The sequence below is a fragment of the Bacteroides sp. AM23-12 genome (assembly GCF_003434395.1).
Classification (GTDB): Bacteria; Bacteroidota; Bacteroidia; order Bacteroidales; family Bacteroidaceae; genus Bacteroides; species Bacteroides thetaiotaomicron.
On sequence record NZ_QTLF01000015.1, the window covers coordinates 1 to 57,671 of the forward strand.

The following is a 57,671-nucleotide window of genomic DNA, read 5'->3' on the forward strand; positions in this document are numbered from 1 at the left end:
CTTGGGTAAGATTTTATAGATATTGTTTGGAGAGGACTTAGAATTCAACCTCTTATTTATGAATCCCTACAGGGTCTCAACTTTGTTGCATCAGTTTTCTCAGCTTCTCTGCCACTTGTAGTAACTGCCCTTTATGGTCTACCATGGAGATGGCCGGAATAGCTCCGGGAGGCAAGTTCTTTTTGATCTCCTCATTCTTCTTTATCAATTCTTCGCAGGCTTTATCACACCACTGAGCAGCTTTCTCACGCAATGACATATCTGCACATTCCTTATTGAGCCAGTTCACCCATTGCAATAAATGCCCTTCGTCACCCAAAATGGTGTGCGAAGCAAGTATCTTATCGCCACGTTTCACAAATGAATCCCATTGCTTCATTATACCGTCTCTGCTGAGGCGCAGACTCTCGCCTATCATGTCAGCTTCCGCCACATTCATCTGTTTCATCTTCGCCACGTAGGCATCCAGTCCCTGCTCATCAAATGTACAGTGATTGGACTCGTCCACTTTCAGGTAGGCATATGAACCGGCTATCCAGTCTTCGAGCAGTCTGCGGTCGAGAGAAGCACCCTGACGGGGAAATTTGTCAGCAATTTCTTTCTGATGGTTTACCACATACTGAAATGCGGAAGAGTTAACATCATGCACATAGTAATAGAATACCAAAAAGTAATCTTCATCTTCCAGCATTTTCTGCTCTCTTCCCTGCAGGAAATCAGCTGCCACCTGTCCTGCCTCCTGCTCACGGTTGGCAGCAGAAAGCGCATTGATATATCCTGAGATAAAAGCCAAGTCACGGTCACCAGCTTCATAACGTTTCTTAAGTCCCGAAAGTCCACCGGACTCTACGCCTAACTTCACTTTCTTCAGCAATTCAAGAGCATCCTCAGCACCGACCAGTCGGTATACGACTTCACCACTTGAATTAATAAAAAGAAGGGTAGGATAGGCATGCACCCCATATTTCTTTCTGAGTTCCACTCCTTCATCTTTCTCCATGTCCATCTTCAGATTCACAAAATGACGGTTAAAATAATCGGCAACCAAGGAATCTTTAAAAACCACTTTGGATAACCTCTTGCAAGGACCGCACCAAGTCGTGAAGCAATCGACAAAAAGAAGTTTGTCTTCCACCTCCGCTCTTTTTAAAGCCTCCGGAAAAGAAAGTTCACGAAAAGCAATCCCATCAGCTTGCGCAAGAGTCATTTGTGCGCCGGCGGCAGGTGTTGCGGAGATTTTCTGTGCAGGAACCATTTGTTGTCCTTGTGTGTTCTGGACGGCTAACAGGCATACTATTGCCATGAATGCCCAAAAATGTCGTTTCATTTCAAATTGTTTTAGATTGGTCATTAGATTTATAATAATTGATAAACTCCTCCTGCCAATACCCGTACGGCTCCCTTCATTTCCAGTTCAAAGAGAATTGCACTCATTTTATGTACGGGAATATCTGTCTCTACCACTAAGGTATTAATCTGTAAGTTTCCTTGTTTTTCCAACGTATGGACTACCTTTTGCTCCTCTTCTGTCAGTTCCAGAAACAGGCTGCGCTGTACATTCTCTACCTTTGCCGGATGTGAATCCAACGTCCATCCCATCGCCTCCACCAAGTCTTCGGCAGACAACAGAAGGGATGCTTTACTGTCACGGATCAGTTGGTTACATCCTTTTGAATATTCGTCGGTCACACGACCAGGGAAGGCGAAACAGTCGCGGTGATAGCTTTCCGCAAGCTCGGCTGTGATCAAAGAGCCGCCTTTGGCAGCCGATTCTACCACAATCGTAGCATCACACATACCGGCCACAATACGGTTGCGACTGATAAAATTGTGTTTATCCGGTGTTGTACCGACAGGAAACTCTGTCAGCAATCCGCCTTTATCAAGCATTTCAACGGCTGTCTTACGATGAAGAGAAGGGTAAATACGGTCCAGTCCGTGAGCTAACACGCCGACCGTAGGCAAGTCATTGTCCAATGCACTCCGGTGGGCATTGATATCAATGCCGTAAGCAAGGCCGCTGACAACTAATACGTCAGGACACAAAGTTTTTAAGTCACGGAGGAAAGTAGTACAGAGTTGTGTACCGTAATCAGTAGCGTGGCGGGTACCCACCATATTAATGATATGGAGAGCGTTCAAATCGGCATTTCCCTTATAGAACAGTACAACAGGAGCGTCTTCACACTCCCGCAAGCGAGAAGGATACGCCTCATCATGAAAAGTCAGGCACTGGATATGATTCTTTTGCAGGAATACAAGTTCCTGTTCGGCACGGGCAATAATTGACGGACAGTCCAGTGCACCCGACACCCGTTCATGTACTCCGGATAATCGCTGCGCCAGTTCTTTCCGGAAGCGGAACACATCGGTGACACTCTTCATGCCCTCTACCAGACGTTTCGCTCCAATGTGCCCGATACCGGGCACCATTGTCAGAGCGATGCTATATATTTGTTCTTGTTCGTTATCGGTCATTTCAGGTATGGAGCAAAGACATTGTCGAACAATTCGCTGTTACTTAAACGTCCGTTTACCACACATACCGTCTCAACAGTGGATTTCACTACTACTTTCTGATCGCTTTTGCGGAAGATATCCTGATAGAATACGTATTTGATGCCTTCTTTCTTCATATACAGTTTGGAGACAAACTCATCCCCACTCTTCAACGGAGTCTTGAAAGCCATATTGATACGTGCCACTACCGGATCGACTCCCTGTTCATGCAACGCCGCAAAACTAACACCTACCGAGGTCAGAAACTCGTGGCGGGTATGCTCCAGATAATGCTGATAATTGGCATTGTTGACAATCCCCTGAAGGTCACATTCGTAATCACGCACCTTCATCTCCAATTCGTAGATATACTGGCTCATCGTTTATCCTCTTTTCTGTTCTACATCAAGTCCCTTGAATTTCTTCAATTCTTCGGTAGATACCAATTTATATAATTTGTCGCTGGGACGTATCTTCTCTGATTTCATTGAGAAACGCTGACCTTTCTTTACCGTCTCTACCGGCTTCAGATCGACACGCGCTTCGTCCAGTGTCATAAAGACTGCGCCGGTGGTAGGTCCCGTTATCAGCAGCTTGTCACCTACACTGACTTCGGCAGCTTCTACCAAGAACTCAGAGACACCGATATTGGAGAAGTATTTGATACCTTTGCCCACATAGATTTTACGTTCCGTAGCGGCCGAACCATAATTCCGTGTCCATTCGCCCAAGCGTTGTCCCAGATAGTAGCCATCCCAAAAGCCACGGTTAAAGACTGCCTTCAGACGTTCATCCCAAGCGGCAATCTTTTCGTCTGTAAACGTATCATCCAGATAGGCCTTTATCGCTTCTTTATAACATTCCACCACCGTACGCACATACTCAGGACCGCGGGCACGTCCCTCAATCTTGAATACACGCACACCCGCATCCATCATCTTATTCATAAAATGAATGGTCTTCAAGTCTTTCGGTGACATGATATATTCATTGTCGATATCCAGTTCCACATCCGTCTCCTTATCGCGAACCGTATAAGAACGACGGCATACCTGCATACAGGCACCCCGATTGGCCGAGTGATTCATTTCGTGCAGAGACAAATAGCACTTACCGGAGACTGCCATGCACAAGGCACCGTGACAGAACATTTCAATACGAATCTGCTCTCCGCTCGGACCGCAGATATTCTCTTCCCGAATCTGACGATAAATCTCGGCCACCTGTTCCAGATTCAACTCACGGGCCAGCACTACGACATCGGCAAACTGGGCGTAGAACTTCAAGGCTTCCGCATTCGATATATTCAATTGAGTAGACAAGTGTACTTCCTGACCGATCTGACGGGCATAGTTCATTACCGCTACATCGGCAGCGATCACCGCTGATATTCCTGCCGCTTTAGCCGCGTCCACAATGGTACGCATCAAAGGAATATCCTTATCATAGATAATGGTATTAACGGTCAGATAGCTTTTCATTCCATGTTCATCACACGTCTGAGCTATCTCACGCAAGTCATCAACGGTAAACGTATTGGCAGAACGGGCACGCATGTTAAGGTTTTCTATACCAAAATAGATAGAATCGGCTCCAGCCTGAATGGCTGCCGCAAGGGATTCACGCGAACCGACAGGCGCCATTATTTCAAAATCTTTTATATTCATTTTACTATCTGATTATCATTTAAATGTGATAGGAGGGTACAAAGGTACGAATTAATACGTATTTTTGCAGAAAATCAAGTAGAAAGAAAAATGGACCATAAGAAACCTATCATACTAAACGACCTGGAAGAATGGGATTTTATTGACTATATAGACTCATTGATACAGAAGGAGGAGACTGTAGACTTAGAGTTTAAGATAGCCAAAGATGGTCTTCCTAATAGTTTATGGGATACTTATTCTTCTTTCGCCAATACAGATGGGGGAATTATCGTACTAGGTGTCAAAGAACACAAGCAACAGTTTATCATTGAAGGACTGACCAAAGAGCAAATCGGCCAATACAAAAAAGACTTTTGGAACCAAGCAAACAACCCGGATTGTATAAATGAAAACCTTCTTGTGGACAAAGATTTGTATGAAGGATCTTATAAAGGTAAAAGGCTTCTTCTGATTTACGTCCCCCGGGCAAGTCGCACACAACGTCCTATCTACAGAACCAAAAATCCTTTTGGCGGACATACATTTAAGCGTAATCACGAAGGTGACTATAAATGTACGGATGCAGAAGTCAGACGCATGATTGCAGATTCAGACGAAAGCCATCCACGCGATTCAAGAATTCTGTCCAATTATTCTATGGACGATATTGACAAAGAGACACTGATTCAATACAGGCGACTTTTTGCTAACCTTAAGCCATCCCACCCATGGCTTAGCTTAGATGATCTGGACTTCTTAACCAAACTGGAAGCATACCGCAGAGACCGACATACCAAAGAAGAAGGATTCACATTGGCTGGAATTCTCATGTTCGGGAAAACAGAAAGCATCACAGATCCGGAATGTGCGCCAAACTATTTCCCGGATTATAGAGAGCATCTGGAAACGGATATTTCTCTCAGATGGTCAGACCGTATCTGTCCGGACGGCACTTGGGAAGCCAACCTTTTTCAGTTCTACCGTAAAGTATATCCCAAACTGACAGCCATATTGCCAAAACCTTTTCAAATAAAAAATGGAATACGCATTGACGAAACGCCTACCCATATCGCAGTACGTGAGGCATTTATCAATGCTCTTATTCACTGCGACTTCTCAGAAGAAGGAAATATTGTCGTTGAACAATGGGTCGATAAATATCGTTTCAAAAACCCCGGAACAATGCTTGTCAGCAAAGCACAATATTATCAAGGAGGAGATAGTGTATGTCGCAATAAGGCGCTACAGAAAATGTTTATGCTGATCGGCTTTTCAGAGAAAGCGGGAAGTGGAGTAAATAAGATAATAAAAGGCTGGAGAGAAGCTAACTGGCAGAAACCATATGTTGAAGAATTCAATCGACCTGACAAAGTAGAATTAACCCTACCTATGATCAGCTTATTACCGGATGATGCGGTAATTAAACTAAAGGAACTATTTGATGGAAAGGTTGAGAGCTTGTCACAAGATGAGCTAACAGCTTTAGTGACTTGTTATAGCGAAAACGAAATTAGTAACAGCCAACTGCAATATATTGTCCCCCAACATCGTTCGGACATTACAAAGATGCTGAAGAAGCTTTGTAATGAGGGGTTCTTAGTTTCAAAAGGAAATGGAAGAGGAACAAAATATCATGTTAATGAGCCAGAAGGAAAAGTTAGAATCTCAGAAAGCTGCTCAGAGAGAAAGGTTGAGAGCTCAGAAGGAAAGGTTGAGAGCTCAGAGAGAAAGGTTGAGAGCTCAGAAGGAAAGGTTGAGAGCTCAGGACAAACAAAAAAGAGATTAAGTTTTGAAGATTTGCAAGCACAGATAATTACTATAGCGCAAGATTACGTAACAATGGAAGAAATTGCTATAAATACTCAAAAGAAATTGCAATATCTTGTTAATAAAATTATTCCGAGAATGCTACAAGCTGGAACGATTGAAAGGCTTTACCCCGGAGTGCCCAGCCATCCTAAACAAAAATATAAGGCAACTAATAAGAACCATAAATAAGCAATACGAGTACACTGCCAATACAGCTTTTTTCATAATTCTATTATTGTTAAGTATGTGATTAAAGGCAAAAGTAGGCTTTTTTCCGTATTTTTGCAGCGAAATAATCATTTAGTTCATCATATACATGAAAATAGACCATATAGACCTGGGAAAACATCCCATCCTTCTCGCCCCAATGGAAGACGTAACAGATCCAGCTTTCCGCCTGATGTGCAAAAAGTTCGGAGCTGACATGGTATATACTGAATTTGTATCGAGCGATGCACTGATACGCTCTGTCAGCAAGACTGCACAGAAGCTGAGTATCAGCGATGAAGAACGCCCTGTAGCTATTCAGATTTATGGTAAAGATACGGAAACGATGGTCGAAGCTGCGAAGATCGTAGAGCAGGCGCAGCCCGATATTCTCGACATAAACTTCGGCTGCCCCGTGAAGAGAGTAGCAGGAAAAGGAGCAGGAGCAGGAATGCTGCAGAATATTCCGAAGATGCTGGAAATTACCCGTGCCGTAGTGGACGCAGTCAAAATACCTGTCACAGTAAAAACCCGTTTGGGATGGGACGCCAACAATAAAATCATTGTAGATCTGGCAGAACAACTACAGGATTGCGGCATTGCCGCACTGACCATTCACGGTAGAACCCGTGCGCAGATGTACACCGGAGAAGCAGACTGGACACTGATCGGAGAAGTAAAGAACAATCAAAGGATGCACATTCCTATCATTGGCAACGGAGATGTGACAACGCCCCAACGCTGCAAGGAGTGTTTTGACCGCTACGGAGTAGATGCCGTCATGATCGGTCGTGCCAGCTTCGGACGTCCCTGGATATTCAAGGGAGTAAAGCATTATCTGGAAACAGGGGAGGAATTGCCGCCACTCAGCTTTGAATGGTGTATGGAGGTACTTCGCCAGGAAGTGATTGACAGTGTGAATCTGCTTGATGAACGCAGGGGCATCTTGCACGTGCGCCGCCACTTGGCTGCCAGTCCGTTGTTCAAAGGGATTCCTAATTTTAAAGAGACTCGTATTGCCATGTTGCGGGCAGAAACGAAAGAAGAATTGTTCCGGATATTCGAAACAATTCCTGAAAAAGTAAATTCTCTTTTAGATTAGTTTTACTTAAACATCGGCTGCGCAAACCACTTCTTGAACATCCACGTCGCCACAACATACAACAAGAATGCAGAGAAGAAACCTACGATCGCATCGATAACGTAGTGCGCCTGAATATATACTGTAGCCCCGCAAAGCAGCATATAGAAAGGGATCAGACAGGCAAACAACTTCTTACTGCCACGCCATGCCATAATCATAAGAATGGTAGAAATACCGACATGCGAACTGGGGAAAGCTGCCGTAGGACGCTCTCCCACTTGCTGCGAACCTTCTACCAAACTGTAAAAGAAGCCATGTTGATAGCCCGGACCGGGAAGTAACTCCTGATTGTTATTGAAATAATCGCCGATGGCCGGGAAAATTCCTTTAGATACATTATCAAAACCTATAGCTGGGAAGTAGAACTGCGGCCCTGCTACCGGAACAAAGATATAAATCAGATAATAGATAAAGAAAGAAGTTACCAGTACAAACGACATCTTCTCAAACCATTCAAACTTATAGATAAAATAAAACACCGTCACAATGAGCATCATCGGATAATAAAAGAAATATCCCATATTGAATGCTTCACTGACCAAAAGATGCGGGAATGTATGACAGAACCAGATAGCAGGTTGCCCATTGAAGATAAACTGCTCGGTTATGGCAAACACATGGTCGAGATTCGGAAAGAACCGGTTAAACTCAAACGTATCCGGATACCAGTAGGAAAGCAGGCTCATCTGAATAGCAACACGTACAAACGCCGAAAACTTGCAAGGAGCCAGCCGATAAAGATACATCAGCAGAAAAGTCATTGCAGCGATCATCGCCCTATCCAGCAACATGTGCCATGGATGATCCATTCGCTGAAACAGGAACAGAATCAAAATGGAGGTCAACAGATTATAAATCAATGTTATCTTCTCCACAGCAAACAACCCCTTCCGGGTTTCCACTCGCTTAAATAAGTCTAAAGCCATCCTTCGTTTTTATACCAGTCAATGGTTTCACGGACTCCCTTCTCCAAGTCATATTCGGGAGCATACCCTAACTCATTAATGGCAGGGGTTATATCACATTGCCAGTTACGTTGTTTCATTATTTTATATTTATCAGAATTCAGCGTACTGCTCTTGCCGGAACGTGTTGCAATGAATTCAGCGAGCAAAGATATAACTTTTAGCACAATTAATGGACATTTCACATGAATAACAAACGGATTACCCAGTTCTTTTTGTATTAAGTCCGAAAATACACGACTATTATACACCTTCCCGTCAGTCAGAAAATAGGCTCTTCTAGTCACTTTTTTTTCTATTCCTAAAAAGATGGCCTGCACAATGTCTTTTACATAAACAAAAGTCAGGTCCTGCCGCCGGAAGCCGACAGAGAAGTCAACATGCTGCCGGATGGACTTCGCCATCAGGAAATAATCCAGTTCACGAGGACCGTAAACTCCTGTAGGGCGATAAATAACATAAGGGAAACCGGGAATACTCTGAATATAAAGTTCAGCCTTAAGCTTGCTAAGACCATAAGCAGTATTTGGCATCGGGACATCACCGGCTTCTATCGGCGAATAATCTTTTTCGCGTACAGGTCCGAATACACTCAGCGTACTGATATAGATGAATTGCTTCGGAACCATATTCAACGCTTTCAGGGTATCAATAAAGTATTTGGTCTGGAGATAATTCACATAATCAAAAGTATTCTTATCCGGACATTTCGTGACTCCCGCACAATGGATGATATAGTCAAACTTATTATAGGTTCCTTTATGTCCGGAGAGTTGGGCACGCAATTCATTGGGATGAGCAAAGTCCAGTTCCAGAAAATGGATCTTCCGGTTCTTCAAGTACTTTTTGCTGCTGGTGGGACGAATCCCCACCCACACACCAAACTTTCGTTTTAATGCCTCTTCGACAATAAAACTTCCTATAAATCCGCTTGCTCCTGTTATTAAGATGCTCTCCATTAATTATAACCTCAATGTATAAGAAAAGAATGATGCTACAAAGATACAATAAATATAAAATAAAAGCCATTTTGCATTTCTCAATTATTCTCTCTTATAAGCATTCCTCCTAAATCACCTTAGAAGGAATACTTTTTATTTTAATAAGGACGAAATTATCGAAGTCAGCGAAAGTTTTATCCAATTCATAACTATCAAATTCAAATATTTGTTTACTTTGTACTCCCATCAAAGAATTTTCAAATAAATCAATTCTATACATTATGGCGAAAAAGAAAGAAAAGAAAGAGAAAAAGGCCGGCAAAAGGATGAGTAAGAAAGAGCTGGCAGCGTTATTGATAGACTTTTTCCATGCCAAACCCAGCGAAACGCTTAGTATGAAGTATATTTTCTCGGAGTTGCATCTCACTACCCATCCGCAGAAAATGCTATGCGCTGACCTGTTACACGACCTTTCAGATGACGATTATATTTCCGAAATTGAAAAAGGAAAGTTCCGCCTCAACAATCACGGAACGGAGATGATCGGTACCTTCCAACGCAAGAGCAACGGAAAGAACTCATTTATCCCCGAAGGTGGAGGCGATCCGATCTTTGTTGCCGAACGCAATTCGGCACATGCCATGAACAATGACAAAGTAAAGATCACTTTCTACGCCAAGCGGAAGAATAAAGACGCGGAAGGAGAAGTCATCGAGATTCTGGAACGTGCCAATGACACCTTTGTAGGTACACTGGAAGTAGCCAAGTCGTATGCATTCTTAGTTACGGAAAACCGTACGCTTGCCAACGACATCTTCATCCCGAAAGAGAAGCTGAAAGGAGGAAAAACTGGTGACAAGGCAATCGTGAAAGTAACCGAATGGCCCGACAAAGCAAAGAATCCTATCGGACAAGTGATCGACATCCTCGGGGTAGCAGGAGACAATACAACAGAAATGCACGCCATCCTCGCTGAGTTCGGCCTGCCCTACGTATATCCGAAAGCGGTAGAAACAGCAGCTGATAAGATCCCCGCAGAAATTACTCCGGAAGAGATAGCCAGACGCGAAGACTTCCGTAAGGTAACGACTTTCACCATCGACCCGAAAGACGCCAAGGACTTCGACGACGCACTTTCGATCCGCCCCATCAAAGACGGATTGTGGGAAGTAGGCGTACATATCGCCGACGTGACTCACTATGTAAAAGAAGGCGGCATCATCGACAAAGAAGCAGAGAAGCGGGCGACTTCCGTTTATCTGGTGGACCGCACCATTCCGATGCTTCCCGAACGCCTGTGCAACTTCATCTGCTCCCTGCGTCCGAATGAAGAGAAACTCGCATTCTCCGTCATCTTTGACATTACCGAAAAAGGAGAAGTAAGAGACTCCCGCATCGTACATACCGTCATCAACTCCGACCGTCGCTTCACATACGAAGAGGCGCAACAGATCATCGAAACGAAAACAGGCGATTTTAAAGAAGAAGTTCTCATGCTGGATACCATCGCCAAAGCACTTCGCGAGAAACGTTTCGCAGCAGGAGCTATCAACTTCGACCGCTACGAGGTGAAGTTTGAAATCGACGAAAAGGGCAAACCTATCAGCGTATACTTCAAAGAATCCAAAGATGCCAACAAGCTGGTAGAAGAATTCATGCTGCTCGCTAACAGAACAGTTGCAGAGAAAGTGGGACGAGTGCCTAAAAACAAGAAACCTAAAGTACTTCCTTATCGTATCCACGATCTGCCCGATCCGGAAAAGTTGGAAAACCTGTCACAGTTCATCGCCCGCTTCGGCTATAAGGTACGTACAAGCGGAACGAAAACAGATATATCAAAGTCTATCAACCATTTGCTGGACGATATTCATGGCAAGAAGGAGGAAAACCTGATTGAAACCGTATCCATCCGCGCCATGCAGAAAGCGCGTTATTCTACGCACAATATTGGTCACTACGGACTGGCATTCGACTATTACACCCACTTCACTTCACCCATCCGCCGATTCCCGGATATGATGGTGCACCGCTTGGTTACGAAGTATATGGATGGCGGTCGTAGCGTATCCGAAAGCAAGTACGAGGACCTCTGCGACCATAGTTCGAACATGGAACAGATTGCAGCCAATGCCGAACGTGCTTCTATCAAATACAAACAGGTAGAATTCATGAGCGAACGTCTCGGACAGATTTATGACGGTGTGATCTCCGGTGTAACGGAATGGGGGCTTTACGTTGAACTCAACGAGAACAAATGCGAAGGTATGGTTCCGATCCGTGACCTGGATGATGACTATTATGAATTCGACGAAAAGAATTATTGCCTCCGGGGACGCCGTAAGAACAAGATATATAGTCTGGGAGATGCCATCACTATCCGTGTGGCACGTGCCAATCTGGAGAAGAAGCAATTAGACTTTGCGCTGATTGAGAAATAGAAACAAGTACTGTAAAAACGAATTAATAGTATACTCTTCTGTGCCACCCTATTGGCACGCTTGTGCCAAAGGCGGGGCATAGTAGTGCCAATGCGATGGCACAACTGTGCCAGAGGCTTGGCACAAACCTGTAAAAACTGACATTAGAATGAAAACAATCGTTATCGAAGACAAGCAACGAATCGAATCCATTATTCTTCAAGCCGATGCCTGCTTTGTAGGCATAACGGACCTGGAAGGCAATCCATATGTAGTTCCTATGAACTTCGGTTATGAAAACGATACTCTTTACCTCCATTCCGGTCCCGAAGGGGGAAAAATAGAAATGCTGCAACATAATAACAACGTGTGTATCACGTTCAGCCTCGGACACAAACTTGTCTATCAGCATAAGCAGGTAGCTTGCAGCTACAGTATGCGCTCGGAGAGTGCAATGTGCCGTGGAAAAGTAGAATTCATAGAAGATATGGAGGAAAAGCGCCGTGCACTGGACATTATCATGCGCCATTACACGAAAGATCAGTTCAGCTATTCCGATCCTGCCGTACGGAATGTCAAAGTATGGAAAGTACCTGTAGATCAGATGACAGGAAAAGTTTTCGGTCTGCGGGCAGACGAAAAACCATGAGATGTACAAACCTCATGGAATCACTTGCAAAATCATGTATTTTCATGATGTTATAAGTCAGTCTATCAGGCAAGGAGTGACTAAAAAGTCGGGAGTATCTACACTCTCCTCCTTCCGGAAGGAGGAGTGGTCGAAGACCGAGGTGGTAGGAAAAATGATGTATGTTCCTATTTTATTGTAAATGACAGAGTTATGTATTCACCTACCACCTCCCCCTACGGGTACTCCTCCTTCCCGAAGGAGGAGAATGAAGATACAACCGACTTTTTAGCCACCCCCCATTTAAGATACTATTGACTTTTTAGTCAGCCTCTATCTGAGAAGTCAAGTGTCAACGAAAGTCAAGTATCAATGACTGAGAAGTGAAATGCTAATATATGAAACTCTATCAGTATTGATTTACTTCACCATCTATATACTCTGCCCTATTCGTTAACCAATTCTTCAACTCTACCACCTTTGCATCGAATGAACGGGTGTTTTCCCATAATTCACTATTTCTCGTTACAGATGGTTTAATAAGCTTGGCCTGATCATCTATATACTGCAACAACTCATTTAATTTATTAGACTTAAAGTCTTGCCAAAAGTTTTTATAGAGTTTCCTTACCCGGCTATCTTGCAGGAAACGTCGGAAAAAAGCGTTTCCCACTCCATTCATATCATCAGAAAAGAGCGGAGTTTCATAACTCCCGAAATGTGTCTCTTTACCTTCATAATCATACGCCCAGTCAAAGTCCCAGATCGGTCCCATAACATACTTACCCTTCCCCTCTTTATGAATAAAGATACTTTTCGGATGGTTAATCTCCATATTGTGTACCAAATTAAAGGTTATCAGATATTTTGCAACTGATTCAATATCAATCATATCCACATACATATTTCCTTCTAACGGCTCCTTTGCAAACTGCACGGTAAATGCATTAAAATCTTTCTTCCAATACTCAAACTGCTCTGTAGTCAAATCAGGGTCTTTCACCATCACCGGAAGATTGAATGCTTCGGACTTGAATTTCGGATCTTCATCAAAATAGGAATCAAGCTCCCACATCACGCTGTTATTCTCATCCAAATCCACACGATTTTCTTTGATTTCTATCTGTTCCGTCAGTAGATAGGAACCTTTGTATTTGCCATTCAGAACCACATCCACCGGAATGGCATGATTGGTGAAAGGAATATTCAGCAATTGCCCGACTTTGAAGGCAACTGAGTTAAGCATCAAGGTAGGATCGATATGATTAGCCAGTAATACATAATTCTTCGCTTTTCCCAAACCACAAATCTCAGATTTCTTATCAAGCTTTAACCGGTAAGGTTTCTTCGGATATCCCCATGTGGAGTTTCCCCTTCCTTTCACCTCTGTCTTGCCTGTATAGTTCTCATAAATCCCCTTGCCATCCACGGTGAGAGTCGCATTCAAATAATAATCCTTACTTGGTATTTCCGTTATACTAGGGTCTTCTGTCGTGATCGTAAACTGAGGAATCAGGATAAAGTCCAGCGTCAGGATGTATCGGACTACTTCTCCATTCCGCATCACAAACTGATAAGTGACCGGAGAGGCGAAATCAATTTCCGTCACACCGCTGACCTGTTCTACATCATCTACCATTACTTTCACGGCATCAGTCATAAAGACAGGAATCAGTTTCGATTGTGGGAATGTGTAGGAAGATACAATAGTCTCATCTTCAATCGTACATGAGACATCAGCAGTCAGCAAAGCATTATCTTTTCTCAAAAAGCGAAATTCGGATAACACCTGCGCATCTTTCAAGACAACTTCGACTGTATATTGTTCCCTGCTGCCGTCTTCTGCTTCTACGAGAATCATCAGCGGCCGGGAAAAATCATTCGAAGTGATGCCGGATTCCTGCCCGACTCCATTCACGCTTACAGACGTTCCTTCATACTTGAATGTAGCAATCAATGACTTCAGGTCATCATATTGATCCATTGACAGCGTTATCACATTCCCTTTAATGGAACCTCTCACGTCATTCTTAATTTTACCTTGATTGTCACTCTTCTGAATCGAATAGCTGATTAATTGCTTCGTTGAAGAGAGAGGAGTTTCTTCATCTTTACAGGCAGAAAACAGCAGGAGAATAATCATCAGAATCCCTAACGTCTTGTTTTGCATAGTATTAAATAAAAATGGTTACTTGGCAAATATACGGTTTTGCCAAGTAACCACAGGATTATTCTCTATATTTCTTTCAAAAAAACGTTCCTTTACAAAGGATACTCTTCAAACGCGTACAGGATAGTAGATAAATAACGCTCTCCCGTATCGGGCAATAAGGCTACGATCATCTTCCCTTCGTTTTCGGGACGTTTCGCCAGTTCGGTAGCCGCATAGACGGCTGCTCCCGAAGATATGCCGACCAACAGCCCTTCTTTTTCCGCCAGCGCACGACTGGTACGGATAGCATCGTCATTCTGCACCTGAATAATTTCATCTACGACAGAAGCATTATAAGTCTTCGGTACGAAACCGGCGCCGATTCCCTGAATCTTGTGAGGTCCGGGCTTTCCGCCGGACAGTACCGGAGAGTCGGCAGGTTCTACCGCCACCGCCTTCACACTGGGATCGCGCATCTTCAATGCTTCTCCTACTCCGCTAATTGTCCCGCCAGTACCTACACCGGCAACGAAGATATCGACTTTCCCCTCGGTATCTCTCCATATTTCCAGTCCGGTAGTGCGTAGATGCATAGCGGGATTAGCAGGATTTTCAAATTGCTGTAAGATAACGCTGCCCGGAGTGGCAGCTTTCAACTCTTCCGCTTTGGCAATCGCCCCTTTCATTCCGTCGGCACCGGGAGTGAGCACAAGTTCCGCTCCCAGAGCTTTCAAAAGGTTACGACGTTCGACGCTCATCGTATCGGGCATCGTCAAAATCAGTTTGTACCCCTTGGCGGCAGCAACGAATGCCAATCCTACTCCCGTATTTCCACTGGTAGGCTCGATGATCGTTGCGCCGGGAGTCAAGACGCCTTTCATTTCGGCATCTTCAATCATTGCCAATGCCACGCGGTCTTTTACACTGCCCGCGGGATTGAATGATTCGATTTTCACGATCAGACGAGCCTTCAAGCCGTTACTCTTATTATAATTACTTAGTTCCAACAACGGAGTGTTACCTACCAAATCCGTCAATTTCCTTGCAATCTTTTCCATATATCTGTTTTTAATTTCCTTTGTTTTTAAGATATTACAAAGATAGTGCAGTTTTTGTTGACAGGAAATACCATATATGTGGTAAATTTATACCATCATTATCCGGTAACCTACCATTCATCAGGAACTATTCCAGAAAATCAGCCCGCATGGGACTGAATGTGTCTATCAATACTCCCGCTTCCAGACAGACGCATCCATGCGGTTCGTCGGGTGCTACATAGTAGCCATCGCCGGTCGACAGTATCTCTTTCCGGTCGCCGATGGTCAGTTCAAACTTTCCACTTGCCACGTAGGTAGCCTGACTGTGGTAATGTTCATGCAACGTACCGACCGCTCCTTTCTCAAATTCTACCTTGACCATCATCAACTGTCCGTCGTATCCCATTATCTGACGACGGATTCCCGGAGCGGGGTGCTCCCATTTCAACTCTTTCTCAAACTGAAAAACTTCACTACGCGTTTTCATATTCTCTTTCCTATTTAAATAACTGAAAACAAAGATAGCTTTTGATTTCCGTCTACCAAATGGATTCTACGGAAAAGACTTGCAGGTCTTTCACTTCGATACGGTTTCCCCAGAAGTGGAGTCCTTCTCTGTTGTTAGTGTCAGAGCGGCGTTCCATGGAATAAGAATACAGTCCGCCGTCGATAAATACTTCGATAGAGGTGCGGTCAATGTAAATATCGGCACTCAACTCCATGCTGGTCGGGTCTTGGGGAGAGTAGAAACGGCCGTTCAGGGTATTGGAGTTCATGTCGTAGCCGATCATGCGCTGGCCGAAAAGGTTGAATCCGGCATCCGTGGCATGAGAGAGTTTGATCGTTGTCTTAATGCGGAGACAGTCGGCATCATAAAACTCTTTCAGATGGCGGTTGGCCTCATCCGAAGAAAGAGATTTCCATGAACGAAGAGGCTTACACAAGGATTCGACCTCCTTTACGGGAACGTTGACAAGGCGGATGCCGTCTTTGGTGGTACGCAAAGTCAGTTCGGTGGGGAGCATCATCATTCCGTTGAAAGGCATACCGGGGTGGGAGATTCTTCCCCAGCCTATCTGGATACGTCTGCCGTCGCTTGCCGGAATATTGGTAAAGGTCTGGGCTGCATAGATACTTCCGGTGGTATAGCAGTATTTTCCGGCTTCGGGAGTAAATACCTTGCCGTCGAAAGAGCCTAGCATATACGTACCGGTGGCACCGTACATCACCCACTTCGTATGGTTCTTGTCACCGTCAACCGGCAGTTCAAACAATTCGGGACATTCCCAGAAGCCTGTAACATGGCTCTCGTATTTCCAGTCTTTGAGATTGGAAGAGGTATAGATGGAGTGTCCGTCGCGCTCGTTCAGTACCAGTACCCAATGTTTGGAGGGCGCATACCAGAACACTTTCGGGTCGCGTGTGTCCTGAGAGTTCCATTTCTCCTTGGAGTTGATCACCGGATTCTTGTCGTACTTCGTGAAGGTACGTCCTTTGTCAAGGCTATAGGCTATCCCCTGCACTTGTCTGTCACTGCTGGCGGCAGTGAAGGCGGCAACCATGGCTGGAGTCTTGCCTTTATTGAATCCGGCGGTATTATCATAGTCGATGACTGCCGAACCGGAGAACATCGTTCCTAAATGGTCGGGATACAGAGCGTCCGGTAATTCTGTCCAGTGTATCAAGTCCTTGCTGACCGCATGGCCCCAGTGCATATTCTCCCAGTCTCTTTCGAAAGGATTGTGCTGGTAGAACAGGTGGTATTCGCCCTCATAATAGATTAATCCGTTAGGGTCATTGATCCAGCCTCTCCGGGTAGTGAAGTGGAATTGCGGACGGTTCTTTTCCTTATACAGTTCAGCTTGTCCTTCGATTTCGTCGGACTGGTATATTTTACTCAATCCCTTCTCATTGCCGTCGTAGGTTATCTTGATCGTCTTTCCTTTGAAAGCCGACACATCTTTAAACACCCAGTATTCCGCTTCATCCGGCGCCAGACGGATAACGACGGATAAATCCGGCTTGCCGTTTACTTCAAAAGTCATCCTTCCTCTGTTCTCTTTATGGGAGATGGGGAAGTTCAGATATTGCTTGGTTATTTTAAAAGATACTTCTCCGGCTATCGCTGCCAAACAGGAGAAGGATAAAACAAAAAGAGTAAGTACAGTTCTGCTTAATGTCTTCATAGCTATTTTATTTATTAGTTTGTAAAATCGGAGTAAATGTAGCCAATACGACCGATTTCTGATATAATAAATGATTCACAGACTATGAGAAACGTTACATTTCACAGATATTTTCCTTAAATGACCTGTATTTTTCATCACTTGGCCGTTTCTCTCTATTCTTTATCCCACGTTATTATTCAGCAGCTCTTTCGTCTTATCCGCAAGAAATAAAGGAATATTAATCAGATTGCCGTCTTGTTTCAAATTCAGCATCGAATATCGAATCCGGCAAGCAGGTTGATAAAGTTTCTCGTACTGAATCAGACTTTTACCTGTTATATTCTGGTCTGCTTTCACTTCTACCGGATAAATATGATTACCATGCTGAAGTAAAAAATCCACTTCTGCTTTATTACCGGAAGTCCAGTAACGGAACGAAGCCTGAAGTTGTGCTGTAAGACTTTGCAATACATAATTCTCTGCCAATGCCCCTTTATATTCCGTATATCCGGGAGTGGACAATAACAAAACACTTGCATCCAGTTCGGACAATTGCCTCAACAACCCTATGTCTAATGCATAGAGCTTAAAAGTGCTCAAATCATCGTAGGCTTTCAGTGGCAGCCTAGGCGACTTGCTCAAAACTACTTTGTTGACAAGACCAGCTTGTTCCAACCATAAAATAGCATCTTCGTATTCACGCGCACGTGCTCCGGGACGAACCAGTTGATAAACAAACTTACGATTTTCTTTCGCCAATTGAGAGGGCAGAGAGTTCCATACATAATTGATACGGGGCGCCAACGTAGGTGTAGTATGTTTCACAAAATCCAGAGCATAGTCATTCAATATATCCCGAAGCGATGAATCCACTTTTTGCATATCATTAAAGTCAACCATCAAAGAAGCAGGTTCGGGCATACCGCCACAAATAGAATAGGCAATGAAGGCTTCCCGCAGTTTGTCGAAGAAGATTTGGGGAAGAGGTGCTATTTCTTTGACAGAGCACATATATTGATACATCGCCGGATCTTTCGTATTCAGAAACTCCGTAAAAGTCAGCGGATACATAGACAGATGATTTACTTTTCCAACCGGAAAGGAATTGCCTATGTGATTCAGGTAAATTCCAAGTAAAGAACCAGCGCAAGCCACTGCATATTCGGGTGCTTCTTCGCAGAAATATTTCAAAGAGTTCAGCGCTTCATTGCACTCCTGAATCTCATCCAATATCAGCAAAGTAGTCTGAGGATTAATTTTTCGTCCATGCAAAAAGGACAATTGCTGTATAATGCGCTCGGGGTCTTTAGTCGTTTTAAAGATATCACAAAGTCCGCTTTCATCTTTATCCAGACTAAAATAGGCAACATCTTCAAAGTATTTCTGACCGAAATACTTCAAAGCCCACGTCTTACCCACTTGTCTCGCCCCATGAATAACCAAAGGCTTCCTGTTTACATCCGTTTTCCAAGCCACTAACAGCTGAATAATTCCTCTTTCAAACATACCGAGTCACATTTTTGATATCTGAAATGTGAGAACTTACACATTTTTGATATGAGTTTCGTGCAAATATACACATTATCCATATCAAATGAAAGAATATCACAGGTCTATTACTTGAACCTCTTCACATAATTAACGATCAGATAGCAGGCAGGACCGAGTACCTGTCCGTGGTCAAATCCTTGCAGTTCATATAAAGAGACTTTCCGATTGCCGATATTCTTCAATACCGATGCCAGCAGTGCATTCTCTTCGTACCGGTCAGCCATTTCCAGATTCTTATCCCCCGTAATCAGCACAACAGGAGCGGTATCCTTGCGGGCCTTATTTACCGGAGCAAATTCGTCAATGATGGGGATTCCGTTGGGCAGGCCACGTTCTTTGCGGATGGTAAAATGAGTGACTGTCTGCCCGCTGACCGGAAGATAGGCAGCTACACTATCCGCATCGGCTCCATATGCAGCCATGTATTTCTTATCCATTGCCAGAATCAACGTAAGGTAACCTCCTGCCGAATGACCGGAAACAAAGATACGATCCTTGCGACCGCCATACTTTTCGATATTCCGGAATGTCCATGCCACGGCTTCGGCGGCATCTTCTATATAAGCCGGATTCTTTGCTTTCGGACTCAAACGATAATTAACCGCCACTACTGCAAAGCCTTGATCCGTCAGTTCCCTGGGAACAAATTTACTTCCTCCTTCCATACCACCGCCATGAAACCATACAATGGTGGAAAAATCTTTTTTATTCTCGGGATAATAAACATCCAATTTACAACGTTCCAGACGATAAGCATCTGTTTCGGAGCCGGAAATGTAAGGTACATCCTTGTCGGTACGATACGTATCCTGTGCCTGAACGAGGCAGGCACAAAGCAAAAAGAGAAGGAGAAAACAATTCTTTTTCATGGTTTTATTCTTTTTCATTCTTAAACAAGGACAAATATAAAACCTTATTTTTAGAATCACGGTCAAAAAAAGAAGATATTAATATCTCCCGTCACAAACATTAATATATGTCGTGACAGGTCACTTTATCTGACTTCTCAGGTATTAATACTTGATACCGCATCTGTTTTATTCCTATATTTGCAATATTCTTTTATTGCATTTTAGTGGAAAATCGCATTTCAGAAGTCTATTTTAATATAACCATGATAAAATAAACTATAATGAGAAAACTATTACTCAACCTTTTTCTATCCACAGTAGGTCTCCTGTTTGCCGGGCAAGCATCCGCTCAAGAAGAAATTGCTCCGGGAATCATCAAGCTGCAAGCGGGAGAAATTGACACTTTTACCCCTTATTCCTTATTCGGCGGGAAACCTGCCGTAGAAGCAATGAAACAACTTCCGGCTGCAAAGCCGCCCTTCAGCCCCGACGAAGTGCAAATAAAGATAACCGACCGTGGCTGTCTGATCGAAGTCCCTCTGGAGGACAACGAACAAATATACGGTTTCGGACTTCAATTCGAAACTTTCGGTCAGCGTGGCCTGCGCAAGCGCCCGATAGTAAACGACAATCCGCTGAACGGACTCGGATATACACATGCTCCGCAGACATTCTACGTCTCTACCAAAGGGTACGGTATTCTGGTCAACACGGCACGGTATACCACTTTCCTATGCGGCTCCAATCAGAAAACCGAGCATAGTCGTCAACTGCAAGCGGAAGAAAGAAAACACATTGCTACCACCACAGAAGACTTGTATAAGAACAGAAGCAACGGAAATAAAGTCCATATCGACGTACCCGGCGCCAAAGGCATTGAGGTATTTATCATCACCGGACCGGAAGTGCTGGATGTAGTCAAGAGATACAACCTCCTCTCCGGCGGCGGATGTCTTCCTCCGATGTGGGGACTCGGATTCAAATACCGTGTCAAAGGAGATGCGACGCAAGACTCCGTCATGCGTTTTGCCAACTATTTCCGCGAGAAACAGATTCCGTGCGACGTACTGGGACTCGAACCGGGATGGCAGACGGCCACTTACTCCTGTTCTTATCGCTGGAGCGACGACCGTTTTCCAAGGCACAAAGAAATGCTGGACCAGTTGCAGCAGAAAGGATACAAAGTAAACCTGTGGGAACACGCGTATGTTCATCCTTCTTCCCCCATCCGGAAGGCGCTGGAGCCCTACTCAGGCGATTTCCTTGTATGGAACGGACTGGTACCGGACTTCATCCAGCCGGAAGCACACAAAATATTTACCGATTACCACCGCACACTGATAGAAGAAGGCATCTCCGGCTTCAAACTGGACGAATGTGACAACTCGAACATATCTTTTGCTTCCGCCACATGGTGCTTCCCGGATATGGCACAGTTCCCTTCGGGCATCGACGGAGAAAAGATGCACCAGGTATTCGGTTCCCTTTATGTGAATGCGATGGACAGTATCTATCGTGAAAAGAATACCCGCACCTATCAGGATTACCGGTCGTCCGGTATGTTCATGTCTTCACGCAACGCCGTACTTTATAGTGATACATACGATCCCAAAGAGTACATTCAGGCACTTTGCAACTCGGCATTCGGAGGACTGTTGTGGTGTCCCGAAGTGCGTGAGGCACATTCTGCCGAAGATTTCTTCCATCGTCTGCAAACGGTGATTCTTTCTCCGCAGGCTATGGTCAATGCATGGTATCTGCAATACGCTCCGTGGCTGCAATTCGACCGTGGAAAGAACGAACGTGGCGAGTTCCTGCCGGAAGCAAAGAGGTATGAAGAATATGCCCGCACACTGATTAATCTGCGTATGCAGCTGATTCCTTATCTGTACAGTGCTTTTTATACATATTATAAAGAAGGTGTACCTCCTTTCCGTCCGTTATTGATGGATTATCCCAAAGATGAACGTTTGCGCACTATCAGTGACCAGTATATGATGGGAGACGGATTGATGGCTGCTCCTTTATACCAGAACAAGAAAACGAGAACGGTCTATTTCCCCGAAGGAACATGGTACAACTTCAATACCAATGAGAAATATGAAGGCAACCGTGAATATGAGATTACGACGGAATTAGATCAGTTGCCACTCTACGTTCGCCAGGGAACGTTATTGCCATTGGCCGCACCTGTCCCCTATGTAGATGCTCAAACCGTATTCGATCTGCATTGCAAAGTATACGGCGCTCCTTCGGCAACGTTCCTCCTTCTCGAAGATGACGGTATAAGTTACGATTTCCAAAAAGGACAATTCAACGAAGTAACGCTGGAAGCTGCCAAAGGAAAGGTAAAACTGAAAAGGACAAAAGAATACAAGCAAAAAAGATATCAACTGACGGATTACGAGTTCATCAATTGATTTCTTAATTAGTTTCACTGCTTGAAACCAGAGTTTCATCAGTGAGAAACTGTAGTTCCAAAGGCTTGAAACCAAAAGTTCCAAGCGTATGAAACTAGAGTTTCAAGTAATGGGAACCAAAGTTTCAAGCAATGGGAACTGTAGTTTCATACCTTAAAACAAACTCGGCTTATTAATAGCTGAAATGAATGACAGCGTGACGGCAAATCTTTCCGTCACGCTGCTGTCACAGGTTGCTGTCACGGTCTTATGATTTAATTATCAGACTATTGTCACAGGTTTAGTGACAGATGACAGCAATTTTTCAAATTTATATCTTTATGTAGGCGTTGAGTTCAAGTCATAAACGCAGGGAAATCTGACTTTCTTCCCCTCGGTCCGGCATACGAAGGCTGCAAATACCGGTCGCCTTATCCCAGCTCCATACCATACTTTCAGTGTCATCGTCCGGATTCTCTTCCAGACGTTCCGGCTTCACCTTCTTTACTTTCTTGCCTTGCACGGTAATTCCTTTGGGAGCCGTCTTCAGATACATACGGAAAATAAAGTTTCGGGGAGCGGGCACTGCATACCCTTTTCCTTCACGGGCACCAACCGAAAGAAGATAACCACCCTTCTCCGTCCGGAAGCGAACGGGAGTTTTGGCAAACTCATCCCGTTGATAGCCGAGGTCTTCTCCCTCATCTTCGTACAAAGTGAACGAAGCCTCCTCTCCTTTTGGTGCCGGAAATACTTCAAAGATCAGCGGATAGACCGGTTTCTCATGCGTGTAGTTCATCACCGGCATGGTGGGGATGATGGAACCCTGCTTTACAAACATCGGGATGCACGACAAGGGAGCTTCCACGGTAGTCCACTGTTCTCCGGTATAGACTGTTTGTTTATTGTTGTAGTCAATCCAAGTGCCTTCGGGCAGATAGACATTCTTCGTACGTGCCTCCTTCTTCACCACCGGAGCTACCAGCAGCTCTTGTCCGAACAAGAACTGGCCGTCTGTAGAGAACGTTTCCATATCCGCCGGATATTCCAAAAAGAGCGGACGCATGATGGGCAATCCCGTATCATGAGCTTCGCGGGCATACGTATAGATATAAGGCAATAAACGATATTTCAGTTCGATGGCCTCCTTCGCGTTCTTTTCCGCTTCCGGACCGAAGAGCCACGGTTCTACCGGATTATCCCCCTCATGATGAATACGGCTCAAAGGATTGAATGCACCGAACTGTATCCATCGGGTATAAAGTTCCGCCATAGATGGATAGTCTTCGATGTCTCCGCAATACCCCGTAATGTCACAGGTAGTAAACGGAATTACTCCCAACCCTGCGGAAAGAATCACCGGAATCTGATTGGCCAGTTGCCCCCAGCCCTGCAATACATCGTCTCCATTTCCGCAATCTCCCGTCCAACCGAACGTATAACGCTGCAATCCCGCATAAGCGGCACGGGTCATCTGAAAGACGCGACGGTTCGGATTCCGTTTCTCGAACTGCTCTTTGACCACTTTATCCCAAGTCAGTCCGTAGACATTATGGATTTCGTCGTGCATCCCCAGATGATGTTTCATCACAAGGCGTTCGGTCTGCTCTTCGTTGCTCCATGCGGGTTCTCCCATATCCGTCCAGAAGCCGGAGATGCCATCGTCAATGGGTTTCTGCTGATAGGTTCCCCACCAGTCGGCTACGGCAGGTAAGGTAAAATCCACTACCCCACAATTTCCGCCCCAAGGCCACGGCATGTCATAACTCTTCCCGTTCGTGCTGTCCTTGACAAAATATCCCAGACGGTCCGCTTCCTCCCATTGCTTCTTGTTGGCTTGCGAGATGACCGGGTCTTGCGATACGACTACCTTGAATCCCATTTCTTTCAGGTCGGCAAGCATCTTTTTCGGATGCCCGTAGTTGCCCTTCCGCCATTCGAAGTCCTGTAGATGTTCCGTCCAGCCGATGTCCTGATAGATAATATCACAGGGGATGCCGCGTGTCCGGTAGCCTTCGGCTATTTCGCGGCTCAGTTTCTCGCTTGTCAGCAGGCCACGACATTGCGCAAAGCCCAATGCCCATTTCGGAGGCATGATAGGTTTGCCCGTCAGTCCTACATACTGACTCAGGATTTCCTTATAGTCCTTGCCGAAGATGAAGTAGTAAATCATCTCCCCGTCCGGCGCCTCGAAGCTGTAATAATCACGGCTTTCCGTTCCGAACTTAAATTCTGTCTTATACGTATTATCAAGGAAAATACCATACCGGTAACTGCTCATAAAGAAAGGGATGCTCTTGTAAAGAGGGTCTTCCACCACACTGTAACAAGGTTTATCGCTGTTCCACATCTTGTAAGATTCTCCTCTGCGGTCCATCTTGCCGGTCTTCTCCCCAAGCCCGAAGAAATGCTCGTCACGGCGAAGCGTTTTATATTCCACCTTCTTCGTGCCTTCGCTTACGTGTCCTTTATCGGCATAGTCACTGAAGAGGAGTTTCTGATATTTGTCGAATATCTGGATGCTCATCGGCGACTTGTTCACCCGTATGCGCAGCTTCGAGGTAAATATCTCATAGCAGGCGGCCTGTTCGTCCACATGAACCGTTCCCACATCTTCCAGTTCTTCATTGATCACGGCAAAGGAAGCGTTTCTCCGTTGCAGCTTCCCGTCCGGCGAGAACCAGATTCTTACCACGGAAGGACTGCAAAGTTGCAGTTGCAGCGCGGCACTGTCCGCCAGGTGAAAAGTCACCTGACGTCCCTGCTGCGTAAAAGAGGTACATATACTTTTTGCGTTTTCTGCCCAGACCAACGCCGGAAACATCAGACACAACATCCACACCCCAAACTTATATCTAATCTTCATACCTATCGTTTTTAGTTATTCCGTTGCAACTGCCTTATTCAGCTACAATCATTGTCCAGTATTTCAAGGCAGGCAGTGTGAAGGAGACTACCCCGTTCTCCTGCGTAAATGCCAGTTCCTGCAAAGCTCCTCCGTGTACGTCCGGCGATGCCACCCACAATTTATTCACTTTGGCGGGCAGGTTCATCTGCAAGGCCGCTTTCGTGATCAGGGCAGGTTCGGGCATGGTGCCGTCCACGTCCCGCCAGCTAAGGCTGTTCGCCTGCGAGAAGTTAAGCAGATGCACTACTTGCTTGCCGTCTACCTGCTTGGCGTAGGTAGTGACCGACCCCAACTTTGGAGGCCATACGTTGAGTTTCATTTCTCCGTTGGTACAGTTCATAGCGATACTGTTCTCCGTTCCGCCATCGCGGAGCAGGTTCTGATAAGACGTGAGGAAGTCGTAGTAGTGAACCATTGCCGTTTTCAGTTCCTCGCTCATCGTCAGGTTGTCGTTCGGAAAATATTCTTTGCACAGCATATGGTCACCACCCAGTTCGAGATGCGAGCCACCCAAAGCGAACATCACCGCATCCGTCAGCAGGATGCCCGCTGTATTGAACTCTCCCCGATGATCCGCCTTATTATAGTTCATATAGGCAGCGAAAACCGTATTCAGCTGATTATTGCCATACACTCCGTTTTCATACAGGACGGCTTTCAGATGGGTAAAGTCCGCCTCATCCGCCCACATCTCATTATAGAAGAAATCTACTTTGCCGGTTTCTCCGATCTGACGGGCACCGTAGCGACTTACGGCATTCATCACCAGACTTTTGTCGGGATGCGCCTGCTTCATGGCTTCGATAAAAGAAGCATATCCTTCGCGGAGGTTGACCGGCGTACCGTCGTAGTTGTAAAGCGTTCCCCGCTTGCCCAACTGGTCGATCTGATAGCCGTCGAAGGCGAAGTTCGCATACACGTCGTCATTCCGTTCCGCCATATATTGCTGCCATTCCTTGTCGGAAGGGTCTACCAGATAGATATTGCTCTTCCATCCGCTTGGCAGGTCGTGACTGTCTTTCGTGGTATGCGAAGCGTCCTTAAACAGATACCATTCTTCTTTCACCCCGTCGGAAGCCGCATCCTTCAATGCCCCGAAACAAAGATTATAGAACATGGACTTCATTCCAAAATGTTGTTGTGCCTTGATATAATTCTTCACAGAGCTTGTATGGACAGGGCGGTTCGCAATGTCGAGATATTCCTCGTCCAACTGCGTGCGTGTGCCGCCCAGCGGCCAATGATGTTTATTGTGCCAGTCCTGAAACTGTACCCAGTTGATGTGATGGCGGTTCAGATAAGCCATCTCTTCCAGCGTTTTCTCTTCTGTCTTGTCTCCGTCGAAATCTGCCACGAAGCCATATCGGGGGAACCGTGCCGGATGGCTGGATACATCTACCGCAATCGTACCGACGATGACATCCGTACCGTTTTCCTGCCGGTAAAGTTCTGCCATGTATCCTTTGAAATCGGTGGAAGGAGCCTTCCATGTCCAGTTCGTACCGCTGACCGGTTCTTCTCCGACTATTTCTCCCAAAAGGCGATAGCGTACCTTTGTTCCGGCAGGCAAGGCATCGGCGGCAGTGAAAGTCACTGTCTCGTTCGGTTTATAAAAAGCCTTGTCAGTTGTCAGTTCCACGCATAAGTCCGATGTCACCGGAGTTACTTCGGTCACACTGCCCGACGCTCCTCCGTTCTGTGGGTTCGATTCATGATCGTCGCTGCAAGACAGACACAGGAAGGCAGCCACCAAATATATTATCTTCTTCATCTTGAATACTTGTTTATTGTTTTACAATTGAAATCGTTTCTTTCAACTGGTCAATCGTAATCCGATACGAGCCAGCTTCCTGAATATTCCATTTATTGTCCAGACTGCCGAGGTCTGTATCCGGATACATATTCTTCAGTTCCGCATCCGTTTTACTGGTAAATAAGGCTGTCTCCACTTCACCGGTCGGTGCCTTTCCGCTCTTGTCCGCCATCAGCCAGTCTCCGTTCCAGTCGGACTGCTTGTCGCAGGAGATCTTCATCTCCCCTGTATTCAGTGTACCGCTCCAGGTAAAGATGTAAGGGCTGTCGGCACTTTTAGCCATCGGGGTGGCGTTGTCGATGCTCCATCCGTTCGGAGTGGCATCGCCTACCAGATACAGTCCTTCGTAGGGGGTAAACGGACGCATCAGCATCTTTTCCTTTCCCTTGGCTGTGAGGAACAGCACTTTATAGGCCTTGCCGCATTCGCTTTCCTTCATTTGCCATTTATTGTCTTCACCTCCCAGTACAACTGAAGTGGAAGTATACGGAGCGTTCCCTTCGGTGGGATGGAAGAAAGCATCCGACTGACCGAAGTCCGTCACGGAAGTAAACTTAAAATCACCGTCCGCCTTCCACGGAATCACGGCACCATAATGGAACAGATTCATCTGAACGGCATCTTTAGACAGTGCCTCGAATCCCCAGCCATTGTCGCCGGTAAAGGAGCCGACAATATAGAATTCTTCAAAGCGCCATCCGATGTTTTCCGTTTCGGTCATGGTCATTGTCAGGTCGAGCAGGTCTACCTTGACTATATAGGTCGCTTCCTTGCTGACTGTAAATGGTTCGTCCGGTTCGTCGCCCGATGTGCGGTAGATAAGCCGTAGTTCTTCTCCGGCAGCGGCATCCCGGTTGTAGGATGGAAGAAATTCTCCCAATGTCGTTATAAACTTGAATACACCAGTATTCAGCTTTCCTGTCCACGTAAACTGTCCGTTGTCCGTGCGCTCCATAGGCGTCGCTTGATCGGCGCTCCATCCGTTAGGGGCAGCTTCTCCGATGAGGTAAAGCGTCGGAGTAACCGGTTGATAAGTAGTCACATCCAGCGCAACTGTGGCACGCTGCTCCTTTTCTTCCATTCCGGCAACAGTAGCGGTAATGCGTGCTTCCAGCGATACTTTTTCGGCATAGCCGACGCCTAGCTGCGTGTTCAGAAACTGATTGAGTTCTTCCGTTTTCTTCGTCCACTGATAAGTTCCCGTTCCTAAATCTACGGAATAGGCACGGGCGAAGTCGGTTCCCGCCTTGGCTATTTCCAGTGTATAAGAGATGCGGTTCCCGCTTCCGTAGTTCGTTCCCGTAGTCCATGAAAGCGTTAACGCCTCCTGACTGTGATTCTTTTCGTTCAATACGATCTCCTGCTGATTCACCGTAAGAGTCAGCGTATCATGTCCCTTGTCCGTCTCCATATAATCCTCGGCGCAGGAAACCATCGCTCCGCCGATGAAAAGAGAGCACAACATCTGATATATATATTTCTTCATCATATGATCTGTCTAAATGAATGATTGTAAAAGCGATTAATAACCGGGATTCTGAGTCATCAGATTGTTAGAGTCCATCTCTGTCTGCGGGATGGGCAGCAGCAGACGTTCCTTCGTCACCTGATTCTTGCCGATGGATTTCAGGAACTCAATCGCATAGTTACCATTATTGATGCGAATCATGTCAAACCAACGATGTCCCTCAAAAGCAAGTTCCATCCGGCGTTCGTGAATAATCTTTTCCCGCATTGTTTCCTGATTCAAGGTAGTCGGTACATCCGCCAGTCCGGCACGATGACGGACGATATTCAGAGGTGCGGCAGCCTGATCGGGATGTCCCAGTTCGTTCAGGGCTTCCGCCTTCTTCAACAGGACATCCGCATAACGGTATACCACGAAGTTATTCGGGTTGGTATTATATTCCGGCGAAACGGTCTTCGACACAAGGAACTTCCGGACGTTGTAACCTGTACCCGACCATGAACGTCTGTATTCCATGCCGTCGAAAGCAGGACAGCCTTGATATAACACGGTCACATCTTTGCGCAAATCGCCCGCTTCGTACTCTTTGATAAATTCTTCCGTAGGCAGATTCCATCCGTAAGCGCCTGCCACCATACCGGAGTTGCGGGGTCCCATGAAGGTCGACAGCCAGGAAGACTGGTTGTCCCCTCCCCAGAAATCGTATTCCGTACTGCCGGAGTATTGTACTTCGAAAAGGGATTCCGCACCGTTATTGATCGTAGCATCGAAATTATCGGCATACTTGCACTGAGACAAATCATATCCCATCGCAGTAATCTGGTCGCACAACGTAACAACTTCACTGTAATAGTCCCGATGGTTGGGCGCCAGCGTCAGGTAAATATCTGCCAGCATAGCCATCGCCGCTTCTTTGCAGGCACGTCCCTTGTCATTTTCTCCGTAACTGCTCTTTGGGGGAAGCATATCCACCGCATTCTTACAGTCCGAAAGAATCTGCGCATATACCTCATCTACCGTATTGCGGGCAATATCCGTCGACTGTCCCGGCTCAAAGGGCTGTAACCGCAAAGGTACGCCACCATAAAGGCGGACGAGGATATAGTAGTAATGAGCACGCAGGAAATATGCCTCACCCATGCAACGGTCTTTTATCTCATCGGAGATGGCAGCCGAAGGCAGATTGGAAAGCACGATATTACAACGTCCGATGCCTACCCACGGAGAACGCCATACGTACAGGGCAAAACCGTTGTCGCTCTGCGCTATAAAGTTAGCCGCCTGAACAGTTTCCAGTCCGTCGGTTCCTCCCCCGGCGCCTACCTCGCTGTTGCCGGCAAGGATGTCGAGGCTCCACAGGCGCTGATTATACATATTGGACGACTGCAACGTCTTATAGCAGGCAGTAGTCAGTGCTACGGCAATCTCATTGGTCACTTCCGATTCGGGGTCCACACCGTATTTGGGGTACTTATCCAGAAAATCACTGCACGATGTCAAGGCAAGTACGACAAGTATCATTATAAAAGTCAGTTTCTTTTTCATTTTCTTCCTCCTGATTTAAAAGTTAAAGTTCAAGCCCATACTGAATGTACGCGAGATAGGGTAACGGCTGCTGTCTATACCGTTGACATCCACCTCGGGGTCGAAGCCCGAATATCCGGTGATAGTCGCCACATTCTCGCAAGAGAAGGAGATACGGGCGTTTTCCAGTTGAATCTTTTGCAACCACTTTTTAGGCAGTGTATACGAAAGGGTGATATTTTTCAGACGGAGATACGAGCCGTTTTCCACAAATCGGTCGGATACGCGGCAGTTCTGGTTCGGGTCGCCCCAGATGGCACGCGGCATGGAGTAGCTTGTGCCTTCTCCTGTCCAGCGGTTCAGTACGGCTGTAGTCTGGTTGTAGGCGGCAGCCATTCCTTCGTTGTCCACATTGTTGGCATTATAAATCTTGTTGCCTGCCACTCCTTGCAGGAAAACGGAGAGTTCCCATCCTTTGTAAGATAGGTTGTTGGAGAGTGAGAAGAACCAGTTCGGATTCGGATTGCCAAGAATCGTACGGTCTTCGTCGTTAATCACTCCGTCGTTGTTCAAGTCTCTGAAGCGGATGTCCCCCGGAGCTGCGCCCGGCTGGGTGGCGTGGCGGTTGACTTCTCCCCAGTTCTGGAAAAGACCGTCGGTAACGTATCCATAGAAAACGTTGATCGGGTAACCGGCTTTCAGCATGGTCACGTATGAATTGCCTATCTGGTTGATAAACATCGGAGTTTCGCTGTTCAGGTCCAGAATCTCATTTTTATTGTAGGTAGCCGTTAAAGCGGATTCCCAGGAGAAGATGCCTTTCAGGTTGATGGTACGCAATGTCATTTCCACTCCTTTGTTGCGCATCTTGCCGGCATTGGTGAAAGTCTCGGTAGTATCTTCAAAACCCGAAGTGATGGGGATGGAAGCCTTCACCAGCATATCGTTCGTATTCTTGATATAAGCATCCAGTGAGAGGCTGACACGCGAATCGAACAGGCTCATGTCCACTCCGAAGTTGGCCTGGCGCACTTCTTCCCAATGGATGTTCGGATTGGAGAGAGTGGTAGATACCAAAGCGGTGGAGTTATTGTTTCCGAAAGGATAGACACCCGTGTTGTAAGAAGCGACAAAGCCGTAGTTACCGATTTCCTGATTACCGGTCACACCGTATCCGACACGCAGTTTGAGATCGTTCATCAGGAAGTTATCTTTCGGGAACCAGTCTTCCTGAGAAACACGCCAAGCCAGAGATACGGAAGGGAATGTTCCCCATCGGTTGTTCTTACCAAAGCGGGAAGAGCCGTCACGACGTACGGTAGCCGTCAGCAGGTATTTGTCTTCGTATGAGTAGTTGAGACGTGCCATCAGTGAGAGCAGTGCCCAGTCGCTCTGGCTGCCGCCAAGGCTGTACATCTTTTCTCCGTTGTCCATCTCATGGATATTGTCGAACATGAAGATATTTTTCTGTGCGTTCAGATAGTCGTAGTTGTTCCACTGTGCGGAAGAACCTGCCATCACACCTACACGATGCTTCTTTGCAAAAGTATGATCGAATACGAAGTAGTTGTCCCACAGGTAGGTGAATGATTTGTTGTCGCTTTTATAGCGGGAAGATTCTTCTACCGGATTCGGTTTCCAGTCGTATGCCGGCGTGAAGTTGTCGGCAAACCAGAACTTGGCGTCATAGCCGAAGGTACTTTTCAGTTTCAGCCATTTAGTGAAGGTGATCTCTCCGGTGATGTTCGCGAGAAAGTTATATCCTTTCGTCTCGTTAGTCATCATGTGAAGCGTACCGATCGGATTGCGGATACTTCCGTACCATTGCGCCTCCTGTCCAGGACCGCTCCAACTGCCGTCGTCATTCTTCACCGGTTGGGTGGGAAGGGCTTTCATCGCATCACCGATACTGTATGTTCCTCCTTCTTTGACATCTGTGCTAAATGTCAGGTTGGTGGTGAATTTCAGCCATTTGTTGACTTGGGCGTCACTGTTCGCCTGAAAATTGAAACGGCGATAATTGACACTCTTCACAATGCCGGACTGATCGAGAAAACCGCCGGACACGTAATAATGCGCCTTTTCCGTGCCGCCGGAATAGCTGACCGAATAACTCTGCTTCACTCCCGTGCGCAGCATCTCGTCGAGCCAGTTGGTTCCTTTTCCCAATGAAGAAGGGTCTGCCCAGTAAGGGTTGGTGTTATCGTCATTGTTTGAGAGCATGTCATTGCTCAATGCTGCATATTGGGCGGCATTCAGCATATCAGGCACTTTAGTTGCATTCTGTATCGCCCAGTTCGCATTGACCGTTACCTTTCCGGCGCCTTCGGCACCGCGTTTACTGGTAATCATCACTACACCGTTGGCACCGCGCGAACCGTAGATGGCAGTTGCCGAAGCATCTTTCAATACATCTACCCGTTCCACATCTGCCATGTTCAGAGAAGACAGGCCTAAGTCGGTAGGGATTCCGTCGATCACCACCAGCGGGTTGCTGTTGTTGATCGTGCCCAGACCACGGATTTTAATGGTTACATTGTCCCCCGGTTTGCCGGCATCGATAATTTGCACGCCGGATACTTTTCCCTGCATTGCCTGACCGATATTGGCTACCGGAGAGTCTTTGATATCTTTGACTCCTACAGAAGATACGGCGCCGGTCAGGTCACTCTTTTTCATCGTTCCGTAACCTACTACAACAACTTCGTCCAATACTTCGGTATCTTCCTGCAAGGTTACTTTCAGTGCGGTTTTTCCGTTCACCGAAACAGTCTGCGTCTTATAACCGACAAAAGAAATGGTCAATGTGCTGTTAGCAGAAACATTTAATGAGAAGTTACCGTCGATATCGGTAATCGTGCCGTTCGTGGACTTGCCTTCTATCACACTGGCACCGATCACCGGTTCGCCCGTGGCGTCCACTACATGTCCTTTTACTGTAATCTGCTGTGCGAATGCACTAAGAGATAGTAACAAGCCCCACATTATTAATAGGAGGCGATGTTCAAAGCCTTTCGACTTTATACTCTGTTCCATGTACATCAATTTAAAGTTAATATTAGGATTACTTTTTGTTTTCACTGAAACAAAAGTATCCACAATTAAATGCGCTTCTTTTGCCAGATAGCAAAAATATAGTGGTTTATACAGCACAATACAGTATAAAACACTAATAATAAGAATATTACAGAATAGCAACCGTGCTAAAAAAGTAGTGGATTTCTTACTCTTCCACCTTCCCTATTTTCATTACTTTAGCCTCAAACTCATCCCGTTCGCCGAGTGCCTTGTTGCGGACACGTGTCCGGTAATTATAAATAGTGGTCACAGAGTAGCGGAGGAACTGGGCGATCTTGGTACTATCCGTAATCCCCAGACGGATCAGGGCAAAGATACGAAGTTCGGTATTCAGCAGTTCACCCTGCTTGGGCTGCATCGGTTCGACAAGCAACGCATTAAATTCTTCCACAAAGTTGGGGAAGAGTTGCAGGAAGGTCATATCGAAGTTTGCGTAGAACTCTTTCAGCTCTTCTTCGAGGAATTGGGAAGATTTAATAGCTTTATACAACTCCTCTACCCTGCCGGTAGCCGCAATCTTATTCAGGGAACGACGGTATAAGTCCATCTTATCCAAGTAGGTGGAACACTGGTCCATATAGCGACCGATGTATTCCTCTTTAATATAGTTAGCCTCCGAAAGGGTATGGTTCATCTCTTTCAGTTGCGAATTGGAGTCATGAAGTTCACCGTTCAGCTCTTGCAGAAGCGTATTCGTGTCAATCACTTCCCGACGGGCAGCAGCCACTTTCTTCATCTGCTTGTAAACGAAGAATATAGCCACCAGCAGAAAGACGGAAAGCAGACTGATACAGATCAAAGATATCTTCATTTCCTGTTGCTGCCGCTTGGTTTTCAGTTGGTAAGCCTGATCGATGATGGGGAAGACTTGTGAGATTTCCAGGGTACGAAGGCGGGCATTGCAGAGCGTAGCATCTTCGAGCGAGCATTTCAGATAGTTGTATGCACGATCAATGTCTCCGTCTTCATATACAAGAGAGGCGAGTTTCCGTAAGGAAACATATTCTTTGACTGCCGATTTTAAATCAGCGATGGCCGAGAGAGCCAGAAAGTGTTTCTGCCCTTTCTTGTCTCCTTTGAGGCGATAGGCTTCTGACAAGGTATAAGTAATCATCGCCTTGGAATGATCGTCCAGAGAGGGTTTCCGGTAGAAGTCGGTCAGCATGGTTATTGCCTGGTCATATTGGGCGTGTACGGTGCATTTGTCGGCCATCACCAGCACATGGCCCAATGAGTCGGAGGCATTAGTCTGTAAAAGGGAATCCCGATACAGGTCCGTCATCCGGTAATACTCTTTTTTCTCCTTCTCGGTGACGGCATAATCTCCCATCAACCCGTAAATAGTACGATACAAGTGGTAATAATAGGGATAGAGATAATCAGACAGGGTTTTCTTGTCTATCTGTCCCAACTGCTCCAAAGCTTCCTTGTACATTCCGGTGGTTCCCATCACCTCTGCCATATTCATGGCGGCATCATCCAGATAATCCTGTTTGTTCAAATGAGAAGCCAGTTCCTGCTTCCGCTGTGCATATACATACGAAGAGTCCAGATTATAAGCCCGATATTCGTCGAAAAGCCTGCCGCAAAATCCATAACGCTGCTCATCGGAGGTAGCCTCGGACAGCAACTTCTTCAAATCGGAGATACGTGCTTCTTTTTCTGCACCGTAAGTCTGACGGTTCCTGATAATTCCGTCAATCTCACGAAGCAGCATATCTGTACTCTTATCATCATTTCTTGCGCAAAGCAAACAGGGAAGAACAATTGTCACGAAAATCAAAATAATCTTTCTCATAGCGCCATATGTATTATATCTGCAAAGATAAAAGTCTTTCAGAAACCGACATTATTTCTACGGAATATTATTGCGAATATCCGGAAAATGGCTCCTTTATGAAAATGGCGGTTCATGCCACTGAATATATCCACAAAAAAAGAAGTTATCTAATATAAAAGCATATCTTTGTCATCAAAGAAAGGCATTTAATGCTACATCTCTGATCTGCAAATGCCATTTATAAACCCAAATTTCATTCCTATGAAAACTTCAAAACGTTGTTTCATGCTCATCGCTTTCATCGGCTTTTTAATCGAACTGACAGTTCCTTCACATCTTTCCGCACAAGACATTTCGGGCACATGGCATGGTAAACTCTCCCTTCCTGCCGGTTCGTTAACCATTGTATTCCATATCAAACATACGGAACAGGGGACTTATATGACAACTCTTGACAGCCCCGATCAGGGAACCAAAGATATAAAAACGGAAACAACTTCTTTTCAAGACTCTACACTGACTGTTCAGATACCGATTATCCATGCCTCTTATAAAGGAAAGCTGAATGCCGACCAAACCATTACCGGCACATTCACACAAGGAATGCCCCTCCCATTGAATCTGACGAAAGGAGAGTTTAGCGGGCCTAAACGCCCGCAGGAGCCTCAGCCGCCTTTTCCTTATAAGGTCGAAGAAGTCAACGTAAAGAATACGCAGGACGGAATCACTCTGGCAGGCACATTAACCCTTCCGGAGAAAGGGAGTAAATTTCCGGCTGTAGTATTGGTTACGGGAAGTGGTGCTCAAAACAGAGATGAAGAAATCATGGGTCATAAACCATTTCTTGTTATCTCCGATTATCTGACACGTAACGGAATTGCCGTACTAAGATGCGATGATCGTGGCACAGCCGCTTCGCAAGGAGATTATGCAAGTGCTACCAACGAAGATTTCGCAAAAGATACGGAAGCAGCGCTGAACTATCTACGCAGCAGAAAAGAAATTAATACCCGGAAAATCGGCATTATCGGACATAGCTGCGGTGGAACAATCGCATTTGATATTGCCGCCAAAGACCCCAACATCTCATTTATCATATCATTGGCAGGAGCTGCCGTGCGAGGTGACAGCTTGATGCTTAAACAAGTTGAATTGATTTCCAAGTCCCAAGGGATGCCCGATCCGGTGTGGCAGACAATGAAACCATCCGTTCGCCACAGATACTCTTTATTACAGCAAACGGACAAGTCGTCGGATGAAATCAGAAAAGAAGTTTACGCTGATGTTACCAGAACCATGTCTGCCGAACAGTTGAAAGACCTGAATACCGTACAACAACTATCTGCCCAAATAAACTTCATGACTTCACCGTGGTATCTCCACTTTATGAGATACGATCCGACTGCAAGTCTGAAAAAAATAAAGTGCCCGGTCCTCGCATTAAACGGAGAAAAAGACATTCAGGTAGATGCCGATATGAATCTGACTGCTATCAAGCAGCACATCAGCGAGAACGGAAACAAGAATGTGACAATCAAAGTCTATCCAAAACTGAACCACCTGTTTCAGACTTGTGAGAAAGGAACTTTAGCCGAATACGGACAATTGGAAGAGACAATAAATCCGGAAGTCCTGAAAGACATGACTGAATGGATAAAAAAGCAGCAATAAATTTACTAATGATATACTTTTCGGGCAGTATTTCTCAATATCACATTCTTTTCTTTCCAATTCTTGCAAATGTTTGAAGAATTTGCAAGAATTGGAAAGAAAAGAATTATATTTGTAGACTAAAATATAATATAAACGGATGATATTATGATTGAACTCCCTCCTCAAATTAGTCAGGAAGAATATTTGAAAGTTCTTCTCACTGATCCGCTTGAAAAACTCAAGGCAATCATAGAAAAAAACAATGATAAGTATAGTTATTGGTCTGATGTAAAGTATCAAAAGACTCCAGAAGGTATATCCAGCAAAGAATTATGGTGTTACATAAAAGCATCGCGGAGAGCGAAACGAATCATAGTATGGAAGAAGTACGGCATATCTATCAGTATAACCAATGCTATGCAACGGATGTGCCACGAGTTTGATATGAACTTCGGCGGTTCTTGGGGAAGCAATTCAATCATTCCAGTAGAAAACAAAGAACAATATCTGATTAGCTCATTAATGGAAGAAGCAATATCCTCCAGTCAAATGGAAGGAGCGGCGACAACCAGAAAAGTAGCCAAGGAAATGCTAAGAAAAAGCCTTTCCCCACAGGACAAATCGCAACAGATGATATTTAATAATTATCAAACCATACGTTTTATAACCCAAAATATACAGACCCCACTATCATCTGAGCTATTACGGCATATTCATGTCTTAATGACCGAAAAAACGTTAGAAAACCCTGCCGATGCAGGGGCATACAGGACGAATGATGAAGTAGTAGTGGAAGATGCTATCACACATGAGGTGGTACATACACCACCTTCATATAAAGATATTCTTCCATTTATTGAAGACTTATGCATATTCTTCAATGAAAATAATACCAAAGTATTTATTCATCCGATTATCAAAGGTATTATCATTCATTTTATGATTGCCTATATGCACCCATTTGTAGATGGGAACGGACGTACTGCAAGAGCTTTATTCTATTGGTATATGCTCAAAAGCGGTTATTGGTTAACTGAATATTTATCCATCTCAAGGGTAATTGCCAAATCAAAAAAATCCTATGAGAATGCTTATTTATATACGGAAGCTGATGAAAAAGACATGGGATATTTCATAGCTTACAACCTGCGAGTACTGGAGCTTGCCTTCAAAGAACTACAAACTTATATCAAACGTAAATTAGAGCAGAAACATCAAGCTTCCGTATTCTATAAGTTAGATAATATCAACGAACGTCAAGCAGATATTCTTAGGCTTATTAATGATAATCCTAAAATATTATTCACCGTAAAAGAACTACAAAACAGATTTTCCGTTACTCATACTACCGCCAAAAATGATATTGACGGTCTTGTAGAAAGAAAACTGATAGATGAAATATCACTTAATAAAGTAAAGAAAGGGTATGTAAAAGGAGAAATGTTCGACGAAATTGTTAAATCAATCACTTAGCTCTTTCCAATTCTTGCAAATTCTTCAAATATTTGCAAGGATTGGAAAGAAAGGCAACTAACTATAAAGCAACCACATCAAACCTATTACTTTAAACATACACAGACATTGTACAAATTGATTTAAATCAAAATCGTTCATGACGAACTCATTCTGAGAGATTTTGTTTTACCTTTGCACCCCGTAAAAAATACACTAAATAAAGAAGGTAAAAAGTAACAGGTATCAGGTTAGGTTTCGTATGAAGAAAAGTCTTATTGCATTGGCATTCGGTACCCTCGGATTGGGTATCGCCGAGTTCGTGATGATGGGTATACTGCCCGATGTAGCCAGAGATTTAAAGATTAGCATCCCTGCTGCCGGACATTTCATTTCCGCCTACGCACTAGGCGTTTGTGTCGGCGCCCCTGTATTGACATTAGCACGTAAATATCCATTAAAACATATATTGCTGGTATTAGTCACGCTGATTATGGTAGGCAATATCTGTGCGGCATTATCACCTAACTACTGGATGCTGCTTATCTCCCGCTTCATCTCCGGACTCCCTCACGGAGCCTATTTCGGGGTCGGTTCTATCGTTGCGGAAAGGCTTGCCGATAAAGGCAAAAGTTCAGAGGCTGTCTCCATCATGATAGCCGGAATGACCATCGCCAACCTGTTCGGCGTACCGCTGGGAACTTCTTTAAGCACCATGCTTTCGTGGCGGGCTACCTTCCTGCTGGTAGGACTTTGGGGAATCGTCATTCTGTATTACATCTGGCGTTGGGTTCCTCAGGTAGAAGGGCTGAAAGATACCGGTTTCAAAGGACAGTTCCGCTTTCTCAAAACTCCGGCTCCCTGGCTCATTCTGGGTGCTACGGCATTAGGTAATGGCGGTGTATTCTGCTGGTATAGCTATATCAATCCAATGCTCACTCATGTCTCCGGTTTCTCTGCCGAAAGTATCACCCCGCTGATGATTCTTGCCGGATTCGGTATGGTCATGGGAAATCTGATCAGCGGGCGGCTCTCCGACCGTTACACTCCCGGAAAGGTAGGAACTGCCGCACAAGCACTGATCTGCCTGATGCTATTGCTTATCTTCTTCCTCTCTCCCTACAAATGGGCGGCTGCGCTATTGATGTGCCTCTGCACCGCAGGACTGTTTGCCGTATCCAGTCCGGAACAGATATTGATAATCCGTGTAGCCAAAGGAGGCGAAATGCTCGGAGCTGCCTGTGTACAGGTAGCGTTCAATCTGGGAAATGCCATCGGAGCTTATGCAGGAGGGCTGGCAGTCAGCAGCGGCTACCGTTATCCCGCCCTGACGGGTGTTCCGTTCGCACTGATCGGCTTCATCCTATTCCTGATCTTTTATAAGAAGTATCAAGCCAAATACTAAAGTAACTCCTATAAGAACGAATAACGCAATAAACAAAGCAAACAGGGAACTGCCTTTCAGTATGAAAGCATATTGACGTTTCTGCTGACAGATACATTTTCAGAAGAATGCCAGCCAGCTCTCAAAGCAATAAAACAATGTATCAATATGCAGACTATCTGCATATCCTTTCGATTATATTGGAAGATTATGCAAAAGGGTCGCTACTTAACATGCAGAACATTAATACCCAACCTGCAGAACATTAATGTCTGACATGTCAGCTAACCTTATCCAACGTGTTGGTCATATATATCCAACGTATCAGTCAGCCTTATCCAACGCATCAAGCCTTCATATTTGACAAGATGGACATTACTTTCTAATTATTAGCATTGTAAAGATTCAGATACCACCCTATTTATGAACAAAATACAGATTTTCATTCGCATATTTTCTCCCATTCCCGCCGTCGGGCAGGAAAACGGCATTCTGAAGAGACTAAAAATTCATTTTGTCAATTTGCTCAAAACCTTTTTCCAGCCTGTACAATTATCAGAAAAAGACAGAAAGTGCACCAAGTTTCCCTCATTAGCTCAAAAAATGATTATCTTTGCAAACTAAAATGAGCAGGCTGGCAATCAAAACTGTTTTTATCGGGAGATTAGCGCCAAATCGCTGCTCACATGATATGATTCATTGATAATAAAAGAAATAATAGATTAATATGGCATTGCAATGTGGTATTGTCGGACTTCCGAACGTAGGTAAATCGACACTTTTCAACTGTTTGTCAAACGCAAAAGCGCAAGCGGCAAACTTCCCCTTCTGTACAATCGAACCGAATGTAGGCGTAATCACCGTTCCCGACGAACGTCTGAACGCACTGGCAGAACTGGTACATCCCCAACGGATTGTCCCCACGACTGTAGAAATCGTAGACATCGCCGGACTGGTGAAAGGTGCAAGCAAAGGCGAAGGGCTGGGAAACAAATTCCTCGCCAATATCCGCGAAACAGACGCAATCATCCATGTACTCCGCTGCTTCGACGATGACAACGTGACTCATGTAGACGGAAGCGTAAACCCCGTCCGAGACAAAGAGATCATCGACTACGAACTTCAGCTGAAAGACCTGGAAACCATCGAAAGCCGCATCCAGAAAGTACAGAAACAGGCTCAGACCGGTGGCGACAAGGCTGCAAAACAGGCTTATGACGTACTCGTTCAATACAAGGATGCACTGGAACAAGGCAAATCCGCCCGCACCGTCACTTTCGAAACGAAAGACGAACAAAAGATTGCTCACGAACTCTTCCTGTTGACCAGCAAACCCGTGATGTACGTCTGCAACGTAGACGAAGCAAGTGCGGTAAACGGCAACAAATACGTAGACATGGTGCGCGACGCCGTGAAAGATGAAAATGCACAAATACTCATTGTCGCTGCAAAGACCGAAGCAGACATCGCCGAACTGGAAACATACGAAGACCGTCAGATGTTCCTTGCCGAAGTAGGGCTGGAAGAATCGGGCGTCGCACGTCTTATCAAGTCAGCTTACAAACTGCTGAACCTCGAAACCTACTTCACAGCCGGCGTACAAGAAGTACGTGCATGGACTTACGAGAAAGGATGGAAAGCTCCGCAATGCGCAGGCGTCATCCATACCGATTTTGAGAAAGGATTTATCCGTGCGGAAGTAATCAAATACGATGATTATATCCAGTACGGCTCCGAAGCGGCTGTCAAGGAAGCCGGAAAACTCAGTGTGGAAGGAAAAGAATATGTGGTGCAGGACGGCGACATCATGCACTTCCGCTTCAATGTGTGATTATCGGTAATCACTAACGACTTATTAATTATCACATAAGCATCAATGACATGAAATATCTCATAGCAGGAACCGGTGGAGTAGGCGGCAGTATAGCAGGCTTTCTGTCGCTTGCAGGAAAAGATGTAACTTGTATTGCCCGTGGAGCTCATTTGCAGTCAATACAAACCAATGGTCTGAAATTGAAATCGGATCTGAAGGGTGAACATACGCTTCAGATTAAGGCTACGACGGCCGAAGAGTTCAAAGGAAAAGCGGATGTGATCTTCGTCTGCGTGAAAGGATATTCCGTCGATTCGATTACCGAACTCATCAAAAGGGCATCGCATGAGAAGACAGTCGTCATCCCTATCCTGAATGTTTACGGGACAGGACCACGCATTCAGCGTCTCGTTCCGGGTGTAACGGTGCTCGATGGTTGCATCTACATTGTCGGCTTTGTTTCCGGCACGGGAGAGATCACCCAGATGGGGAAAATCTTCCGTCTGGTGTATGGCGCCCACAAAGGGACACAAGTGACTCCCGCCATCCTGGAAGCTATTCAGAAAGACCTTCAGGAAAGTGGAATCAAAGCTGAGATTTCTCCGGACATCAATCGGGATACATTCGTCAAATGGTCGTTCATCTCGGCAATGGCGGTCACTGGTGCTTACTATGATGTACCGATGGGTGAAGTTCAGAAGCCAGGGAAAGTACGTGATACGTTCATCGGCCTTTCTACTGAGAGTGCCGCACTGGGACGTAAGTTGGGAGTGGAATTTTCCGAAGACCCCGTCAGCTACAATTTGAAAGTCATTGATAAACTCGATCCCGACAGTACCGCATCCATGCAAAAGGACTTGGCACGGGGACATGAATCGGAAATACAAGGTTTGCTGTTTGACATGATTGCAGCAGCCGAGGAGCAAGGTATCGACATACCAACTTACCGGATGGTTGCCGAAAAATTCACAAAACACTAATTACAAACCGTAAACCGTTATCCAACATGAATACCCTTTTATTATCAATCAACTGGAATCCGAATCCCGAACTATTCAACCTGTTCGGCATTTCTATCCGTTACTACGGATTATTATGGGCAGTAGGAATCTTCTTTGCTTACATCATTGTCCATTACCAGTTTCGCGACAAAAAAATAGACGAGAAGAAATTCGACCCCCTCTTCTTTTATTGTTTCTTCGGTATTCTGATTGGAGCACGTCTGGGGCACTGCCTGTTCTACGATCCGGGACAGTACCTGACCAGCGGAAAGGGATTTGTGGAAATGCTTCTGCCGATCAAGTTCCTGGCAGGCGGCGGATGGAAATTCACCGGTTATGAAGGACTTGCCAGTCACGGAGGTACACTCGGATTGATGATTGCCCTATGGTTGTATTGCCGCAAGACGAAGCTTCATTATATGGATGTGGTGGACATGATTGCTGTCGCTACTCCGATCACTGCCTGTTTCATCCGTCTGGCGAATCTGATGAACTCCGAAATTATCGGTAACCCGACCGATGTACCCTGGGCATTCGTATTCGAACGGGTAGACATGCTCCCCCGCCATCCGGGACAGCTCTATGAAGCGATAGCTTATCTGATCCTGTTCTTCATCATGATCTATCTTTATAAGAATTACAGCAAGAAACTGCATCGCGGATTCTTCTTCGGACTCTGTCTGGCTTATATCTTTACCTTCCGTTTCTTTATCGAATTCGTGAAGCAGAACCAGGAAGCATTCGAAGACAACATGATGTTCAACATGGGACAATGGCTGAGCGTTCCTTTCATCATCATCGGTTTCTACTTCATGTTCTTCTATGACCGGAAGAAGGTAGCAAAGAAATGAAACAAATCATAGATATAGAAAACTGGGAGCGGAAGGAGAATTTCAACTTCTTCCGCCACTTCCAGAATCCCCAATTATCCATTACCTCCGAAGTAGAGTGCGGAGGAGCCAGGCAACGTGCCAAAGCGGCCGGACAGTCTTTCTTTCTCCATTATCTTTATGCTGTGCTGCATGCAGCCAACGAAATACCGGAGTTTCGTTACCGCATCGATCCGGACGGACGTGTAGTGCTCTATGACACCATAGATATGCTGTCTCCCATCAAGATAAAAGAGAACGGCAAGTTCTTTACCACCCGTTTCCCTTACCACAACGATTTCGACACTTTCTATCAGGAAGCAAGGCTAATTATCGACGCCATCCCCGAAGACGGTAATCCGTATGCAGCAGAAAACGGAGAAATAGCCGACGGAGATTACGGACTGATTCTGTTAAGTGCGACTCCCGACCTGTATTTTACTTCCATCACCGGCACACAGGAGAAGAGAAGCGGCAATAACTACCCGTTGCTGAATGCCGGAAAAGCCATCATAAGGGAAGGCAAACTGGTGATGCCTATCGCGATGACGATTCATCACGGATTTATTGACGGGCATCATCTTTCCTTGTTTTATAAGAAGGTAGAAGAGTTTCTGAAATAATAGTGCTGTTCAAATCGTATTTTCTCATTCCTTTTATCTACCTTTAGCGCGACTAAATGATAAAAATATGAGCACAAAAACACTATTCAAACTACTATGGGTACCTTTCGTCACATCCGTATTCGCAAGTTGCAGTGACAAAGAAGAATTACCTTACACTCCTCCGAAGGAAACGAATGACAGTTACATAAGCCCTGCCGTACCACAAGGTAATAGCTGGCCTGAAGCCTCCATGTCACTTACACAGCCTTTTCTGGGTGCCGGATATGATATTATGGGCAGCTACATAGACAATAATTCGGTAAAAGAACCAGTGCTCGATCTGAGCAAGATAGATAATGAAAAGATTAGCAATCTGGTAGGTTCGAGCGGGGTAGGAGACAGCTTCATTGGTCGTGATATGAAAGAGTTTCTTCGGTCAATCACAGAATATAAGAAATTTGTGGTGCCGGCAGAAAACAAAGATGATTTGCTGTTTACCGCTACTATTACCGGTCATACTTATTTTCAGAAACCTTATGATTATTCATCCCAATACACATTTGCATTTGGTAGTTCAGGAGCTAACGGAGTGATTCAAAGATTACTCACTCTGAATGCGGATTGGTCCAACTGGCTGGCCGATGATTTCCGGCAAGAGCTGGAAGATGCGTCACCTGAAACAATCATAGAACTATTTGGTACTCATATATTGGTGAACACTCATTTAGGTTATATAAGCAAAACCCTCTATCGCAGCATCGTAGCGGATGATGAAGAGAACTTATTGAGAACCGCAAACACAGGGATGGGCGCACATCAGAGCAGCATTATTAAGCATCCCAATATTTCCATCACTTATCCCGAAGAAACAGTAAAAAAGAACTATGGGGGAACAATTGTAGTGTCATTGCAAGGAGCTGATTCCAAAGTCTTTAATCAGCTGACAGGCGATCCGATGGATATCAGCCCCTGGATACAATCTGCCAATGAAAAGAATCGCGCCTTAACTACTCTGACCGGTGAAGACCTTATCCCCATCTACGACGTAATAGCCGACCCCATAAAGAAACAGCAAATAAAAGAAGCGGTAATAGCCCATATCAAAAGGCACCAACTGTCCTTACAACAAACGGCTCCCATCTTTCAGGCGAGTGACGGGTACTATCACCGCTACTATACCTCTTATAAGGAGTTAACTGCAAAGGCGGATATCTGTCAAGGCGTGATAGGAAGCGTATTTATCAGACACGAACCGGGTACAGTACCGCTTTACCTGTCTTCCGACGGAAAGAATCACCGTTTGACATTAGAACCGGCACCGAACGGAGACGGAACAATCATAGGGTATGTCTATGAAAAGGAAAGCGATGACTTAAACTGTATCTACGAAATATCGGATGGAAAAAACTTTGCCTATACCACGGAAGAAAAGGATGCTTACGGAGACAAAGGCACATGGAAACCAACCGGTCTCTCTTTTTATACAAAGAAGGTATAAGCATAAGGCCATACCATTGGCACGGCAAGTAACCCTATAACTTACAACATAAGAAGTCTATAGTATCTTCGTTGGAGTTACTAACGACTTTTTAGTCAGCCCCCGCATAAGTTATATCAGTTTTTATTTGCCTCTGACTATCTTCTTTATATCGTTCAGCTTATTCAACGCCTCAATCGGAGTAAGGTTATTCACATCCAGATTCAGTATCTCATCCCGAATCTGGCAAAGGATCGGGTCGTCCAACTGGAAGAAGCTGAGCTGCATACCGCTTCTGTTTTCACTGACTTCCGTCAATGGTTTGCCGGAAATACCTTGCTGGCGGTTGTCTGATTCCAGTTGCTTCAATATAGTATTTGCACGCTTCACAATACTCTTCGGCATACCTGCCATCTTTGCTACATGGATACCGAAGGAGTGTTCGCTTCCCCCGCGCTCCAGCTTACGGAGAAAAATCACTTTATTGTCCACTTCCTTCACAGACACGTTATAGTTCTTGATGCGTTTGAAGGATTTCTCCATCTCATTCAGTTCATGGTAGTGCGTAGCAAACAGTGTGCGGGCTTTCGCTTTCGGATGTTCGTGGATATACTCGACGATTGCCCAGGCTATGGAAATACCGTCATAGGTAGACGTACCACGTCCCAACTCATCAAATAACACCAGACTTCTGGAAGAGACATTATTCAGAATATCCGCAGCCTCATTCATTTCCACCATAAAAGTAGATTCGCCCACCGAGATATTATCGCTGGCACCTACACGGGTGAAAATCTTATCCACCAGACCGATGTGGGCACTCTCCGCAGGAACAAACGAACCGATCTGCGCCAACAGCGTAATCAGTGCCGTCTGACGCAAGAGCGCGGACTTACCGGCCATATTGGGACCGGTGATGATGATGATCTGCTGTGACGCGCTGTCCAGCATCACGTCATTGGCAATATACTTCTCACCAATCGGAAGCTGCTTTTCAATCACAGGGTGACGTCCCTGACGGATATCCAGTACATCATTGTCCTCAATAACCGGACGGATATAATTATTCTCACGCGCCACATTAGCGAAAGACAATAGACAGTCCAGACGGGCAATCTGATTCGCATTAATCTGTATCTGCGGAATAAACTCCGTCAATGCCTGCACCAAATCGGTATATAACTGAGTCTCCAACACGAGAATCTTATCTTCGGCTCCCAGAATCTTTTCTTCGTAAACCTTCAGTTCCTGCGTAATATAACGTTCCGCATTGACCAGTGTCTGCTTGCGAATCCATTCCTGCGGAACTTTATCCTTATGTATATTGCGGACTTCAATATAATAACCGAATACATTATTGTAAGCTACCTTCAGACTCGGAATGCCTGTCTGCTCACTTTCACGCTGCTGTATCTGCAACAGATAGTCTTTGCCGGAGTATGAAATACGGCGTAATTCGTCCAGTTCCTCATTCACACCATCTTTAATCACGCCCCCTTTGTTGATCAATAAAGGAGGGTCATTATTGATTTCTTTGGCAATCCGGTCGCGAATAGAAATACAAAGATTCAGCTGTTCACCTATCCGGTTCAAACTTGCGTTATCCGCTTCAAGACAAGCCTGCTTGATCGGTTCAATGGCCTGCAAGGCAACCTTCAACTGTACCACCTCACGTGGCGACACACGTCCTACGGCTACTTTAGAAATGATACGTTCCAAGTCTCCTATCAGATGCAACTGCTCCTCGATCAGCTCTTTAAAATCCGGCTGGCGGAAGAAGTATTCCACCACATTCAGTCGGTCGTTGATCGGCTTCTCATCTTTCAACGGGAAAACCATCCAGCGTTTCAGCAGGCGGGCTCCCATCGGACTGATGGTCCGGTCGATCACGTTCAGCAAACTGCTGCCACCGTCATTCATGCTGCCGATCAGCTCCAGGCTACGGACTGTAAACTTATCCAGACGCACATACTTATCCTCCTCGATACGGGCAAGGGAAGTAATGTGACCGATCTGCGTATGCTGTGTCATCGTCAGGTATTGCAGGATAGCACCGGAAGCAATGATACCATTCTTCAGGTGCTCCACCCCGAATCCTTTCAGATTCTTTGTCTCAAAGTGTTTCAGTAGTTTCTCACGGGCGGTGGATTCGGTAAATACCCAATCGTCCAGTTCGAATGTGAAGAACTTGCTGCCGAAGTTACCTTCAAACATCAGGCGTTTGCCCCGTTCGAAAAGAATCTCTTTCGGTCCGAAGTTATTCAGCAATTTGTCTACATAGTCAAAGGGACCTTCGGCGGTGAGGAACTCACCGGTAGATATATCAAGAAAGGCAACTCCACAGGAAGCCTTTCCGAAATGGACGGCAGCCAGGAAGTTATTCTCCTTATAATTCAGAACATTATCATTGATAGATACACCGGGGGTAACCAACTCGGTAATACCTCTTTTCACCAGTTTCTTCGTCAGTTTCGGGTCTTCCAGCTGGTCACAGATAGCTACACGCTTTCCGGCACGAATCAGTTTCGGAAGATATGTATCAAGCGCATGATGGGGAAATCCTGCCATCTCAATAGTCTTTCCTTTTCCATTGGCGCGTTTTGTCAGTGTGATTCCTAAGATTTCGGATGCAACAATGGCATCGGTAGAATATGTTTCATAAAAGTCACCGCAACGAAACAGCATCACTGCATCCGGATGTTTGGCTTTCAAATCCAGAAACTGTTTCATCATGGGGGTAAGCACGATTTCTTCCTCGTTCACGGTTCGCTCCTTTTCTTTTTTGTTGAGTGAATAATGAGATTAACCTTGCAAAGATAACAGTTTTCCGGCAGAGAATCAACGGAATTTCCCGTTTCAATTTTCACAATTAGTGTTGCATCCTTTTAAAAAAGAAGGGTATATTTCTTAACAAGTAAAGGAAAACTATTAAAACATGTTATAAAACATACTATTTTACTTGGATAATTTGCTAATTTCCCAATAGTCCGTATCTTTGCAATGTGTTTTTCATAGTATTAGATTTAAGGTTAACAAAGGTTGGGTCAAGGCGTTGACCCTTTTTTTATGTCCATACGTCCCGTTTGCCTCTTTCTTTCATTCATTTCTATTCAGCCAGCATCATCTTTTTATAGTAAGACGGAGTGAATCCGGTATGCTTCTTGAACGACTTATTAAAATGAGAAATCGTATCAAATCCACACTCCACACTGATCTGCGAAATATTCATATCGCCCATGAGCAAGAGTTTACACGCATATCCTATCCGCATCTCCAATATGTAATTCTTGAATGATTTCCCCGTTTTGCTCTTAAAGAAGCGGCAGAATGCAGCAGGATTCATAGCTGCCAGAGAAGATATTTCATTCAGATCAATCTGCCGTGTATAGTTCTTATTCAGGTAAGCTATGATTTTGTCTATTCTCGAGCCGTCGTAGATAATATCATTTTCGAAGTCGGAAGTCGATAGCACAGACCGTGAAGCGACGTTTGCCATTTCTTTCAGAAGTTGCAGGAAAGAAGTGATCTGATCGACTCCTGTCTCCACCGGAATCGATTCAAGTAAATCAACCAGCCGCAGGGAGCATCCTGCGGGAAAGTAAATTCCCCGTTGCGCCTCTTCAAGCAGGTTCTTTATCTTCACAAAATGGGGATAATAATTGAAAGCGTGGTGCATGAAGTCCTTTTCAAACTGAATGATAGTCCCCGTTGTCCGAAGCGTACTGCCTTCTTGCTGATACACCTCATCGCTCTTCATATAATGAGGCAGGTCGGAGCCTAGCAGAAGAATATCACCATCGGCATATTTCTCCGCGTTATTTCCTACAAAACGCATTCCCGTGCCCTCCTTGACATAGATAATCTCATACTCCGTATGGAAATGCCACGGGTAAGTAAAATAAGGATAATCATAAAAACGAGCTTTCAGAGGAGACGACTTCGATATAGGAAGCTGCTCATTCATCATTTTTCTCATAATCTACTTTATTTCTTTTCAGCCCAATACACCCCGCAGACAATACAAGCTGCGCCGCCTAAAGCGACTAACGTAATCTTCTCATCCAGAATAAGGAACGATGCAATCATCGTGACCAGAGGATTGAGATAAATATAATTGGATGCCCGTACCGTTCCCAGCTGTTTTAACACCAAATTCCAGAGCACATAGCAGATCAGCGAAGCCAATACGGCCAGAAACAGAAGGTTGAACAGTACGGCAGGTTGAAGAAGTACGGCGGTATCGGGCTGTAGGGGATGCAGGAGGAAAGCAGGCAGAATCGTCAGCACTCCGTAAAAGAAAATCTTGCGGGTGATAAATACGGTAGGATAACGCCCGGCCATCTTTTTAATAATCAGACTATAGAATGCCCATGATAATGCGGCAAGCAAAGTCAACAGATCGCCTATCGGAGATATTTTGAGCACAAAACTGCCGTTAAAGACAATCAGCCCTACCCCCATCAATGCCAGCAGGGAACCGTATATCAGTCCTTTCGATGCCTTTTCACTTTTATAGAAAAGCAGGGAAAGGATAGTAGTCAGCAAGGGAGCCGTGCAGATGATAAACGATACATTCGACGCCTGGGTGATGCCTAAAGCGGTATTCTCTGTAAAGAAATAAAGGGAGCCACCGAATATACCGCCTGCTACCAGCCACAGTTCATCTTGCCAGTTATTGGTGAACAGACGTTTGGGAGAAATTACCCAAATGCCAAGGTATGCAATCAGAAAACGGTAAAAGAAGATTTCCTGAGGTGTCAGCCTGTGGTTTATCAATACTTTAGTCGAAATGAATGTCAGTCCCCAGATAGCTACTGTTAGTATGGCAATCAGATGATAGTACCCATGCTTTAGTTCCATAATTATGGTTTTAATGAGAATGCAAAGATACAGGGATTCATGGATATACCCACTGACTTTGATAGATATATTTTCAACAAAATTTCGCCGAAAGAGAACCGGTTATACATCCGGATATAACAAGAAAGCGAATATCCGGATGTCTGATAAAATAGCTGTATCTATTCAGGTAATCGTCTGCTTTTACCAGTTATCCGTCCGGAAGGGTGCCGCGGGGATGCCATGAATACTGAAAATACTTGCTTCCACATAATTCTTATACGCATACCGCACGGCAACGGGATGAGGGACTTTGTCACTCGAAACCGCCAGTCGGGCAGTCGTGGTTTCTATTTCGGCAAAAGCCGGATAGAATACTTTATCCTCGCCCGCAATCTCAAATCCTTTAAGAGATGTCCACATCGGACTTAGGCCGCGTTGGGCATTGTCGAAGTTTATATAGATTTTATTCTCCTGTATCTCCATCGATTTATAAACAGGAGGAGCGTATCCGAATCCTTTCATGCCGTAGGTCTGCGCCAATGCCCAATACGCCAGTCGGTTCCCTACCGTCTCCTTGTCTACGGGATGGATGAAAACAGGGTGGCCGACATCCATCGTCGTAACCATGCCGCTATTTGGTATATCCTTCATATTCTGCAACTGGACCTCACGCAGGCGGGCAGCCGATGTACCGTCGGCTCCTTCGTAATCGAAAGGCGCTATCTGCACAAAGTAGAAAGGAAGTTCGCCCCTGCCCCATTTCGCACGCAAGTCAGCCACAAAGGCAGGCATAAGGCTCTGGTAAAGATCGGCATTGTCACGGTTGCTTTCGCCCTGATACCACAAGAAGCCTCTCACTGCAAAATTAGTCAAAGGAGCTATCTTGCCATTGTAGAGTACACACGGAGTGGCGGTAGGATTCTTCACTTCAGCATCGTTATCGAGGATGGAAAGATCAATGCTACTAAAAGGCTTTATGGATTCTCTGCTCATCCATGCCTCTATTCTTGATCCTCCCCACGTAGAAACGACGATGCCGACCGGAACTTCCAGCACTTCCTGTATATAACGCGCAAAATAATAAGACACGGCGCTGATATGGGAAACGTTTACCGGCGTATTTTCCAGCCATTCGCCCTGGCAGTCCTCCACAGGCGTTTTACTAAACTGGCGTACCCATCTCCCATCCTTTGAATCTGTAGTATACATTCGGATAGGCGTGGATGGTTTGGCTTTGGCAATAATGTCGTTCGTCCCTCTGACCGGTTGCCGGTCGAAACCGCCCATCGGCATCTCCATATTCGATTGTCCCGAACAGAACCAGACTTCACCGATCAGTACATTCTGCAACGTCAGTAATTCGCCATCATTGAAGGTGATCTTGTAAGGGCCTCCCGCAACAGGGGTGGATACTGTTAACGACCAGCCTCCCTTGCCATCCGATGAGGATTTATATGTCTGCCCGTTCCACGAAGTCTTCACCGTTACAGTAGCATTGGGACGGGCTTTTCCCCATAGTTTGACTTCTGCTTGCTGCTGTAATACCATATTATCTCCAAGTATGGAAGGTAATGTCACTTTAGCCTCACTTTTCATTGAAAATGCAAGAGCTAAGAATAAAAAGCTGATAAGATATTTCATATATATTTAATTTATTTATTCGGTTAGTTACAACAGGATTGACCAATCTTCGGAATATATCCTACCGGAAGAGGTAGTCGGAATGAGATAAGCTTTAGCTTGTTATTCCAATAGTCTCTCCTTTTTTGCGTTTCAGCAAAGAAGGATGTAAGAAGCATTGTTAATAGTACCAGCAACTTTTTCATTTATTAGAATTTTATGATAACTGGCACAAATGTAAGTCCCGCTAGTTAATTTAGTAATTAATTTGCAATTAATTCGAGGAGAAAATAAAGGATATAGGTTGGAAAAAATACTTTTTAGTCGGTATCCAGGCTAGTTTAACGTTTATTTAAAGGCTTTTTCAGCTAACACTCTAAAAAGATTATCCCTACAGGACTTCAACTATAGCCAGTATACACTCACATTTTATCCATATTCTTTGTATTATAAACGATCAAACAATCCTCCCCAAATATACTCACATTAATACGTATATAATAATACCAAATGAAAGAAACATATTATCCAAAAGTCTAACGAAAAAGAGATTCTTACAGATAGAAGCGCTCGTTTGTAAACAAATCACCACTATCAAAACAGTCCTATTAATATATCATATTTTTACCACATAAAGAAAGGAAGAGAACTTTACTCAAAAAAAGTTTTCTCCCTTTCTTACACTACACCCCCAGAATCGAATAAACTCCTTCATCGTTTTTAATAAATAACGAGAGAGTTTATTATAAACGGTCCCCAAGTTTATTATAAACTATTTTTAGGCGTTTCCAGCGGCCTCAATAGAATTATTATAACAAAAATGGGCAAGAACCTTCGCAGTTTCTTGCCCATTCGTTATCCTGGCTATGCAATTCTGCACATCCACCTATTGAACTTATGTTATAATTTTTATATATCCTATCATTACTATTCCGTTTTATATTCCTCCAAATATACGAAATAAAAACAAGAAAGTCAATAGCCGGACGGTATTTGCCGTGATATTTCTTCATTTATCAGGTATTACCTTGTTATTCGGGCAATACCTTATTATAAAAGAAAGGTTTTTTTCACTCACTACGTGGTTATCTGAAAATAAACACGTAAATTTGCTGGCTCAAATTGAAATAACAGTATAAATCACTATAAATAAAAACTTTATCACTATGGAGTACAATTTCAGGGAGATTGAAAAGAAGTGGCAGCAAAGGTGGGTGGAAGAGAAAACCTACCAGGTTACGGAAGACGAATCGAAGCAGAAATTCTATGTATTGAATATGTTCCCTTACCCGTCAGGGGCCGGACTGCACGTAGGGCATCCGCTGGGATACATCGCTTCGGATATTTACGCCCGTTACAAACGACTGCGTGGCTTCAATGTACTCAATCCGATGGGATATGACGCATATGGTTTGCCAGCGGAACAATACGCTATTCAGACCGGACAGCATCCCGCAATTACTACTAAAGCTAATATCGACCGCTATCGCGAGCAACTCGACAAAATAGGCTTCTCTTTCGACTGGAGCCGTGAAATCCGTACGTGCGAACCCGAATATTATCACTGGACCCAATGGGCTTTCCAAAAGATGTTCAACAGCTACTACTGCAACGACGAACAGCAGGCACGCCCTATCCAGGAACTGATCGACGCATTTGCAATCTACGGAAACGAAGGACTCAACGCTGCCTGCAGCGAAGAACTCAGCTTTACCGCCGAAGAATGGAAAGCCAAAAGCGAAAAGGAACAGCAGGAAATCCTGATGAACTACCGCATCGCCTACCTCGGCGAAACGATGGTGAACTGGTGCCAGGCACTGGGAACCGTATTGGCAAATGACGAAGTCATAGACGGCGTCAGCGAACGCGGCGGCTTCCCCGTAGTCCAGAAGAAGATGCGCCAGTGGTGTCTGCGTGTATCCGCTTACGCTCAGCGTCTGCTCGACGGACTGGATACCATCGACTGGACCGAATCACTGAAAGAAACTCAAAAGAACTGGATCGGACGCTCCGAAGGTGCCGAAGTACAGTTCAAGGTAAAAGACAGCGATCTCGAATTTACCATCTTTACTACCCGTGCAGATACCATGTTCGGTGTAACCTTCATGGTTCTGGCTCCGGAAAGTGATCTGGTAGCCCAGCTGACCACTCCTGCCCAGAAAGCAGAAGTAGACGCCTACCTTGACCGCACCAAGAAACGTACGGAACGCGAACGCATCGCCGACCGCAGCGTGACCGGTGTTTTCAGCGGTTCGTATGCTATCAATCCGTTTACAGGTGAAGCAGTGCCCATCTGGATCAGCGATTACGTATTGGCAGGATACGGAACAGGAGCCATCATGGCCGTACCCGCCCACGATAGCCGCGACTATGCTTTCGCCAAGCATTTCGGACTCGAAATCCGCCCGTTGGTAGAAGGTTGTGACGTAAGCGAAGAAAGCTTCGATGCCAAGGAAGGTATCGTCTGCAACTCTCCGCGTCCGGATGTAACTCCGTACTGTGACCTGTCTCTGAACGGACTGACCATCAAAGAAGCCATCGAAAAGACCAAGCAATATGTGAAAGAACATAATCTGGGACGTGTGAAAGTGAACTACCGTCTTCGCGACGCCATTTTCTCACGCCAGCGCTACTGGGGGGAACCGTTCCCTGTATACTACAAAGACGGAATGCCGTACATGATCGACGAAGACTGTCTGCCGCTGGAACTTCCGGAAGTAGACAAGTTCCTCCCCACCGAAACAGGCGAACCTCCATTGGGACACGCCAAGGAATGGGCGTGGGACACGGTAAACAAGTGCACGGTAGAAAACGAAAAGATCGACAACGTTACCATCTTCCCGCTGGAACTGAACACCATGCCGGGATTCGCCGGTTCTTCCGCATACTATCTGCGCTACATGGACCCGCACAACAACAAAGCATTGGTGGACCCGAAAGTGGACGAATACTGGAAAAACGTAGACCTTTATGTAGGAGGAACGGAACACGCTACCGGACACTTGATCTACTCCCGTTTCTGGAATAAGTTCCTGCACGATGTAGGTGCATCGGTAGTAGAAGAACCGTTCCAGAAGTTAGTAAACCAAGGCATGATTCAAGGCCGCAGCAACTTTGTATATCGCATCAAAGATACTCACACCTTCGTTTCACTGAACCTGAAAGACCAATACGAAGTGACTCCACTTCATGTGGATGTAAACATCGTATCCAATGATATCCTCGACCTGGAAGCATTCAAGGCATGGCGTCCCGAATATGCGGAAGCAGAGTTTATCCTCGAAGACGGAAAATACATCTGCGGATGGGCGGTTGAGAAGATGAGTAAATCAATGTTCAACGTAGTCAATCCGGATATGATTGTGGAAAAATACGGTGCAGACACCCTTCGTATGTACGAAATGTTCCTCGGTCCGGTTGAGCAGTCCAAGCCTTGGGATACGAACGGTATTGACGGTGTACACCGCTTTATCCGTAAGTTCTGGTCATTGTTCTACAGCCGTACCGACGAATATCTGGTGAAAGACGAGCCTGCAACGAAGGAAGAATTGAAGAGCCTGCACAAACTGATCAAGAAAGTAACGGGAGATATCGAACAGTTCTCTTACAATACGTCTGTCAGCGCATTCATGATCTGTGTCAACGAACTCTCCAACTTGAAATGCAACAAGAAAGAGATACTGGAACAGCTCGTTATCACCCTCGCTCCTTTCGCTCCGCACGTTTGCGAAGAACTGTGGGATACACTGGGACACGAAACTTCCGTATGTGACGCCGCATGGCCCGCATACAACGAAGAATATCTGAAAGAAGATACGATCAACTATACCATCTCCTTCAACGGAAAAGCACGCTTCAACATGGAGTTTGACGCTGATGCCGCTTCGGATGCCATCCAGGCTGCCGTATTAGCCGACGAACGTTCGCAGAAGTGGATCGAAGGCAAAACACCGAAGAAGATCATCGTGGTGCCGAAGAAGATTGTAAATGTGGTAGTTTAAAATAAGTAACAGGTAATAAGTAATAGGTAATAACCGTAGCTGCTTTCCGAGCATATCCGCAAGGTTAATACCTAATACTTAATACTTATTACCTGTACCTATCGACTACGACTTATTACCTATTACTTAATACTTATTACCTATTAATTAAATGCGCAAACCAGCAAAAGCGGAAATAATGAGAGAAGTGAAGGATTATATCTACATCACTCTCGGATTGATCAGTTATGCTTTGGGATGGGCGGCGTTTCTGCTGCCTTACCAGATAACGACAGGGGGTACTACCGGTATCGGAGCTATCATTTATTACGCAACGGGATTTCCTATCCAGTGGTCGTACTTCATCATCAATGCGGTTCTGATGACATTTGCCATCAAGATATTAGGTCCGCGATTCAGCATAAAGACTACTTATGCAATTTTCATGCTGACTTTCCTGCTATGGATATTCCAGGTGTTGGTAAACAACTACATACAAACGCCCGATATGTCGGCCGACGGAAAGCCTCTGCTGCTCGGCAGCGGACAGGACTTTATGGCTTGTATCATCGGTGCGGCTATGTGTGGTGTAGGTCTGGGCATTACTTTCAATTATAACGGCAGTACCGGAGGAACGGACATCATCGCTGCTATTGTCAACAAATACAAAGACGTATCACTTGGAAGGATGATCATGATTTGTGATGTGTTCATCATCAGTTCCTGTTACTTTGTGTTTCACGACTGGCGTCGGGTAATCTTCGGTTTCGTCACTCTGTTCATCATTGGTGTCGTGCTCGACTGGATTATCAACAGTGCCCGTCAGTCCGTACAGTTCTTCATCTTCTCCAAGAAGTATGATGAGATAGCCGATCGCATCATTAAAGATACAGACCGTGGGGTGACCGTGCTCAACGGTACCGGATGGTACAGCAAAAACGATGTAAAAGTATTGGTCGTACTGGCCAAAAGACGTCAGTCGCTGGATATCTTCCGACTAGTAAAACGTATCGACCCGAACGCTTTCATCTCGCAAAGTTCCGTCATCGGGGTGTATGGCGAAGGGTTCGATCAGTTGAAAGTGAAATAAACAGGTGAATGAATCCGGATAATTCCGCTAAAAAACAAGAATAAGACAATGAAACGCAAACTTGTATTTGCCACTAACAATGCTCATAAGCTCGAAGAAGTAGCCGCTATTCTCGGAGATAAGGTAGAACTGCTCAGTCTGAATGACATTGACTGCCACACGGACATTCCCGAAACAGCCGAAACGCTGGAAGGAAATGCCTTGCTGAAATCTTCTTTTATCTACCGGAACTATCAGCTGGACTGCTTTGCCGATGACACCGGACTGGAAGTGGAAGCTCTGAACGGAGCGCCCGGAGTGTACTCCGCCCGCTATGCCGAAGGCGAAGGACACGACGCTCAGGCGAATATGCGCAAGCTGCTCCACGAACTGGAAGGAAAAGAGAATCGGAAAGCGCAATTCCGCACTGCCATTTCGCTGATTCTCGACGGAAAGGAATATCTCTTTGAAGGTGTGATCAAAGGGGAAATCATCAAAGAGAAGCGCGGAGATTCCGGCTTCGGTTATGACCCGATATTCAAGCCCGAAGGGTACGAACAGACTTTTGCCGAACTGGGAAACGAAATAAAGAACAAGATCAGCCATCGTGCACTGGCTGTACAGAAACTTTGCGAGTTTTTGCAACGCTGATTCTTTGGCATATTCCGTACAACAGCCTGTCTTGATATCAACGAAGTACCAGCAGTAAAATTCTCTCAGGTCATTTCTTAACTATATGACACAGAGTTTAATAAAAGAATTTTTGTAATCTTCAGAAGAAAATTATTTCTTTGCAAAAAAAATAAAGCGTAATGAAGAAAATTGCATTATTTACTTTCCTTACATTGTTATTATGTACTTCATGTGTAACGAAAAAGAAGTTCATGATGACAGAAGCCGCACGTATTGCAAGTA

At 45.2% G+C, this 57,671-nt stretch carries 39 protein-coding genes and 1 pseudogene (1 of these 40 running past the window's edge); 18 read left to right on the top strand and 22 right to left on the bottom strand.

Going from position 1 to position 57,671, the window contains the following annotated elements; all coding sequences use genetic code 11:
- Positions 1-76: 76 nt before the first annotated feature.
- Genes DW640_RS13505 through DW640_RS13520 form a run of 4 tightly spaced genes read right to left on the bottom strand, consistent with a single transcriptional unit; the run spans position 77 to position 4,166 of the window.
- A complete protein-coding gene (locus tag DW640_RS13505; RefSeq protein ID WP_117578466.1) occupies positions 77-1,327 on the bottom strand; it encodes a thioredoxin domain-containing protein in 1,251 nt (416 codons plus the stop codon).
- Between the two features lie 29 nt (positions 1,328-1,356).
- A complete protein-coding gene (dprA, locus tag DW640_RS13510) occupies positions 1,357-2,478 on the bottom strand; it encodes a DNA-processing protein DprA (RefSeq protein ID WP_187323676.1) in 1,122 nt (373 codons plus the stop codon).
- Positions 2,475-2,879, bottom strand: a complete 405-nt coding sequence (locus DW640_RS13515; protein ID WP_008761720.1) for a thioesterase family protein — start codon at positions 2,877-2,879, stop codon at positions 2,475-2,477. Before DW640_RS13515 ends, dprA begins: the two co-directional genes overlap by 4 nt.
- 3 nt (positions 2,880-2,882) lie before the next feature.
- On the bottom strand, positions 2,883-4,166 hold the full coding sequence (locus DW640_RS13520; RefSeq protein WP_008761719.1) for a peptidase U32 family protein: 1,284 nt from the start codon (positions 4,164-4,166) through the stop codon (positions 2,883-2,885).
- Between the two features lie 64 nt (positions 4,167-4,230).
- On the opposite strand from DW640_RS13520, the pseudogene DW640_RS13525 reads away from it, so the two are divergent.
- Both DW640_RS13525 and dusB read left to right on the top strand, forming a co-directional pair.
- Positions 4,231-6,146, top strand: a pseudogene (locus DW640_RS13525) (RNA-binding domain-containing protein).
- A 127-nt stretch (positions 6,147-6,273) separates the two neighbouring features.
- Entirely contained in the window at positions 6,274-7,266 is a 993-nt protein-coding gene (gene dusB / locus DW640_RS13530) for a tRNA dihydrouridine synthase DusB (protein WP_117578470.1), read from the top strand.
- A 2-nt stretch (positions 7,267-7,268) separates the two neighbouring features.
- On the opposite strand, the gene DW640_RS13535 is transcribed toward dusB, so the two are convergent.
- Together DW640_RS13535 and DW640_RS13540 are read right to left on the bottom strand one after the other, a co-directional pair.
- Complete coding sequence (locus DW640_RS13535) at positions 7,269-8,234, bottom strand: phosphatase PAP2 family protein (protein ID WP_008761715.1); 966 nt, start codon at positions 8,232-8,234, stop codon at positions 7,269-7,271.
- Positions 8,225-9,232 carry an NAD(P)-dependent oxidoreductase gene (locus tag DW640_RS13540; RefSeq protein ID WP_113748022.1) on the bottom strand — a complete coding sequence of 336 codons (1,008 nt, stop codon included), beginning with the start codon at positions 9,230-9,232 and terminating at the stop codon, positions 8,225-8,227. The genes DW640_RS13535 and DW640_RS13540 overlap by 10 nt, the downstream gene beginning before the upstream one ends.
- Before the next feature lie 263 nt (positions 9,233-9,495).
- Here DW640_RS13540 and rnr point away from each other — a divergent pair, with 263 nt between their 5' ends.
- From rnr to DW640_RS13565, 3 genes are all read left to right on the top strand, one after another.
- A complete protein-coding gene (gene rnr / locus DW640_RS13555; RefSeq protein WP_008761713.1) occupies positions 9,496-11,652 on the top strand; it encodes a ribonuclease R in 2,157 nt (718 codons plus the stop codon).
- A gap of 148 nt (positions 11,653-11,800) precedes the next feature.
- A complete protein-coding gene (locus DW640_RS13560; RefSeq protein ID WP_016269130.1) occupies positions 11,801-12,280 on the top strand; it encodes a pyridoxamine 5'-phosphate oxidase family protein in 480 nt (159 codons plus the stop codon).
- A 1-nt stretch (position 12,281) separates the two neighbouring features.
- The gene (locus tag DW640_RS13565) at positions 12,282-12,461 is read left to right on the top strand and encodes a hypothetical protein (RefSeq protein WP_074858359.1); all 180 of its coding nucleotides are present in this window, start codon (positions 12,282-12,284) and stop codon (positions 12,459-12,461) included.
- A 207-nt stretch (positions 12,462-12,668) separates the two neighbouring features.
- Here DW640_RS13565 and DW640_RS13570 read toward each other — a convergent pair whose 3' ends face one another.
- From DW640_RS13570 to DW640_RS13600, 6 genes are all read right to left on the bottom strand, one after another.
- Positions 12,669-14,429, bottom strand: a complete 1,761-nt coding sequence (locus tag DW640_RS13570) for a CotH kinase family protein (protein WP_117578472.1) — start codon at positions 14,427-14,429, stop codon at positions 12,669-12,671.
- A gap of 92 nt (positions 14,430-14,521) precedes the next feature.
- Positions 14,522-15,469, bottom strand: coding sequence for a cysteine synthase A (gene cysK / locus DW640_RS13575; protein ID WP_117578474.1), 948 nt, complete (start codon positions 15,467-15,469; stop codon positions 14,522-14,524).
- A gap of 127 nt (positions 15,470-15,596) precedes the next feature.
- Positions 15,597-15,938: a cupin domain-containing protein gene (locus tag DW640_RS13580; RefSeq protein WP_011108621.1), complete on the bottom strand. Its 342-nt coding sequence runs from the start codon at positions 15,936-15,938 to the stop codon at positions 15,597-15,599.
- Between the two features lie 52 nt (positions 15,939-15,990).
- On the bottom strand, positions 15,991-17,637 hold the full coding sequence (locus DW640_RS13585) for a glycoside hydrolase family 32 protein (RefSeq protein WP_117578476.1): 1,647 nt from the start codon (positions 17,635-17,637) through the stop codon (positions 15,991-15,993).
- 162 nt (positions 17,638-17,799) lie between these two features.
- On the bottom strand, positions 17,800-19,125 hold the full coding sequence (locus DW640_RS13590) for an ATP-binding protein (protein ID WP_117578478.1): 1,326 nt from the start codon (positions 19,123-19,125) through the stop codon (positions 17,800-17,802).
- Positions 19,126-19,235: 110 nt separating this feature from the next.
- A complete protein-coding gene (locus DW640_RS13600) occupies positions 19,236-20,039 on the bottom strand; it encodes an alpha/beta hydrolase (protein WP_032814311.1) in 804 nt (267 codons plus the stop codon).
- Between the two features lie 263 nt (positions 20,040-20,302).
- Between DW640_RS13600 and DW640_RS13605 the strand changes: the two genes are divergently transcribed.
- Positions 20,303-22,441 carry a TIM-barrel domain-containing protein gene (locus tag DW640_RS13605; RefSeq protein WP_008767349.1) on the top strand — a complete coding sequence of 713 codons (2,139 nt, stop codon included), beginning with the start codon at positions 20,303-20,305 and terminating at the stop codon, positions 22,439-22,441.
- Between the two features lie 340 nt (positions 22,442-22,781).
- On the opposite strand, the gene DW640_RS13610 is transcribed toward DW640_RS13605, so the two are convergent.
- From DW640_RS13610 to DW640_RS13635, 6 genes are all read right to left on the bottom strand, one after another.
- Positions 22,782-25,286 (bottom strand): glycoside hydrolase family 31 protein, encoded by a 2,505-nt coding sequence (locus DW640_RS13610; protein ID WP_103877946.1) that lies wholly within the window; start codon positions 25,284-25,286, stop codon positions 22,782-22,784.
- Positions 25,287-25,320: 34 nt separating this feature from the next.
- Positions 25,321-27,099 carry a glycoside hydrolase family 66 protein gene (locus DW640_RS13615; protein ID WP_117578479.1) on the bottom strand — a complete coding sequence of 593 codons (1,779 nt, stop codon included), beginning with the start codon at positions 27,097-27,099 and terminating at the stop codon, positions 25,321-25,323.
- A 13-nt stretch (positions 27,100-27,112) separates the two neighbouring features.
- Positions 27,113-28,627 carry a SusF/SusE family outer membrane protein gene (locus DW640_RS13620; RefSeq protein ID WP_032841383.1) on the bottom strand — a complete coding sequence of 505 codons (1,515 nt, stop codon included), beginning with the start codon at positions 28,625-28,627 and terminating at the stop codon, positions 27,113-27,115.
- 36 nt (positions 28,628-28,663) lie between these two features.
- Positions 28,664-30,154 carry a RagB/SusD family nutrient uptake outer membrane protein gene (locus DW640_RS13625; RefSeq protein ID WP_008767353.1) on the bottom strand — a complete coding sequence of 497 codons (1,491 nt, stop codon included), beginning with the start codon at positions 30,152-30,154 and terminating at the stop codon, positions 28,664-28,666.
- Between the two features lie 15 nt (positions 30,155-30,169).
- Entirely contained in the window at positions 30,170-33,169 is a 3,000-nt protein-coding gene (locus DW640_RS13630; protein ID WP_117578506.1) for a TonB-dependent receptor, read from the bottom strand.
- Positions 33,170-33,356: 187 nt separating this feature from the next.
- Positions 33,357-35,009, bottom strand: coding sequence for a DUF6377 domain-containing protein (locus DW640_RS13635; protein ID WP_008767355.1), 1,653 nt, complete (start codon positions 35,007-35,009; stop codon positions 33,357-33,359).
- Positions 35,010-35,276: 267 nt separating this feature from the next.
- Between DW640_RS13635 and DW640_RS13640 the strand changes: the two genes are divergently transcribed.
- From DW640_RS13640 to DW640_RS13680, 8 genes are all read left to right on the top strand, one after another.
- Positions 35,277-36,662, top strand: a complete 1,386-nt coding sequence (locus tag DW640_RS13640) for an alpha/beta hydrolase family protein (RefSeq protein ID WP_370448832.1) — start codon at positions 35,277-35,279, stop codon at positions 36,660-36,662.
- A gap of 147 nt (positions 36,663-36,809) precedes the next feature.
- Positions 36,810-38,117, top strand: coding sequence for a Fic family protein (locus tag DW640_RS13645; protein ID WP_055219039.1), 1,308 nt, complete (start codon positions 36,810-36,812; stop codon positions 38,115-38,117).
- Positions 38,118-38,358: 241 nt separating this feature from the next.
- A complete protein-coding gene (gene araJ, locus DW640_RS13650) occupies positions 38,359-39,501 on the top strand; it encodes an MFS transporter AraJ (protein ID WP_008761692.1) in 1,143 nt (380 codons plus the stop codon).
- 706 nt (positions 39,502-40,207) lie between these two features.
- Positions 40,208-41,311, top strand: a complete 1,104-nt coding sequence (gene ychF / locus DW640_RS13660) for a redox-regulated ATPase YchF (RefSeq protein WP_061473327.1) — start codon at positions 40,208-40,210, stop codon at positions 41,309-41,311.
- Positions 41,312-41,361: 50 nt separating this feature from the next.
- Positions 41,362-42,273 carry a ketopantoate reductase family protein gene (locus DW640_RS13665; protein ID WP_117578481.1) on the top strand — a complete coding sequence of 304 codons (912 nt, stop codon included), beginning with the start codon at positions 41,362-41,364 and terminating at the stop codon, positions 42,271-42,273.
- 26 nt (positions 42,274-42,299) lie between these two features.
- Entirely contained in the window at positions 42,300-43,145 is an 846-nt protein-coding gene (gene lgt / locus DW640_RS13670) for a prolipoprotein diacylglyceryl transferase (protein ID WP_008767381.1), read from the top strand.
- A complete protein-coding gene (locus tag DW640_RS13675) occupies positions 43,142-43,786 on the top strand; it encodes a chloramphenicol acetyltransferase (RefSeq protein ID WP_117578483.1) in 645 nt (214 codons plus the stop codon). The genes lgt and DW640_RS13675 overlap by 4 nt, the downstream gene beginning before the upstream one ends.
- Before the next feature lie 67 nt (positions 43,787-43,853).
- Entirely contained in the window at positions 43,854-45,266 is a 1,413-nt protein-coding gene (locus DW640_RS13680) for a hypothetical protein (protein WP_117578485.1), read from the top strand.
- Between the two features lie 123 nt (positions 45,267-45,389).
- On the opposite strand, the gene mutS is transcribed toward DW640_RS13680, so the two are convergent.
- The 4 genes from mutS to DW640_RS13700 form a co-directional block, all read right to left on the bottom strand.
- A complete protein-coding gene (gene mutS, locus DW640_RS13685; RefSeq protein ID WP_011108646.1) occupies positions 45,390-47,978 on the bottom strand; it encodes a DNA mismatch repair protein MutS in 2,589 nt (862 codons plus the stop codon).
- A 373-nt stretch (positions 47,979-48,351) separates the two neighbouring features.
- The gene (locus DW640_RS13690) at positions 48,352-49,221 is read right to left on the bottom strand and encodes an AraC family transcriptional regulator (protein ID WP_117578487.1); all 870 of its coding nucleotides are present in this window, start codon (positions 49,219-49,221) and stop codon (positions 48,352-48,354) included.
- A gap of 8 nt (positions 49,222-49,229) precedes the next feature.
- Entirely contained in the window at positions 49,230-50,105 is an 876-nt protein-coding gene (locus DW640_RS13695) for a DMT family transporter (RefSeq protein ID WP_117578489.1), read from the bottom strand.
- A 183-nt stretch (positions 50,106-50,288) separates the two neighbouring features.
- Positions 50,289-51,728: a sialate O-acetylesterase gene (locus tag DW640_RS13700; protein ID WP_117578491.1), complete on the bottom strand. Its 1,440-nt coding sequence runs from the start codon at positions 51,726-51,728 to the stop codon at positions 50,289-50,291.
- A 1,145-nt stretch (positions 51,729-52,873) separates the two neighbouring features.
- On the opposite strand from DW640_RS13700, the gene leuS reads away from it, so the two are divergent.
- The 4 genes from leuS to DW640_RS13725 form a co-directional block, all read left to right on the top strand.
- Positions 52,874-55,708, top strand: a complete 2,835-nt coding sequence (leuS, locus tag DW640_RS13710) for a leucine--tRNA ligase (protein WP_016269147.1) — start codon at positions 52,874-52,876, stop codon at positions 55,706-55,708.
- A 151-nt stretch (positions 55,709-55,859) separates the two neighbouring features.
- Positions 55,860-56,777, top strand: coding sequence for a YitT family protein (locus DW640_RS13715; protein ID WP_008767390.1), 918 nt, complete (start codon positions 55,860-55,862; stop codon positions 56,775-56,777).
- Between the two features lie 48 nt (positions 56,778-56,825).
- Positions 56,826-57,407, top strand: coding sequence for a non-canonical purine NTP diphosphatase (locus tag DW640_RS13720; protein WP_008762767.1), 582 nt, complete (start codon positions 56,826-56,828; stop codon positions 57,405-57,407).
- A 161-nt stretch (positions 57,408-57,568) separates the two neighbouring features.
- Positions 57,569-57,671, top strand: partial view of an OmpA family protein gene (locus tag DW640_RS13725; protein WP_008767392.1) — the 5' end (the start) only. Its footprint extends 740 nt past the window's final position; the window shows 103 of its 843 coding nt (coding positions 1-103); its start codon is at positions 57,569-57,571; the stop codon falls past the right edge of the window.

What these genes read in the sequence shown, in the direction of transcription:
- DW640_RS13630 (WP_117578506.1), bottom strand. Translation starts at nt 33,169, where the DNA reads ATGGAACAGAGTATAAAGTCGAAAGGCTTTGAACATCGCCTCCTATTA.
- DW640_RS13540 (WP_113748022.1), bottom strand. Translation starts at nt 9,232, where the DNA reads ATGGAGAGCATCTTAATAACAGGAGCAAGCGGATTTATAGGAAGTTTT.
- DW640_RS13520 (WP_008761719.1), bottom strand. Translation starts at nt 4,166, where the DNA reads ATGAATATAAAAGATTTTGAAATAATGGCGCCTGTCGGTTCGCGTGAA.
- DW640_RS13715 (WP_008767390.1), top strand. Translation starts at nt 55,860, where the DNA reads ATGCGCAAACCAGCAAAAGCGGAAATAATGAGAGAAGTGAAGGATTAT.
- DW640_RS13515 (WP_008761720.1), bottom strand. Translation starts at nt 2,879, where the DNA reads ATGAGCCAGTATATCTACGAATTGGAGATGAAGGTGCGTGATTACGAA.
- DW640_RS13720 (WP_008762767.1), top strand. Translation starts at nt 56,826, where the DNA reads ATGAAACGCAAACTTGTATTTGCCACTAACAATGCTCATAAGCTCGAA.
- DW640_RS13620 (WP_032841383.1), bottom strand. Translation starts at nt 28,627, where the DNA reads ATGAAGAAATATATATATCAGATGTTGTGCTCTCTTTTCATCGGCGGA.
- araJ (WP_008761692.1), top strand. Translation starts at nt 38,359, where the DNA reads ATGAAGAAAAGTCTTATTGCATTGGCATTCGGTACCCTCGGATTGGGT.
- DW640_RS13625 (WP_008767353.1), bottom strand. Translation starts at nt 30,154, where the DNA reads ATGAAAAAGAAACTGACTTTTATAATGATACTTGTCGTACTTGCCTTG.
- DW640_RS13570 (WP_117578472.1), bottom strand. Translation starts at nt 14,429, where the DNA reads ATGCAAAACAAGACGTTAGGGATTCTGATGATTATTCTCCTGCTGTTT.
- DW640_RS13565 (WP_074858359.1), top strand. Translation starts at nt 12,282, where the DNA reads ATGTACAAACCTCATGGAATCACTTGCAAAATCATGTATTTTCATGAT.
- DW640_RS13690 (WP_117578487.1), bottom strand. Translation starts at nt 49,221, where the DNA reads ATGAGAAAAATGATGAATGAGCAGCTTCCTATATCGAAGTCGTCTCCT.
- leuS (WP_016269147.1), top strand. Translation starts at nt 52,874, where the DNA reads ATGGAGTACAATTTCAGGGAGATTGAAAAGAAGTGGCAGCAAAGGTGG.
- rnr (WP_008761713.1), top strand. Translation starts at nt 9,496, where the DNA reads ATGGCGAAAAAGAAAGAAAAGAAAGAGAAAAAGGCCGGCAAAAGGATG.
- lgt (WP_008767381.1), top strand. Translation starts at nt 42,300, where the DNA reads ATGAATACCCTTTTATTATCAATCAACTGGAATCCGAATCCCGAACTA.
- DW640_RS13645 (WP_055219039.1), top strand. Translation starts at nt 36,810, where the DNA reads ATGATTGAACTCCCTCCTCAAATTAGTCAGGAAGAATATTTGAAAGTT.
- DW640_RS13610 (WP_103877946.1), bottom strand. Translation starts at nt 25,286, where the DNA reads ATGAAGATTAGATATAAGTTTGGGGTGTGGATGTTGTGTCTGATGTTT.
- mutS (WP_011108646.1), bottom strand. Translation starts at nt 47,978, where the DNA reads ATGATGAAACAGTTTCTGGATTTGAAAGCCAAACATCCGGATGCAGTG.
- dprA (WP_187323676.1), bottom strand. Translation starts at nt 2,478, where the DNA reads ATGACCGATAACGAACAAGAACAAATATATAGCATCGCTCTGACAATG.
- DW640_RS13640 (WP_370448832.1), top strand. Translation starts at nt 35,277, where the DNA reads ATGCTCATCGCTTTCATCGGCTTTTTAATCGAACTGACAGTTCCTTCA.
- DW640_RS13580 (WP_011108621.1), bottom strand. Translation starts at nt 15,938, where the DNA reads ATGAAAACGCGTAGTGAAGTTTTTCAGTTTGAGAAAGAGTTGAAATGG.
- cysK (WP_117578474.1), bottom strand. Translation starts at nt 15,469, where the DNA reads ATGGAAAAGATTGCAAGGAAATTGACGGATTTGGTAGGTAACACTCCG.
- DW640_RS13585 (WP_117578476.1), bottom strand. Translation starts at nt 17,637, where the DNA reads ATGAAGACATTAAGCAGAACTGTACTTACTCTTTTTGTTTTATCCTTC.
- DW640_RS13605 (WP_008767349.1), top strand. Translation starts at nt 20,303, where the DNA reads ATGAGAAAACTATTACTCAACCTTTTTCTATCCACAGTAGGTCTCCTG.
- DW640_RS13535 (WP_008761715.1), bottom strand. Translation starts at nt 8,234, where the DNA reads ATGGCTTTAGACTTATTTAAGCGAGTGGAAACCCGGAAGGGGTTGTTT.
- DW640_RS13680 (WP_117578485.1), top strand. Translation starts at nt 43,854, where the DNA reads ATGAGCACAAAAACACTATTCAAACTACTATGGGTACCTTTCGTCACA.
- DW640_RS13560 (WP_016269130.1), top strand. Translation starts at nt 11,801, where the DNA reads ATGAAAACAATCGTTATCGAAGACAAGCAACGAATCGAATCCATTATT.
- DW640_RS13615 (WP_117578479.1), bottom strand. Translation starts at nt 27,099, where the DNA reads ATGAAGAAGATAATATATTTGGTGGCTGCCTTCCTGTGTCTGTCTTGC.
- dusB (WP_117578470.1), top strand. Translation starts at nt 6,274, where the DNA reads ATGAAAATAGACCATATAGACCTGGGAAAACATCCCATCCTTCTCGCC.
- DW640_RS13675 (WP_117578483.1), top strand. Translation starts at nt 43,142, where the DNA reads ATGAAACAAATCATAGATATAGAAAACTGGGAGCGGAAGGAGAATTTC.
- DW640_RS13665 (WP_117578481.1), top strand. Translation starts at nt 41,362, where the DNA reads ATGAAATATCTCATAGCAGGAACCGGTGGAGTAGGCGGCAGTATAGCA.
- DW640_RS13700 (WP_117578491.1), bottom strand. Translation starts at nt 51,728, where the DNA reads ATGAAATATCTTATCAGCTTTTTATTCTTAGCTCTTGCATTTTCAATG.
- ychF (WP_061473327.1), top strand. Translation starts at nt 40,208, where the DNA reads ATGGCATTGCAATGTGGTATTGTCGGACTTCCGAACGTAGGTAAATCG.
- DW640_RS13590 (WP_117578478.1), bottom strand. Translation starts at nt 19,125, where the DNA reads ATGTTTGAAAGAGGAATTATTCAGCTGTTAGTGGCTTGGAAAACGGAT.
- DW640_RS13695 (WP_117578489.1), bottom strand. Translation starts at nt 50,105, where the DNA reads ATGGAACTAAAGCATGGGTACTATCATCTGATTGCCATACTAACAGTA.
- DW640_RS13600 (WP_032814311.1), bottom strand. Translation starts at nt 20,039, where the DNA reads ATGAAAAAGAATTGTTTTCTCCTTCTCTTTTTGCTTTGTGCCTGCCTC.
- DW640_RS13635 (WP_008767355.1), bottom strand. Translation starts at nt 35,009, where the DNA reads ATGAGAAAGATTATTTTGATTTTCGTGACAATTGTTCTTCCCTGTTTG.
- DW640_RS13505 (WP_117578466.1), bottom strand. Translation starts at nt 1,327, where the DNA reads ATGAAACGACATTTTTGGGCATTCATGGCAATAGTATGCCTGTTAGCC.